The sequence below is a fragment of the Psychromonas sp. MME2 genome, assembly GCF_040566515.1.
Lineage (GTDB): Bacteria > Pseudomonadota > Gammaproteobacteria > Enterobacterales > Psychromonadaceae > Psychromonas.
Window position 1 is genome coordinate 1 of sequence record NZ_JBEWXI010000009.1, and the last position, 52271, is coordinate 52271.

45 protein-coding genes and 2 pseudogenes are annotated in these 52271 nt (G+C 38.4%); 33 read left to right on the forward strand and 14 right to left on the reverse strand.

Annotated elements, in window-relative coordinates:
* The 4 genes and pseudogenes from AB1A03_RS08235 to AB1A03_RS08250 form a co-directional block, all read left to right on the forward strand.
* Positions 1–302: pseudogene (locus AB1A03_RS08235) on the forward strand (methyl-accepting chemotaxis protein); the annotation flags it as partial.
* 62 nt (positions 303–364) lie between these two features.
* Positions 365–796 carry a hypothetical protein gene (locus AB1A03_RS08240; protein ID WP_354624196.1) on the forward strand — a complete coding sequence of 144 codons (432 nt, stop codon included), beginning with the start codon at positions 365–367 and terminating at the stop codon, positions 794–796.
* A gap of 151 nt (positions 797–947) precedes the next feature.
* Positions 948–1214 carry a methyl-accepting chemotaxis protein gene (locus tag AB1A03_RS08245; RefSeq protein WP_354624197.1) on the forward strand — a complete coding sequence of 89 codons (267 nt, stop codon included), beginning with the start codon at positions 948–950 and terminating at the stop codon, positions 1212–1214.
* A complete protein-coding gene (locus AB1A03_RS08250; protein WP_354624198.1) occupies positions 1211–1828 on the forward strand; it encodes a methyl-accepting chemotaxis protein in 618 nt (205 codons plus the stop codon). Before AB1A03_RS08245 ends, AB1A03_RS08250 begins: the two co-directional genes overlap by 4 nt.
* 670 nt (positions 1829–2498) lie before the next feature.
* On the opposite strand, the gene AB1A03_RS08255 is transcribed toward AB1A03_RS08250, so the two are convergent.
* Both AB1A03_RS08255 and AB1A03_RS08260 read right to left on the reverse strand, forming a co-directional pair.
* On the reverse strand, positions 2499–3782 hold the full coding sequence (locus AB1A03_RS08255; RefSeq protein ID WP_354624242.1) for a glycoside hydrolase family 16 protein: 1284 nt from the start codon (positions 3780–3782) through the stop codon (positions 2499–2501).
* Positions 3677–4096, reverse strand: coding sequence for a glycoside hydrolase family 16 protein (locus AB1A03_RS08260; RefSeq protein ID WP_354624199.1), 420 nt, complete (start codon positions 4094–4096; stop codon positions 3677–3679). Before AB1A03_RS08260 ends, AB1A03_RS08255 begins: the two co-directional genes overlap by 106 nt.
* 741 nt (positions 4097–4837) lie before the next feature.
* On the opposite strand from AB1A03_RS08260, the gene AB1A03_RS08265 reads away from it, so the two are divergent.
* The 8 genes from AB1A03_RS08265 to AB1A03_RS08300 all read left to right on the forward strand — a co-directional run bounded on the left by AB1A03_RS08265 (position 4838) and on the right by AB1A03_RS08300 (position 15751).
* Positions 4838–7444, forward strand: a complete 2607-nt coding sequence (locus AB1A03_RS08265) for an immunoglobulin-like domain-containing protein (protein WP_354624201.1) — start codon at positions 4838–4840, stop codon at positions 7442–7444.
* Entirely contained in the window at positions 7405–8010 is a 606-nt protein-coding gene (locus AB1A03_RS08270; protein ID WP_354624202.1) for a carbohydrate binding domain-containing protein, read from the forward strand. The genes AB1A03_RS08265 and AB1A03_RS08270 overlap by 40 nt, the downstream gene beginning before the upstream one ends.
* A gap of 464 nt (positions 8011–8474) precedes the next feature.
* The gene (locus AB1A03_RS08275) at positions 8475–9218 is read left to right on the forward strand and encodes a hypothetical protein (RefSeq protein ID WP_354624203.1); all 744 of its coding nucleotides are present in this window, start codon (positions 8475–8477) and stop codon (positions 9216–9218) included.
* Positions 9188–11314 (forward strand): carboxypeptidase-like regulatory domain-containing protein, encoded by a 2127-nt coding sequence (locus AB1A03_RS08280; RefSeq protein ID WP_354624204.1) that lies wholly within the window; start codon positions 9188–9190, stop codon positions 11312–11314. The genes AB1A03_RS08275 and AB1A03_RS08280 overlap by 31 nt, the downstream gene beginning before the upstream one ends.
* Positions 11315–11713: 399 nt before the next feature.
* Positions 11714–12109, forward strand: coding sequence for a hypothetical protein (locus AB1A03_RS08285; RefSeq protein ID WP_354624205.1), 396 nt, complete (start codon positions 11714–11716; stop codon positions 12107–12109).
* A 120-nt stretch (positions 12110–12229) separates the two neighbouring features.
* On the forward strand, positions 12230–12628 hold the full coding sequence (locus AB1A03_RS08290) for a hypothetical protein (protein WP_354624206.1): 399 nt from the start codon (positions 12230–12232) through the stop codon (positions 12626–12628).
* A gap of 26 nt (positions 12629–12654) precedes the next feature.
* Complete coding sequence (locus AB1A03_RS08295; RefSeq protein ID WP_354624207.1) at positions 12655–13581, forward strand: hypothetical protein; 927 nt, start codon at positions 12655–12657, stop codon at positions 13579–13581.
* A gap of 667 nt (positions 13582–14248) precedes the next feature.
* The gene (locus AB1A03_RS08300) at positions 14249–15751 is read left to right on the forward strand and encodes an NHL repeat-containing protein (RefSeq protein WP_354624208.1); all 1503 of its coding nucleotides are present in this window, start codon (positions 14249–14251) and stop codon (positions 15749–15751) included.
* Positions 15752–15957: 206 nt separating this feature from the next.
* Here the strand turns inward: AB1A03_RS08300 and AB1A03_RS08305 are convergent, their stop codons facing one another.
* The 4 genes from AB1A03_RS08305 to AB1A03_RS08320 form a co-directional block, all read right to left on the reverse strand.
* Positions 15958–17043, reverse strand: coding sequence for a family 16 glycosylhydrolase (locus AB1A03_RS08305; RefSeq protein ID WP_354624209.1), 1086 nt, complete (start codon positions 17041–17043; stop codon positions 15958–15960).
* Between the two features lie 163 nt (positions 17044–17206).
* Entirely contained in the window at positions 17207–18226 is a 1020-nt protein-coding gene (locus AB1A03_RS08310; protein ID WP_354624210.1) for a MalM family protein, read from the reverse strand.
* A gap of 152 nt (positions 18227–18378) precedes the next feature.
* Positions 18379–20781 (reverse strand): CHAT domain-containing protein, encoded by a 2403-nt coding sequence (locus AB1A03_RS08315; RefSeq protein ID WP_354624211.1) that lies wholly within the window; start codon positions 20779–20781, stop codon positions 18379–18381.
* Positions 20782–20786: 5 nt separating this feature from the next.
* Positions 20787–22208, reverse strand: coding sequence for a hypothetical protein (locus tag AB1A03_RS08320; RefSeq protein ID WP_354624212.1), 1422 nt, complete (start codon positions 22206–22208; stop codon positions 20787–20789).
* Positions 22209–22809: 601 nt separating this feature from the next.
* On the opposite strand from AB1A03_RS08320, the gene AB1A03_RS08325 reads away from it, so the two are divergent.
* A complete protein-coding gene (locus AB1A03_RS08325) occupies positions 22810–23553 on the forward strand; it encodes a hypothetical protein (RefSeq protein ID WP_354624213.1) in 744 nt (247 codons plus the stop codon).
* Between the two features lie 715 nt (positions 23554–24268).
* Here AB1A03_RS08325 and AB1A03_RS08330 read toward each other — a convergent pair.
* Positions 24269–25009, reverse strand: a complete 741-nt coding sequence (locus tag AB1A03_RS08330) for a hypothetical protein (protein WP_354624214.1) — start codon at positions 25007–25009, stop codon at positions 24269–24271.
* Positions 25010–25218: 209 nt separating this feature from the next.
* Between AB1A03_RS08330 and AB1A03_RS08335 the strand changes: the two genes are divergently transcribed.
* Together AB1A03_RS08335 and AB1A03_RS08340 are read left to right on the forward strand one after the other, a co-directional pair.
* Positions 25219–25620: a hypothetical protein gene (locus AB1A03_RS08335; protein WP_354624215.1), complete on the forward strand. Its 402-nt coding sequence runs from the start codon at positions 25219–25221 to the stop codon at positions 25618–25620.
* 404 nt (positions 25621–26024) lie between these two features.
* On the forward strand, positions 26025–26705 hold the full coding sequence (locus AB1A03_RS08340) for an inovirus Gp2 family protein (RefSeq protein ID WP_354624216.1): 681 nt from the start codon (positions 26025–26027) through the stop codon (positions 26703–26705).
* Positions 26706–26833: 128 nt separating this feature from the next.
* Here the strand turns inward: AB1A03_RS08340 and AB1A03_RS08345 are convergent, their stop codons facing one another.
* From AB1A03_RS08345 to radC, 3 genes are all read right to left on the reverse strand, one after another.
* Positions 26834–27310 carry a hypothetical protein gene (locus AB1A03_RS08345; RefSeq protein WP_354624217.1) on the reverse strand — a complete coding sequence of 159 codons (477 nt, stop codon included), beginning with the start codon at positions 27308–27310 and terminating at the stop codon, positions 26834–26836.
* Between the two features lie 299 nt (positions 27311–27609).
* Positions 27610–28068: a DUF2787 family protein gene (locus AB1A03_RS08350; protein ID WP_354624218.1), complete on the reverse strand. Its 459-nt coding sequence runs from the start codon at positions 28066–28068 to the stop codon at positions 27610–27612.
* Positions 28068–28544, reverse strand: a complete 477-nt coding sequence (radC, locus tag AB1A03_RS08355) for a RadC family protein (RefSeq protein WP_354624219.1) — start codon at positions 28542–28544, stop codon at positions 28068–28070. The genes AB1A03_RS08350 and radC overlap by 1 nt, the downstream gene beginning before the upstream one ends.
* A 139-nt stretch (positions 28545–28683) precedes the next feature.
* Between radC and AB1A03_RS08360 the strand changes: the two genes are divergently transcribed.
* Positions 28684–28881: a helix-turn-helix transcriptional regulator gene (locus AB1A03_RS08360; RefSeq protein ID WP_354624220.1), complete on the forward strand. Its 198-nt coding sequence runs from the start codon at positions 28684–28686 to the stop codon at positions 28879–28881.
* An 89-nt stretch (positions 28882–28970) separates the two neighbouring features.
* Here the strand turns inward: AB1A03_RS08360 and AB1A03_RS08365 are convergent, their stop codons facing one another.
* Genes AB1A03_RS08365 through AB1A03_RS08375 form a run of 3 tightly spaced genes read right to left on the reverse strand, consistent with a single transcriptional unit; the run spans position 28971 to position 30211 of the window.
* Complete coding sequence (locus AB1A03_RS08365) at positions 28971–29531, reverse strand: tyrosine-type recombinase/integrase (protein ID WP_354624221.1); 561 nt, start codon at positions 29529–29531, stop codon at positions 28971–28973.
* Between the two features lie 57 nt (positions 29532–29588).
* Entirely contained in the window at positions 29589–30017 is a 429-nt protein-coding gene (locus AB1A03_RS08370) for a DUF2787 family protein (RefSeq protein WP_354624222.1), read from the reverse strand.
* Positions 30017–30211 carry a Mov34/MPN/PAD-1 family protein gene (locus AB1A03_RS08375; RefSeq protein ID WP_354624246.1) on the reverse strand — a complete coding sequence of 65 codons (195 nt, stop codon included), beginning with the start codon at positions 30209–30211 and terminating at the stop codon, positions 30017–30019. The genes AB1A03_RS08370 and AB1A03_RS08375 overlap by 1 nt, the downstream gene beginning before the upstream one ends.
* Before the next feature lie 562 nt (positions 30212–30773).
* On the opposite strand from AB1A03_RS08375, the gene AB1A03_RS08380 reads away from it, so the two are divergent.
* On the forward strand, positions 30774–31436 hold the full coding sequence (locus tag AB1A03_RS08380; protein WP_354624223.1) for a hypothetical protein: 663 nt from the start codon (positions 30774–30776) through the stop codon (positions 31434–31436).
* An 18-nt stretch (positions 31437–31454) separates the two neighbouring features.
* On the opposite strand, the gene AB1A03_RS08385 is transcribed toward AB1A03_RS08380, so the two are convergent.
* Positions 31455–32369, reverse strand: a complete 915-nt coding sequence (locus AB1A03_RS08385) for a helix-turn-helix transcriptional regulator (RefSeq protein ID WP_354624224.1) — start codon at positions 32367–32369, stop codon at positions 31455–31457.
* 110 nt (positions 32370–32479) lie between these two features.
* On the opposite strand from AB1A03_RS08385, the gene AB1A03_RS08390 reads away from it, so the two are divergent.
* The 16 genes and pseudogenes from AB1A03_RS08390 to AB1A03_RS08465 form a co-directional block, all read left to right on the forward strand.
* The gene (locus AB1A03_RS08390; RefSeq protein ID WP_354624225.1) at positions 32480–33742 is read left to right on the forward strand and encodes a PcfJ domain-containing protein; all 1263 of its coding nucleotides are present in this window, start codon (positions 32480–32482) and stop codon (positions 33740–33742) included.
* Between the two features lie 220 nt (positions 33743–33962).
* Positions 33963–35264: an ADP-ribosylglycohydrolase family protein gene (locus tag AB1A03_RS08395; protein ID WP_354624227.1), complete on the forward strand. Its 1302-nt coding sequence runs from the start codon at positions 33963–33965 to the stop codon at positions 35262–35264.
* Between the two features lie 52 nt (positions 35265–35316).
* Positions 35317–35619, forward strand: a complete 303-nt coding sequence (locus AB1A03_RS08400; protein WP_354624228.1) for a hypothetical protein — start codon at positions 35317–35319, stop codon at positions 35617–35619.
* 71 nt (positions 35620–35690) lie between these two features.
* Positions 35691–36551, forward strand: coding sequence for a metallophosphoesterase (locus AB1A03_RS08405; RefSeq protein ID WP_354624230.1), 861 nt, complete (start codon positions 35691–35693; stop codon positions 36549–36551).
* Positions 36535–36945: a hypothetical protein gene (locus tag AB1A03_RS08410; RefSeq protein ID WP_354624231.1), complete on the forward strand. Its 411-nt coding sequence runs from the start codon at positions 36535–36537 to the stop codon at positions 36943–36945. The genes AB1A03_RS08405 and AB1A03_RS08410 overlap by 17 nt, the downstream gene beginning before the upstream one ends.
* Before the next feature lie 120 nt (positions 36946–37065).
* Positions 37066–40302, forward strand: coding sequence for an exodeoxyribonuclease V subunit gamma (locus tag AB1A03_RS08415; RefSeq protein ID WP_354624232.1), 3237 nt, complete (start codon positions 37066–37068; stop codon positions 40300–40302).
* Position 40303: 1 nt separating this feature from the next.
* On the forward strand, positions 40304–43315 hold the full coding sequence (locus AB1A03_RS08420) for a UvrD-helicase domain-containing protein (RefSeq protein WP_354624233.1): 3012 nt from the start codon (positions 40304–40306) through the stop codon (positions 43313–43315).
* Positions 43312–44055, forward strand: a complete 744-nt coding sequence (locus tag AB1A03_RS08425; protein ID WP_354624234.1) for a PD-(D/E)XK nuclease family protein — start codon at positions 43312–43314, stop codon at positions 44053–44055. Before AB1A03_RS08420 ends, AB1A03_RS08425 begins: the two co-directional genes overlap by 4 nt.
* Positions 44052–45797: an exodeoxyribonuclease V subunit alpha gene (gene recD / locus AB1A03_RS08430; RefSeq protein ID WP_354624236.1), complete on the forward strand. Its 1746-nt coding sequence runs from the start codon at positions 44052–44054 to the stop codon at positions 45795–45797. The genes AB1A03_RS08425 and recD overlap by 4 nt, the downstream gene beginning before the upstream one ends.
* 119 nt (positions 45798–45916) lie before the next feature.
* Positions 45917–48109 carry a DUF8426 domain-containing protein gene (locus AB1A03_RS08435; RefSeq protein WP_354624238.1) on the forward strand — a complete coding sequence of 731 codons (2193 nt, stop codon included), beginning with the start codon at positions 45917–45919 and terminating at the stop codon, positions 48107–48109.
* A gap of 13 nt (positions 48110–48122) precedes the next feature.
* Entirely contained in the window at positions 48123–48764 is a 642-nt protein-coding gene (locus tag AB1A03_RS08440; protein WP_354624239.1) for a 5-methylcytosine restriction system specificity protein McrC, read from the forward strand.
* Positions 48765–48811: 47 nt separating this feature from the next.
* A complete protein-coding gene (locus tag AB1A03_RS08445; protein ID WP_354624243.1) occupies positions 48812–49177 on the forward strand; it encodes a 5-methylcytosine restriction system specificity protein McrC in 366 nt (121 codons plus the stop codon).
* Complete coding sequence (locus AB1A03_RS08450) at positions 49173–49484, forward strand: 5-methylcytosine restriction system specificity protein McrC (protein ID WP_354624245.1); 312 nt, start codon at positions 49173–49175, stop codon at positions 49482–49484. Before AB1A03_RS08445 ends, AB1A03_RS08450 begins: the two co-directional genes overlap by 5 nt.
* A gap of 69 nt (positions 49485–49553) precedes the next feature.
* On the forward strand, positions 49554–50516 hold the full coding sequence (locus AB1A03_RS08455) for an ankyrin repeat domain-containing protein (protein ID WP_354624240.1): 963 nt from the start codon (positions 49554–49556) through the stop codon (positions 50514–50516).
* Positions 50517–50762: 246 nt separating this feature from the next.
* On the forward strand, positions 50763–51479 hold the full coding sequence (locus AB1A03_RS08460; protein WP_354624241.1) for an LEM-3-like GIY-YIG domain-containing protein: 717 nt from the start codon (positions 50763–50765) through the stop codon (positions 51477–51479).
* A 180-nt stretch (positions 51480–51659) separates the two neighbouring features.
* Positions 51660–52271: pseudogene (locus tag AB1A03_RS08465) on the forward strand (hypothetical protein); the annotation flags it as partial.

The following is a 52271-nucleotide window of genomic DNA, read 5'->3' on the forward strand; positions in this document are numbered from 1 at the left end:
TGTACGCCGGATTTTCCGTGATGGTAGCACTATTTATTGCGACTGTGATGTTAATGTTGAACGGTACAAGTCGTATTTATAATGAGCTTGAATCCGTGAGTATGGATGTTTTGCCGCTTGTGACGTTAGCCAATCAAAGTAGCGTCAAGTTACTGATTGCTGATAAAACATTTAAAGATTTTTTAACCAGCCAAGATGCGCTACGAATGCAAAGTTACGAAGAAAAATTTAGCTTAGCACATCAGGACTTTAGTAATACGCTGACCAAATTGGCCTCATTGAGCGCCAAAATCCCAAATTAAATGGACAATTAAGTGAATTACAGGCTCTAAGAGAGCGTTACTTTATTGAATCAAATATCGCGATGAATAATTACAAAATGCAATTATCTGCGCAACAAGAACGGCAGATAACAGCACGTCGCTTTCAAAAGCTACAAACTGATTTACGTTTAGGAATGATTGAATATATTAATGAAAAAGGCACTGATATTGTTAAAATCTTAGCAAAAGGATATTTTGATAAATTAAAGTCAATTGAAACAATCATTTCCGATGCACTTTCCAGTGATGATATCAATAAAATTAGCCAAGCAATAAAAACCAACAAGCGAAGTGTGACACGATTGAAGTTTGCTTATCAGAGTATTGCCACTCAATTACCTGGTTTCAAGGAGGAGTTTGAGGCATCGACGATGCAGTTCATCGAAGATGTAGGTAGTAAAGGAGGGGTGCTGAATGACATTTCATGTTCGTTAATGCCCGGGTTCTTTTATATGCGAACATATCTGTCCTAGCTGCTGAAATTGATCAAGCATTATGATATTCTTGCTCAGTTTCGAGGTGAGGGTGAGCGATTACTTACCAATTCGATTGAAACTGCGAATGAAATCTATTTGGATGGTTATGCTCAGGCGCTTTTAATTGGAGGTGGCGTTACGGTATTTCTTGAACTTTCTTGCGTGGTTACTTTCTCAGAATGTGCGTAAACCACTCATTTCTATTCTTAACGCACTTGAAGCATTAACGGCAGGGGATATGACCGTTAGAGTGAATAGCAATACATTTATTGAATTTAACCAACTTAGTGACCATATAAATACACTTGCATCTAATCTGCAAAATATATTGCGTAAATTAAGTGCAACAGCCGGCGATTTAGCCGAAGTATCTGCTGAAATAAATCAGTCATGGAGGTCTCTAGGGCGCGTTTGAATGAACAGCGTAATCAAACAGCCTCGGTGGCAACAGCAATGACAGAGATGGAGCATTCCGTTAAAGATGTTGCATCTAGCGCACAGAGCTCTATGGATAAGGTTCGTGATGTTGAAGTCTCTGCGCAAACTGGGCGCGATATCATGAGTGATAACATTTCTACCATTCATCAATTATCGGATAAATTGAATGAATCGGTTACAGTTGTTTTAACGGTGCAAGATATGAGTAGTAACATAGGCTCTATTTTGGATGTTATTCGTCATATAGCCGCACAAACCAATTTACTTGCGCTTAATGCCGCCATTGAAGCGGCTCGCGCTGGTGAGCTAGGAAGAGGTTTTGCTGTTGTGGCCGATGAAGTGCGAGTTTTAGCTGAAAGGACGACAAAATCAACGGCTGAAATTGAAGATATGATTAATAACCTCCAGTCAAAATCGGGGCAAGCCTCTACAGTAATGCAAGGTTGTGTCAGCGAAATGAATAAAACCTTAATGCAAACATCCAATGCTAATAGTGCAATGGAAGAAATTCAGGCAAATATTATTGAAATAAGTAAAATGAGCTATCATATTGCTAGTGCTGCTGATGAGCAAAGCTCAACAACGAATTGAATCGCTCGGAGCCTAAAACATTAGCCAGATAGCGGATGATAACAATTCTTCAATGGAAAAAGTCACACAGGTGACTGGTCAATTAGATGAGTTAGCTCATCAACAAAATGAATTGGTGCATCGTTTTAAAGTATAAAAATGAAGGCGATAATATCAAATTAATGAAGTAAGTGTTATTTGCCTATGTTTAAAGGGAAGTGTTTAAAAATGTGTGTCATTTCAGTTGCATAGAATAAAACAGTAAGGGCATTTTTTTTGAACACTACCTGTAAATTTTTAAGTGCCATTCTCTGCTATATTTTTAAGCGTGTAGCAATTACAGCCCCCCCTCAATAATAGCAGCTTGATTTATATGACCATTGCACACTGCGATAGTCATATACCTGCTTAGTCCACGCATTATTTGCTGACTTTGATTTCCAAATATCATGAGTTATACCAATCGGATTGGTATTAATAGTGGTGATGTACTCTCTTGCCATAGCCAACTAAATGAGATTATAAGCACGATTCAGTGGTAAGTGGAAAGTCTTAATCGATGAGATAAGTGGGATGTTTAACTATTGTTATTACTAATGGTAGATTGACCAAAGCGGAAATAAAATTAATGTGGTTGATAGTCAGCTATTCAACGACATTGTGATTATTCTAAATTTTCTAAGATAAGCTTTTATTTAGATGCATATTCAAAACGAATGTTATCAACTTTCATGGTCATTGGACCTAATGGTTCAATTACTAAAATGTTACGGATTCTTGATATATCAGCTTTACCACCCGCAAAGCGGTTACCACGTGAAATCAAATCTGCTACATTAATACGGACTTCACTCCATGTTCCGACTGCAGGCTGTTCGATGGCAATATCACTTGCATTAGGCCAGCCGCTATCCATTTTTATTAATAGATCCGGGTTGCCCTCTTTACTGACGATATTAAGGTCAAAGACAAGTTCACCGCCGTCCATCCAGTGGCTCATATCAGTTTGTGGTGCTCGAAGATAAACATTACCGACATCGCCAGTTTTGGTTATTTTCCAAACTTTACCGCGACCTTCTTCATCAACTTCTTCCTGTGTGACCACCTTTTTCGGATCATAACCGTCAAATGCAGCACCAACCGCTAAAGCATCATTGTAAACATTAAAAACAGGTCCTTTACCAAAATTGCCGTCACCGATTAGAATTTCAGGTTCAGGTGTTCCTTCAACTAATTTGGCCTCTTCTGATACCGCTGCACAACCTTTACCTTTCCAGCGATCCGCTGAACAGCGATAGACGCGCACATAGTCAATGGCTAATGTTTGTGGGAATACTGATGAATCAATTCCACCGTCATTAGCGTTAGCTGCCCAATTGCCACCAACAGCAAGATTTAACAACATATGGAATTTTTGATCGAAGGGCGCATTTTTGCCGCCACTCACATAAACACCATCTTCCATATGCTGGCTATACCAACCATCAGCTCTTTGCGTTGCAAAGTGAACATTATCCAAATACCAGCGAATTTCACCTTCTTCCCATTCGATGGCATAAGTATGGAAATCATCGGCTGGGTTTACATTGCCAGGTAGATGTGTTGCTTGACCTGTAAAAACATTATCAGGCCAAGGCTTGCCGTAGTGGAGGCTACCAAATACACGTGATTCTAACTCGCCATCGGCAGCGCCTGTTTCAGTAGAAGCCGTTTTTAGGTTTACTGCTTCCATAATATCTATTTCACCTGATGCTGCCCAGCCGCCGTAGACCCAATCGGTTGGCAACATCCAAAATGCAGGCCAAGTACCTTGACCGTATGGTAATTTTGCACGTACTTCAAAACGACCATATTTCCAGTTGCCTTTACCTACTGAGCGTAATTTTGCAGAGGTATAAGGGAGTGTTCGGGTGCCTGGGTTACCATCAGCATTATCAGGGCCTGTAAACTGCCTTTTTTGGCGACAATATTTAATTTGCCATCTTCAATGAAGGCATTACTTTTACGTGTCGTATAGCATTGTTGTTCATTGTTACCACCACCCCAACAATCAGCGACGAATTCCCATTTCTTTTTATCAATTTCATCACCATCAAATTCATCGCTCCAGAGTAAATCCCACTTTTCGCTTGGTTTTAGCGGAGCCGCTGTGAGTACGAGAGCCTTTGGCGTTGATGTCTTTTCTAACACATTATCTTCAGTGTTAGCCTTATTATCAGAGGATGCACAGCCAGCTAAAGTAACCGCTAATGCGACAGCTGACAATTTTGAGTAGGCGGGTTGTTTCATCTTTAATCCTGTCCTTATATAGATTTTAAAGTAAGCGCTTTCACTGTTAGTTATAGCACTGAAGCTTGTATCTTTAAATCTAATCTAGATATATGGATAATTTGATATCTTGATATGGGAGGAACTTCACATTTGTGTTTCGATTGGGCTAAAAATCCGTTAAACGGGGTTGCTGATAATTGATAGCAGATTTCGCACGATTTTGATAGGTGATTACTATAGGACCTATGATGTAAAAAAGAGCGTAATAAAAATATCGTTAATATATTCAATAGGAGTATAAAACTCTTTATGTATTAGCAGATGAGGGGAATTATAAGTTCATGTGTAAACATAAAAAAGTAGTTATTATTCAAGTGGTTATGTTTATTGTGTTTTGTTATTTATTAATAAAACATGAATTCTGTCGTTAGGTACGTAGTTGCTACTAAGTAGTTAATTTTATATAAACGTTAAATATATGTTGAATAAAAGTGATTGAAAAACGTGATGGATACCTCATGTAAGCGTTTTCTTTAGTGACTGAGATCGCTTTTTGTTTTGTTGTTGTTCGAAATATTTGCAACCTTGTGGTTTACTGATCTCCATAAACACATGCCCATTAATTTACTTTAAGTGTAGGGGCATGATTTTATCGGTAAACATTTTTCTTAAAAAGAAAGCGCTTTATTTCTGTGGTGGGTAAAAATACCACAGCATATATTGATGGAAAATTATGTTATTAACGTTAAGGATAAATAGATGAAAACAATTGCGGGTTTTAATTTGGCGAATGGTGCATTAATTGCGGCTCTATCATTAGCCATGGCTGGTTGTGGTGATGAAAGCAACAAAAACACATCAACACCTAGTCCTAGTGTAGACACTGAAGCTCCTGTAATACAATTACTTGGTGCAGCTTCTGTTGATGTAATAAAAAATTCTAACTATGTAGATGCAGGGGTTACGGTCACCGATAATGTCGATAAAAACTTAACTGCTAGCCAAACTGGTACCGTAGATACGGCCGTGACTGGTACATATACATTGACATTCAATGCTACAGATACGGCTGGTAATGTTGCTCAGGCTGTCACAAGAACCGTTGTTGTAAAAGATGCTACTGGTGTCGATACTGAAGCTCCAGTGATCACCTTAGTGGGCGCAGCTTCGGTAACTATAAATTTGAATGATACCTACATTGATTTAGGCGCTACTGCATCTGATAATGTGGACGGAAATATTACCAGCGACATCGTTGTTGATGCTACTGCGGTAGATTCTTCTACTATTGGTGCTTATACCGTCACATATAATGTAATGGATGCGGCGGGTAATGTAGCAGCAGACGTGACTCGTCAAGTTAATGTAGTAGAAGCAAATAGCGCAATTATTACCAATGGTGATTTTGCTACTGCACTCGGTGATGAATGGTACTTTGAATTAGGAGGCGGGATCCCAACCATCATTAATGGTGAATTGGTTATTGTTGATCTTTCTCCTGGTGGTAACCCATGGGAAGGTCGTTTAGTGCAACAAACCGATTCGGTTCTTGCTGATGGAGCAACTTATAAAATCAAATTTGATGCTAAAGCTGAACAAGCTCGAGGCATGTTAATTCAGTTAGGTAAGTTACTAGACGCTGACCCATATTTCGATAATTTTGTTGAAGATATTCCAGTTGACTTAACGACAGCAATGCAAACATTTGAGCTAGTTGTGACAATTGATAATCCGCTTTCTTTGAATGCTGACCTTATATTCTCACTTGGTGCTGGTTTAGCAACCGATGTGACACTTGATAATATTTCTATCACTGAATACGATGCTGAGGATACAGAAGCACCAGTAATCACATTGCTTGGTGAATCAACTGTTAACATCGATAATGGTGCTGTTTATGTCGATCCAGGCGTCACTATCACTGATAATGTGGATACTGGTTTAGTTGTTGTAGTCGGTGGGGATAGTGTGAATTCCGCTGTTGATGGGACTTACGTCGTTACTTATAATGTGACGGATGCGGCTGGTAATGCTGCAACAGAAGTTACCAGAACGGTAATTGTTAGTTCGGACGATTTAGTTGCTCCGATCATTACTTTAGTGGGTGCATCTTCAGTTACTGTTAATTTAAATGATAGCTATGTTGAACCAGGCGCAACGGCATCAGATAACGTCGATGGGGATATTACTGCGAATATTATTGTTGATGACTCTAATGTTGATACATCGATTGTCGGTGTTTACACTGTGACATATAACGTGGTAGATGCGGCGGGTAATAATGCCACAGAAATCCAGCGTCAAGTCAATGTGATCGATCCTAGCAATGTTATTGTTAAAAATGGTGGTTTTGATAACGCAATAGTGCCTACTGAGTGGGTTTTACAGGAAGGTGCTGGTACAATTACGATTGTTGATGGCGAATTAGTCGTTGAAGGCATTGCACCAGGTGCAGCATATAACCAATGTTTAGTTCAGGGAGATTTAGTCTTAGTACCAGGTACACAATATAAATTATCGTTTGATGCTCGCGTTGCAGAAGCGAGAAGTATCACTGTGCAACTCGGCGAGTTACTTTCAGGCGCTCCTTGGTTTAATACATTCACTGACGATACCATTGTCCCTTTAACAACCACAATGGGTACTCATGAAATTGTATTTACTGCGAGTGCTAATGCTGCTAATTCTGGCAATCTAATCTTTGCTTTAGGTGCTGGAGTATCAACAACTGTTACCTTTGACAATATTGCAATTACTGAGATCACTGATGCGGATATTGCACCGGTCATTACTCTTTTAGGTGATGCGAATGTTGTTATCTCTGTGGGTGACTCTTATGTTGACGCGGGAGTTACAGCGCAAGATAACCTTGATGGCGATGTGACTGCCAATGTCATTATCAATAATCCAGTTGATGAAACGACTGCAGGTACTTACATTGTGACTTACGATGTGACAGATAGTGATGGTAATGCAGCCGCTCAAATGACCAGAACAGTTAATGTTGTTGAAGGTGGTGGTGTAACTAATTTAATTCCTAATGGTGATTTTTCATTAGGTAAAGCCTCATGGGAGGGTAATTATACCGTCACTAATGGTGTTGCCTCTATTGCAATTAATGGTGGTGAATCAAGAATATCACAACAAAAAATAGCTATTGGAGCCGTTACACCAGGGCAAGATTTAGTACTGAGTTTTGATATAAAGGAACAGCTGAAAATGGCGCTGTCTTTAATGGTAACGTACAAACATTTGACCCAACAGGAGTTACTGCAACCGCCGTGCTCGATAACGTTGTACCTACGGATACTTGGCAAACGATTACAATGCCATTTACTGTTGGGCCAAAAGCTGACTGGGGACTAAATATTTTATTGGGCCCTGTATGTGGTGCGGTTGCTGGTTGTGCCATGAATGTTGAACTTGACAACATCTTAATTGCCGCTGCTGGTGGTGAGCCAATTGCACCTGTTGATCCAGGTACCCCAGGTGAACCTGTTGCAGGTAATTTAGTACCAAATGGTGATTTTGCAAGTGGGCTTACAGGGTGGGAGAGTAATGCAACCATCGTTGATGGTGCAGCCTTTATTTCAATAGAAGGCGGTGAGTCAAGATTAGTTAAGCAAAAATTTGCGATTGGAGAGGTCATTCCTGGGCAACAATATACCCTTAGCTTCGCGCTTAAAGGTTCATCAGCTGATGGTGCTGTCTTCAATGGTAATGTGCAAACCTTTGACCCCACGGGTGTTTCTGCTACAGCGGTGATGGATAATATTACTCCAACTCCTACGTGGCAGACATACACAATGGACTTCACCGCTGGCGCTAAGGCTGATTGGGGATTCAATCTGTTAATGGGGCCTGTATGTGGTGCTGTAGCTGGTTGTGCAATGGATGTCTATATAGATAACGTCGCTATTGTCGCTAAATAGTGTAAGTTTATAGTTAAAAACCCCTTGACGTTAGCGTTAAGGGGTTTTTTTATCTCTAAAATAAAATACAAAAGAGCAATTTAAGTCAGTTTTACTTATTTGTTTTGATGTACTGGGTGATAACTATGAGTATCACTTCTCGACGATCATTTACAATCTCGCGATTGTCCAATCAACTCTGTTGATAAAAACAAAAAAAAAGTGTGAATAATCTCTCGTGGAAGCGCTTTCTTTGGTGATACTGATCCCGTTATCAAATTACGTATAATTGTATAATTGTATAATTACATGCGCTGTAGCCGTTGGCTCAGATAATGTACATTATTGCTCATTTCATGAACACGTAAATACGTTTCAACGGTAAATATTTTTAATAAGATACAACCTTAGGTAAGTAAATATGAAAAAAATAAATGGTTTTAAATTAGCTAATGCTGCTTTAGCAAGTGCTTTAATATTAGCACTTGCCAGGCTGTGCGGATGATCCTGCTTCTGATTCTTCAGATATTCCTGTTGTAACGCCACCGCCAGTGACCCCGCCACCTGTGACGCCCCCTCCAGTTGAAGGCCCTGTTGTGGTGGTTGATATTGATGGTACTTTTGAAACATTTGGCGGTGTTGATACAACCACACCAACGGATCCTGTTAAAGGGCAAGTAACCCAGTTTACCATCGGTTCAGAACCCTCTGTAGCTGGTTTTCAAAGTGCGACACCTGTTGATGTTAGTGCTGTTGCGGATACGGGATCATTAACTTTTGATTTTAAGCTAGTTAATGATGCTTTACCTGGTGTGAAAGCGCTTACTAGATCTGTTAGTGCTGTTGCCTGGAAAGTGAAAATTGAAAGTGATGATGGCACAGCTATCGAACTTGATCTGCCTGGTGGGTCTCCAACGGTGGGAGAATGGCGTGAAGTCAGTATTTTGCTGTCAGATTTAGCGAATGATATTGATCTTTCTGCTATCAGTAAAGTCATGGTATTTCCTGCATGGGGAAGTGGTAATGGTGCTGTTTATCAGGTTGCTAATGTCGCTTTTGTTGGTGACTTAGATGGTAGTGGCCCTGGTATTCAAATACCTGAAGGTGATCTCTATTTATTTCATTCCACTAATGAACAAAATGTTTATATGCAATATTGGGGGATACTTGGGATTCTAATTCCATCATTAATGATCAAGTGCAAGACAATAGTTATGAGAAAGTTTTAAACATTACTAGTGGTAATGGCTGGGGCGGCAATAACGCTGTCATTGCGTGGGGTAATGAAGCACAAAACGTGATTGATACATCCGCTTACACACATGTTAAGTTTAAGGTTAAAGCGACTAATTTGACGTCTGTTGAAGTTGTAGTACAAAATTCACGAGGTGAAGAGTCTAAGAAAAGTTATGCTATTAGTAGTGGCAAGTCACTAGCTGGTGGCTGGGTTGAAATGGAAGCAACTTTACCTGGTTATGTTGATATGAATTGGTTCGCCTTAAATATTAATGGTATTCAGCCAGGATTGGCTTTGCTGACGGATATTACCTTTGTTACAAAAGATGCGCCGCCACCTGTAATTATTGATGGTCCACTGTATATCTTCCATTCAGACCATGCTGATTCTGTTTATATGCAATACTGGGGTGATACATCAAATTCAGGTACCACGATCAGCGATGCAGTTCAATATCCAACTTACAGTAAAGTTCTGAAGCTAAATAGTGGCACAAATTGGGGCAATATGGCGATTATCCTTTGGGGTAATGAGGCTGCTAATGCAGTTGATATTTCAGCCTATACCCATGTTAAATTCAAAGTTAAAGCAACAACTTTGGATGCCATTGAAGTCATCGTTCAGAATAGCGCTGATGTAGAATCGAAAATAGGTTATCTAATCAGTAAAGGTAAACCATTAGCCGATGGTTGGGTTGAAATGGAAGCTGCATTGCCAGGTTATACCGACATGACTTGGTTTGGTTTGACATTCAATGGTGCTGAGCCAGGTTCTGTTTTACTTGCTGATGTAGAATTTGTCACGCAGGAGATTGTAGTTGTTGGTCCAGATACTGCCGCACCTATTCCACCGCAACTAAGTGATTCAGAGGCATTGGTCTTGTATAGTGATTCGTTAAAACAAGACAAATTTGTGTCAGTATGGAATTCAAATTGGTGGAATGCACCTATTTATTCAGAAGGGAATGTTGATGGTGATAAATACGCAAAATATGAGATAACGGACTTAGGTACTACCTGTGGTGTAGTCGGGTTAGAGTTTGGTATTGAATATGGTGTAGTTGATGCCTCTGCGCACAATACATTTAATTTTGATATGTATGTTGAACCGGGCGTTAGTAAAATCTCGGTTCAATTATCTTCAGATGCGGGCAATACATTTTATGAACTGGATAATCCTATCACTGGGCAGTGGATCTCTCATGAAACGCTATTTTCTGAGATGACGGGAGCTGCTGGTGATTTAGATGCTAGTACGCTTAAATTTATTGGCTTGCAATTATGGGGTGAGGCAGGTAAAGCAATCTACGTTGATAATATCTATTTCTCAGGTCAATCTGTATTTTCAGATTTGGCGGTAACAGTGAAAGATAGTAATAGCGCAGTCATTCCAAATGCAGTTGTATCTGTTGGTAGCTTAGCTGAGGCAAGTACGAAAGCGACTACGAATGCAAATGGCATAGCAACATTAAATATTCCAGAAGGTGATCATAAGATATTTGTGGATGTGGAAGGTATGGCAATAGCTAAAACTGTAAAATCTAATGTTGGTGGTGGTGTGTTGGATATCTCGATGGAGCCTCGCTATCCTGCTCCCGCTGTTGCAGCTCCGAACCCTACCATAGACAATGCAGCGGCATTAACATTATATAGCGATAGTTTATCGGTAGATAAAGGAATCTCATACTGGTCTGATAACTGGTGGAATGCGCCTCGCTTCTCTGAAGTTAAAATCTCAGGGAATAATACTGCGAGTTTCCAAGTACTTCCTGATGGTGTTGCGGGTGGTGTTACTGGGATCCAGTACGGGATTGTTGGTGGAGTAGTCGATGCTTCCGATAAAACGGGGATGCGTTTTGATTTTTATGCCACTGCTGGTGTCACAAAAACTGAATTTCAGGTTGTATCAGGAGGCGGTAGTGGTGTTACTACTCTGAATTCAGTTACAACGGGGCAGTGGGTAACTATTGACTTAGTATTTGCAGATTTTGCAGGAACATTTGATGCGTCTACCTTATCACAATTAGGTTTAGCTATTCATGGTTCAACAAAAGATACGGTCTACTTAGACAACATTTACTTCTATTAGATAAATGAGTCTGCCTGAGATGGTGAATGATTTATTAGTGTTGTAAATTTATTCATGTATCGTGATTTACTAAACGGCCTTGCTCCCTATTATTCTGGAGTAAGGCCGTTTTATTCCTGTAAATTTTATTTGTAGAGCATGCTGTAAACAAAAATGAGAGCTAAGCATCACTATTGTGATAAGAGGTGGGATTTTGGTTGTCAAAGTCCCTTTGTAGAAATATTATCTAATAATAAATATCCACGGAAGCGCTTACTTGTAAATTGAAAGCGCTTTCTTATTTTGTTTATTTAAAAAGGATAGGTAGCAAGTTGGACATGCAATTTAAGTAACTCGTTATTACACATTAGCTGTGGTTATAACAACGATGGAAATCACTATGAAACAAAGGAAAATACAATGAAGAATATAAGTTTTAAAATGGGTCTAATAGCGCTTATGTCGTTATTTATAATTGCCTGTGCAGATGACCCTGTATCGGAAACGGATCCAGCACCAGTCCCTGAGACAGGCCTTCAGCCACAAGCGAAAGTATCTGATGATGCAGCACCTTTATCTAATTCAGGTGAGCAAATTCTTGGTAATCCAAACTATCCTGCTATCTCATATGGTGCTTGGAGAACTGATACTCGTGAATCTGGCGCAATTGTTCCGACCGTTGCGCAACAAAAAGAGGATATGAAAATCCTAGCTGCAATGGGTATTAAAGTATTACGTACTTACAATACGCAAGGCTATATTGGTGATGATGGTAAGAGTAATACAGAAAACCTCTTGATGCTATTGATGAATTAATGGCAGAAGATCCCAATTTTGAAATGTATGTGATGTTAGGGGTGTGGATTGATGCACTAAATTCATGGGACAGACCTAGAAGTAATACATACTGAAGAGAATCCTGCGAATGCATTAGAAATGGCTAAGGCTGTGGAACTTGCTAAAACATATCCTGAAATCATTAAAGTGATTGCGGTTGGTAATGAGGCTATGGTGCACTGGGCTCCTTATCATGTTGCACCTGCAATCATTCTTGGTCATGTCAATGCGTTACAAGCGTTAAAAGCATCGGGCGATATTGATTCATCAATTTGGATCACTAGCTCAGATAACCATGCTTCGTGGTCTGGTGTAGGTGATTATGAAAGTGATGATTTAGCGGCTTTGGTGGCTGCGGTAGACTACATATCATTACATACTTATCCTTTTCACGATACGCACTATGCGCCAGACTTTTGGAAAGTGCCTAATGATGAGGCTAACTTAACGGTACAAGAAGCTGATGCGGCGATGATTCGTGCAAAGATCTCGCTTTAGAACAGTTTAAAGCGGGTCAAGACTACATGTTAAGCTTAGATATTAATAAGCCTATTCATCTTGGCGAAACGGGTTGGGCATCTACAGCTAATTATCTCTACGGGGAAGCTGGTTCAGGTGCTGCTGATGAATACAAAGAAAAGGCGTATTACGATGCAATGCGTGCATGGTCCAATGAGTTTGGTGCTTCTTTATTCTTCTTTCAAGCCATTGATGAGCCATGGAAAGGGGATGCAACTAACCCGGGTGATTCAGAAAAACACTTTGGTTTAATCAACATTGACTGTGAAGTGAAGTATGTGCTTTGGGATCTCGTTGATGCAGGTGCATTTGATGGATTAACACGAGATTGTGGTGTTGAAGGCTTTACTAAAACTGAGGGCGGTAATGAACAAGCTATTTTAGATTCAATCCTACAAATACCTCTCAAACCTGTCACTGGTGAACCTACTGAAGGCGAGTTCGTGGTGTTAGGTGACGCTCTATATAGTGGTGCTGCAGCTAATGGATGGGAACAAACTGCCTGGGCTGGTGTTAATGACGATACCGCGGTATTAACCATTGCTACGGATCCAGCTACCGCTAAAGATTGGGGTTGGGGAGCTGCTATCGATGTTGCTGGCAAGACTGAAGATATGAGTAATTACACTAAGCTCACTTTTGAAATTAGAGGTGTAGCAAGTGCAGAGAGCGTATTCCCAACATATCAATTTTCTGTTGGTTACCAAACAGATTTTGGTGAGTGGGGTACAAATGTTAATGTTCGAATGAATACTGCTGGCAAGATGCTAACCGAAGAGTTTGTTAAATACACGGTTAACTTAGCAGATTTAACGAGTTATAATGCTTCTCAACTTAGTAAAGTTAAGCAAACATTCATCGTTTTTGATCAGCAAGGTAGTCCCGTTACTAAAAGTTCGATTGAAGTAAGAAATATCTCTTGGTTGGAGTGATTCAATCATAATATCTACAATAAATGTTGTTAGATGTTATTTAAATAATCGATATTTTAGCGATTAATTAAACGACTTTGAATTATCATAGATATTCAGAGTCGTTTTTACTTTACGAAAATACTTTTATTTCAGTGATTCATTTTTATGGTGGAATGTCGGAAATTAGGTATAACTGTCACTATTTATTTTCTTCAACAGATATGTATCGATAGCAATTAAATCTAATATGCTAGATTCATCCTATCTATTGTTTAGGGCTATTAATAACCTTTGCTGTCGTTTTCATAGTCGTATTTGTTGATACGGTGTTGTGTTAATTCCCTGTTCCGTTGTCTTGCTTGATAAGTAGAAAATAAGCTTATGTGATGCCGCCACTGAATACGGTGTATAGTGAATATGAGTATAAACCTAGGCTGATTCAGGTCTGATACTATTACAAATGATGATAAATACCCCACAGGTGATGTTAATTGCTATCCATTATACTTTTTCATCTTTAAATGCTGCTAAACATTATCAATATGAGAGTTTTATGAAGGAATATTTACATTATATAGGGATAAGATTTCCCTTCTACTTTGCTTGTCATGCCTATTAATGGCTTGTGTTAGCACATCGGAAACTAAACCTGTACACCAACCTGGCACTTGCAGAGGTTATAACTGTGCCCTATAGCAGGGCTAGATTAGGTAAAATTGACGGTGTCACTGTTTGGTCTCTTGTCAATGCGCCAACGGGTGAACATCCTAATAAATCTTGGTTAGCGATTGGCTCAGACTCTGAGGGGGATATTTACATTTCGGGTCACGATCATATCAATAATTCCATGTTATATCGGTTGCAGCAAAGTGACGCTACCTTGCGCTGGGTTGGTGATGCACGAAGTGCATCGGAAAAGGCTAATAACTGGCATGTCGGCGAATCTGCAGAAAAATTTCATACGCGACCTATCGCACACGATGGCCGCATTTACGTAGCAACGCTTGATAAATCGGGCATGAATGACAGCTACTTGGCAACGCGAGGATTTCATTGGTATGGCTATGATAAGTTGACCAATGAGTTAATTGATTTAAGTGCAACAGAGCCCAATGGTGTTGCGGCAAAACATCTGCAGATTGTGACCATTCAAAAGGACCCTGAAAATAACCTTATTTACGGCATCTCTGTTCCGCAAAACAACCTGGTGAAATATGATATAAAAAATGGTGTCACCACTGTTTTAGGGCGGCCTTCACAATGGCAAGGTTATTTCTATTCTAATCGCTATATGTGGGTTGATTCCCGTGGCCGGGTCTATATTTCAGGGGGATCCACACGACACCAATGGCATCAAAAAGAGTTGTCAACCACCTTCGACCATATTTGGTATTATGATCCTGCCGTTGGTTTTGGTGAGTTACCCGAATTTTCACTTAAAGCAGCAAATGCCATTGAAATAGGGCAATGGGACCGCAAACATGAGCGGCTTTATGTCAGCGATGACCAAGGTAATATTTACCGATTCACCGATGCTAGTGCGAGCTGGGAGTTTTTAGGTCGCCCCGATTATAGCCGTACAGCAAAAACATGGATACTTCAGTTATCGCCTGACGAACGTAAAATTTATCTTGGTCGCAGCGATACGGGTGCTAGCCGTAATGCGATTTATGAGTATGATATTGCCACTGGCGATTCTTTTGAATTAGCCAATATTAAAGAACTTGATAGGCAGGCCGCTGCAAAAGATTTTATTACCGGTTATGATTCGTGGGATAATAATGGTAGCTTTTATATCGCTGCTTTTTCTATGAATGATGGTGACAATGTTCACATGCTTGGCATTAACCCGGTTCGCGTCAAAGTCGCTAAAGGTATGCTTCCTGAATTGATTGAGGTTAATGTTCATAAACAAGCAGGAAAGATTGTTATCACGCGTAGCGGCGAGGTTACAGCGCCATTAACGGTACTATATGAGGTAAATGCATTAACTAGCGATAACAGACGAAGCAGTCGTTACGGTGAATTAACTTTCGCTGCACAACAAAGTGAATTAAGTATTAATAGCTACTCGTTAGCAATGCCGATTAGTAGCGGTGAGGAAAAGAAATTTTTTACTATTGTAGGTGATGGTAACCTTTATATCATCGGCGATAATAGAGAGGTACTTTTAATTAATGAAAAGTAACTGTTGTATGTCATTGTGATGAGCTGTTAATAGGAGCTTACTGTTAACCTTCCTTCAATATTGCTACTCTTTTTCTTGTCCTACGCTGGGCTAGTTTGAAAACTAGCCCAGCATTTTAAGATGCAAAAAGTGAATAACATTCACCTCATGCTACCTCATACTCTGGTATGCGCTCTCGCGCCTGACAAAGTAACATGGGGATAGGTTTAATGAATAGATTTTTCTCTGCGTCTAAATAGACCAAGTATGGTTAAAGAGAGTAGGGCGAATACGCCAATGCTGCCACCACCACTGCTATTAACCGGTTCATTTATTCCTGGCTCTGTTATCTCAGGGTCGGTTATCTCAGGGTCGGTTATCTCAGGGTCGGTTATTTCAGGGTCGGTTATTACAGCATCTTCATTACAGTAAATGACCTCATTTTTAGTTGTAGCGGTGCAGTGTGCTACATAGTCCACTTCTAGTGTGGCTTTTTGTAAATCAGGGTCAATAGTACCGCCTAACATGCCCCCCATTGCAACATTGAGCAGTACAAACATCGGTTCTTCATATTGACTGCAGTTACGCAGATCCTGTGATGCTACTAGCGTATCATCTACGTAAAAAGAGATTTCATCCTTTGACCACTCCATGGCATAGTTATGCCAATCTAGTACATCTAGTGCACCATTTGGGTAGAAGTATAACTCTTCTCTACCGCAATCTGCACCTGTATTAAAGAAGTTAGTGATATAACTGTCTGGGCGATTGGAAAACCATTCCCATACATCAATTTCACCCGCACCCGGCTGTGGCCAATAGCTAAAATCATTGTCATTTTGAATTGGTTGTTGGTTAATTCTATTTTCTAACATCCAAAAAGCAGGCCAAGTTCCGCCTTCTAAATTGTGGTAACGGATCCGTGATTCAACTCTTCCATAGAGAAATTCATTTTTACCTTTACTATTTAAACGGCCTGAAGTCCATGTCTTAAATGTGCCATTTAAGCCTGGACAGTTTATATTTTTTTTACGGGCAATAATTTTTAATGTGCCATTAGAAACATCATAATTTTTCTCAGGTGAGCTATCATCATCGGTATAACATTGCGCTTCATTATTATAATTTGCTTCTGTTTGTGCAGTCCAGTTATCCCAGTTTACACCGCTTCCATCAAACGTATCTATCCATTGTACCTCCCATCCCGCCATGGTTGGCGCGCTCAGACATAACAAAGATGCTCCTGCGAATAGAGTGCGATAAGTGTGTAGCTGAGACAATGAATACTGCCTTGTTGTGGAAATTAGTTGCATGTTAACCCCTTTAATATTTTGTAAGCGCTTTCTTGTATATTAAATTAGGTAATGTAAAGGGCAATGTTTTTGCTCTGTAAATTGTAGCTTTATCACGAAAAAAGAAGAACACCCCAACGCCTATTTACATCTTTGCTTCGTTGGGGCAGTTAAATGATTTTGTTTATTTTTGGTACTTTTTCATCGCATCAAACATTGCATCACGCGCTTTCGTTGAGCCTGCTCGCTCTGCCTCTTCAACAAAATGCAGTGCTTTTTTGTAGTCTTCATTTTTTACTGATTTTTCAATTAAAAGAAGATACATTTCTTCACTTTCTGGTTGAATAGATTTATTAATGGGCGGCGTTGTAGCGGTAGCAGCTTCGCTAGTCGCTGATTGTTTTGTTGGCTGAATTGTGGCTTTGGGTTTGATGTTACTCATCTCTTTTGTAGCAACTATAGCCTGTGCTTTTTGACTGTCAGTGTTGCTCTCTTTTACCATTATATTTTTCGCTGAATTTTCGCCGTTGGGCTTGTAATCAAAGGCAAGTCTAACAACACCGGTTGCGGTATGGGGAAGAGGTTTGTTGTTATATTCTTTGATGATCAGGGCTTCTCGGCCTATTTCTGCCGATGATGGTTCCGGTAGAGTGAGCGTCGTTGTGCCCTGCATTGCTTTTTGTGTCGTTAGTATAATTAAATATTTTGCATGTCGATCATTATCAAATACAGCTGGAACTTCAATATTGGCGAAGAATCTATCAATGTTTAGTAAAGAACCACTTTGGTAGGTAATAGTTTCTTCTCCATATAGTCTTAGAGGTTCATATTGGTCATCTAATAATAAGATTGTTGGAACAAAAACACTTGATACTATGGGGGCCGATACCGCTACTTTTATTGACCCATCCGCTAGCGGAAGAGTGACACCTTGAACGAAAGATTTACCTGTAGTGAAATTAAATACATCACTTTTTTCTGTAATAACGAAGTCAAATGCATCAGGTTGAGAAATTGGCAAGTAATTCAGTTCGCTTAATGTGGTACAGCATACGGAAGCTTGCTCGAGTGCTTGATAACCAAGCGCGGGATTTATCTTTTGTAATTTATGTGTATCCTTGTCGCCGTAATCGATAAGCATACTGTTATTACTGCTGCACCCTGTGGCAAATATTATTAAACCGATAGCTAATATTATTTTCATTTTAATTCCTTGGTTAAAGCTAATATTAATACCTTTACAGGATAAGCGCCTTGTATTATTTAAGCAAGCGCTTACTTTTGAGCGGTCTTGGAAACTTTTTGTAAAATTGATTGCCCTCGCAATATTAAATCGACGGCAATCGATTTTATTCTTTAACGCCCTGTAAGTTGAAATGCTGCCCAGTAATAGGGATGACGGTTATAATCAGCTTTAATTGCCAGCTGTGCTTGTTTAAGTGCCAAACGTTTATCGGGCGTTTCTGTTAAATTACTATAGAAATTTTGCATTAGTTGACTGGTGGCGTGATCATCAACTTTCCATAGGCTGGAGATAATACTGTTGGTACCCGCATAGAGAAAACCACGAGTAAAGCCGACTACATCATCACCATTCGCTATTTTTCCTAACCCTGTTTCACAGGCTGAAAGTGTTACTAGCTCGGCATTAAGATTTAGGTCGTAAAGTTCACGAACCGTAAGTATGCCATCGTTGCTGTTATCTGCCGCAAGCAGCAGTCCAGAGGATAGTGGAGCATCAGGATCGAATATACCGTGTGAAGCAAAATGGATGGTTTTAAACTTTGCACCATTTTGTTTTATTTGCGTTTCAGTGGCTGCGGAACGAAGCAATAGAGTTGTATCCGTTTGTTGTGAGGCTATCGACTTAGCTTCTTGCTCTGCGCCTGGCAGTGCCAGTTTCACATCACCCAGTTCAGGATTACCGAGAACCAGCAGTGGTAGAGGGGCTGTCACTCGCTTATTTAGGAAAGCCATTACCGAAGCGCTCGGCAAAATACTGATATCGTAATGATCTATCAGAAAGTCACGGTCGGTATACAGGGCATTAAAGGGGAGATAGTGTAAGGGGCCGTGAGGAACGATAATCAATTTTTTAGTGTGCAGCTCATTTTTTAGAGGTTTAAATAAACGTTGATAGAGTAGAGATGCATTATGTTGGTAGCCATTACTGTCACTTTTTTGCAGGTCGTGGCGAAAAGCGGTGATAGTATCCGCTAAGCCTTCGCTATTGAGAGAGGCTATTTGAATGCCATTGTGTGACAGTATAAAGGCAAACAGCTGTTTGTCACTGCCGTAAAATTCAAGCAAGGTTTCATCGGTGGCGAGACGTTGCTGTATTTTTTTCAGCTCGGGGGAAGCAACGGTTACCAGTGAGGCTAGTTCTGGTTTTATCGTTTGCAGCTGTCGTTGAGTTTTACGCAGCAGGCCGCGATCTGTGCTGCGACTACGTCTGCTTGTTTCACTATAATCAGCAGTCATTAGATTTGAATCAATACTATTTAGCTGAGCCAGTAATAGAGATGGTTGATCATCAAAGGTTTTAGGGGCAAATTCTTGTTTACTTGCTAACGTGTCAATTAATGCGCGTGCTTTGCTGCGCTCCGCATAGACAAAAGCTTGTTCGAGTTTTCCCTGTTCTATTAGCAGAGTAACTAGATCTTGATAAACGGCTTCTTTATTACCAATAAAGCCGATTTTAGAGGCTTCGGTATTGATAGTGGTACGCTGCTCTTCGATTACTTCGATAGCCTGTTGGTAAAAATTTAGGGCATCGTTCGCTCGCCCCTGCTGTGCGGCGATCCTTCCCATATCATAAAGAATTTGATAGTAAATTCCCGGACGATTAATGACTTCACTAGCGTGTGTACTTTGGTCAAGTCCATCGAATAATAGGCTGGTGTAAATTTTTTCTGCTTCATTAAGTTGACCTGAACCTTGTGCAATTTTACCTAGCATATAGGTTTCATCAAAACTGTACGGATTGGCAAGCTCTTTTCCTTCCCCTAATAATTCAGATATCCCCAAAGTAGTTAGCGCATCCATAGTTCGAAAGAAGGTATCTCCAAGTGTCTGTGAAAACACCATAGCTTCCTGTGCTTTGCTGTAATTCCCAAGGGCGAGATAGACGCGTGCCTTGCTGACATTTTTTATTTTTACATCTTCAGGCATTTCATGAAAAGCCGAGTCGAACCATTCTATACAGTCTATCTCATCGACAATTTCAGCCGCTTCATCCCGGTAGCCCAGATTAAGCGCAGCTATTGCACCGTTAGCGTATGTACGGGCCATTTGCGATATGCCAACTTGTGTTTTACAACTCTCTTTAGTGAACAGCTTATTATGCTTTCTGGCAAGCTTGTAACTGCGGTAAGCTTCTGGTGCGTTCCCCAATTCCAGAAAAATAGCGCTATTAATACTGTTGTAATGGGCTAATTTTCTATCTTCATTAACTATTTTTCCTTCATACAAAGCTTTATCATTTTTCCAGTATTCTAGGCATTGCTGAGCTTTCATAAAATCACGAATGACTAGATAGGACTCACATAGAGAAGCCATACCCGTTTGCCCAAGAGGGCCAAATCCTAGCGATGGTTGATATGCAGACCAATATTCAAATTCACCGATATCTTTTTCGAAAATGTTAATCGCAGTTCTATGCTGATCATTTGTCGCAAAATAGATGATTTGTTCCTGCGGCTTATAGGCGCATCCTGACAGAATAAGTGTCATAGTGAGTAGCACTAAAAGTTTTTTCATTAACGCTACTCCATGTTTTGCTGAGTGGTAAACAGTAATACGGCTTCACTGTTCTTCGCTTGCACTGATTTGTTCTTTTTAATTTTTTTTAATCCGCGGGTCTTGCTTAATCCCTGAATGATATTGTTGGTGAGCATAAAATACCCCGTTTCGTCATCATAGCGATAGTTGGGAAGTTCGTTGATAAGATCTTTTTCTGCTGCAATAACTTGTAAGCTTTCAATGCCAAATGGTGGAATGATTTCAAATTCACCTAGAGATAGCCATTTATTGACCTCATCACCGTTGACAAAATAGACAAACTTACGTGACCCTTCGCCGTAACCAGCTTCCACCAGATAAGATAATTCCTGCTGATTATTTTTGGAATGACCAACAATATAGAAATAACCAGGACGATTCAATTTGACCACCAATTTAACCGTTTCTCCTTGATGGAACAGTAATTGCCGACTGCCTTTGTTAGTTGCTATTTGAACCTTAAAGTCGTTGTCGAGTGCATACCCCTGATGTAAAAGGCGATCAAAGTCTAGTGCTAGTGGCTCAATTCTATAGTTTTGGTAGGATTTCGGTAATAGTGCCACCACTGAGGTGCTTACTGTATTACCATCACGATCAACGAGAGAATAAGCTACTTGAATACCTTTTTTATTGATTAGATAGCTGCCTGAGTAGCTGAATGTTGCTTGTTCATAGTTATCGGTAATATTGGGCAATGTCTTTTTTAGCTGCATTTGCAGTGCGTCAGCGAAAGGCGTGACTTCCCTTGAGTTGCTGAGCGTTGCGGGACGTATATAAACCGGTAAATTTGGAATACCGCGTGCTAGTACTTCCGCAGCTAGTTCAAGAGTTGGCGCTTCGCTCTCTAGAGCGAGCAGTTGTTCGTTGAGTTGTTGTAAAGTGAATGATAACTGTTGCTCGGCAGGAGGGGTGCCGGATAAGAATGTGATCAGTGTTCGGTATTTATCTGACTGTTCTATAAGCTGTAATAAGGATTTTAAGCGCTGATATTTATGCTCATTATTATCTCTCAGAGCGGCTTCAACAACAGAGATTTCTCTCATTAGTGGATCGAGTTTTTGATGATAAAGTGGCAATGCTCGTTTGCTATTAAGTGTGGCTTGACAATAATATCCTTCTTTCTCATGGCAAACGAACTCTGCACCTATGATTGGTAGGTCCGTACTGGCACGTTTGTAAGAGGATATGGAATAGGCTTCTTCACTGTTTGCTTTTTGTTCAAAATGACTCTCGAAATTACTTTCTATTCGCACAAATATAGTCGCAGCGAGTGACGACAGCGCATCATCTTGCGCTTCTTTTTGTGTTTTACCGTAGCCTTCACCACTCAGAACGGAGGCGTTGAGCTGGCTGACGATTAGCATCGAAAATAGAATAATGAATGGATTTTTCATTAATAATTTCATTTTTAAGGGCTCCGTGCACTTTGCGTTATTTGAAAATAATCATCCATTTTTATTACCAAAAGCACACTCTTAAAAGCGTTGGGGGGCGCATTTTGTAATAGTAAGGTGGGAATTTAGCACAAAAAAGTACTTGATAAATTGTTGTAAATCACTCGACAAATCTAAACTGCTTCTGTTTTTAATGAAATAGATCTTTTTTGTGCGCTAATGACAATCAGAATAAATTGGATAATGACCTTATTGAAGAATAATACGTAATGATGACGTAGTAGAATATGTACAATTCAAATCTAGGGGCGAATCATCGGTTCATTTGCCTGTTTTTAGCTTATCTGTATGTTTCGTTCTTAAATGATAGCATTTCTAAAAAAACAGTTTAAATTCACCCTCCAGAGGCTTCAATATATAACATTTGTAGTGTCGAAAAAGTTGCCATTTATTTGCATGTTAAGTGTTTTTTGTTTTCTTTTGTTTGTTAATTATTTGATTTTTAAGTGTTGTTATTTTTGGCTTGATTTGTGCATTTTAGTTCGCTTTGAGTTCATTATCGGCAACTTATGGTGCTTTGCAGCTCCAAACATTATAAATATAGGGCGTTACTATGAAAACAGTTAATAAACATAGCATTATATTCTTGATACTCTGTATAGTCTCTTGGCAAAGTGTTGCAGGGGCTATTTTAAAAACAAATTCAGCTTATTATGAATCAATCATTGGAACTGAGTTTCATGATGGTGATAGACGTTCTCTTACTTCGCAAGGAGACCTCTTTTATGCGTTGGATGCGAATAATAAATTTAACCATTTCCAAGAATTCACCAAAAAATATATAAAACATTATGGCGGCCCATACCACAGTAATGAAAATTATAGTCATTACTCTGGCATAGATATAAACGCTTCAACGACTACTCTTGATTTTGGTGTTTGGCAAGATTCAGATCTGCTTAGCCCTGGCGATAGTTTTGCTTTTGAGGATTTTAGTTTTAGTTGGCAGTTTGATGTGATTGATGATGATGCACTAATGAATATGGTATTTCGCACTGGAACAGGGGTGAGCATGTTTAGTTTAACGGATATCACTCAAGGCAATACAATAGAATATAGTATTGGTAGTTTGTCTATGTTTGACGCGAAAGTTTTTAATTTGTTTCTATCTGAAGGTAGTAGTTATCTTTTTTCTTTAAATATGAAGAATCAATCTGGATCTGATGGTTGGAAAAATGAAACTTCTTTAAGATTAGATAATGCTATTTTCCCTGTGCCTGGACCGAACATTTTGTTCATTTTATTATTTGGAGTTACTACTTTAATCGCATTTAAAAAATTTGTGAGACAAAAGTAATAAATAATTGGCGCTAACTGTTATTTCTTTAATAGAGATCTCTTTGGTTATTTTGGGCTAGTGGTAAAAGGGGAAATTAGACCAGAATAATAGTTATTTTAAATTTGTACAATAGATTGAATATCATTGAGTAATAAGGTTATCAGCAATACAGCCTGTGATACAAAATGTGGTACAAATTAGCCATATAAAACAAAAAAGGCTGAAATCCCTGAGGAAATCAGCCTTTTGTAGTAGGTGGTGGAGATGGGGGAGTTATTATTTAATGTTTAATCTATTGATAATTAACTGTAAAGTAATTTTAAAATAAATTGGTATTACTTTCGGTATTACTTTAGATTCCTTTCATTCTGTCTATTGTCGTTTAATGTCATTATCAGAAGTAACCAAACGTGATGATTTGAAATAGGCATATGCTCTATTTAAACTTCTAAGATGATGCTAGTCGATATAACCAATGGCAATTTATTAGATTCAATCTTTGGTTTATATAACGTCTCTCTAACTTCAGTTAAGGTCATTTTTATTTAGCCACCATCTTCAAACATAACATATTGAATAACAATTATTTTATATTCTACTTTAGTTTGGAATACCAAAGGTCTTTAGTGTCAATTTACTTTAAATATTAAAGTAAAGAAAAAGTAGTAAAGTTGTTATAACCAGTTTTTGCTAATCTTAGATTTCTCACTTTCTAATAAATACTCGAGCGTTTTTACAGTGCTCTCGTGTTTATAGTAGCCACAATCTCTGTTAGCAACATAGCATGTTTTTGTGAAAGTTTGATTGTTGAAGCATTCTTGGATTTATCAACAACTTTCTTTCTATGATTTTTTTGAATCCAGGCTGATTTAAGTTTTCTGATGAATTCAAATTTATATTCATTTGTCCTGGTATCAATATATCCCATTACTAGCAGATAGGGATCCAAGCATAAATTGCTTAAAATTGTATCTATAGGTGGTTTGTTTTGTTTGCCCACGTAGCGTTCAGCCCATAAGCATACCCCTTTGTCTTTGTGTCGTAGCCAAGACAGTTCTCGCGCATCAATAGCTATTTGAACCATCCATTTTGATTTTAAATCAAGTAAATATGCAAGCTTTTGTTCTGTACTAAGTTTCATTGTGTCGATGGCGCGTATTGCTTCTTTGTGCCTACCCGTTTCACTACGCGAGAGAGTAGTTAAGGCAACTTTTCTATTGAAATAAAGTTGTAGCCATAGCCAAAGAATTTGACGGGAGTCTTTTATGTTTATCCAGGAAAACTCTGAGTCACTTAAAAGGGCAACTTTGCACTTGAATTTAATGCTTTGTACGTAGGAAACTCTGGTCGATAGATCTTTGAAATGCCTGCTTTCGAGATGTTGGTGAATTTCTTGAAAGTACTCTTCTCGTGTCACTGGTACGGTACTCGATTCTCTTTTATACGGGTTCGTATAAATCTCTTGATAATCCATGACAGTTCACAATCAGAAGATTCGTAATTTACTAAATCGTTAATTAATGATAAATCCATACTAAAATACCAATTTATATAATTATAATAAAATTAATAATATCATGATTTAAAAATTTAAGTATGTTTAAATAGTAATATTAAAGTGTATATTTCGTAATTTAAACGTAATTGGTATTATTTTTATTTTTTATAAAACAAGGTGTTATAATGGTTGATGTGGAAATGTATGTTAGTTCTAAAGGTGCTTTGCGACTTTTTGTTAAAGGTGAATTTATTTTATACCCAACATTAATGGACCCAAAAGTAGATCAGCATTATGAAGTTGAATATCAGAGAGGAGCTAACCCTCAACTTGTGAAATTTGGGAGTGTAAAATCTGCAGGAAGAACTTTAGCGAGAATTTCATATATCTGTATACAAAATCAGATACCGTTTAATTTTAACTCGGTAACTAAGAAGAGGTTTATATCTGAAGGTGTTGATAGTATTTGTATGGAGCTTCCTCTTAGTGACGAAACGATGGAAGCTTTGCTTAAGGTAATTCAAGATGAGCTAGAAGAATTATCGAAAAGTGCCGAACAACAGAAAGAGCAAAATGGTTTTGTGTGATTATTTAAAACGAATTGATTAGTTTTGGTTTTATCTATCGAGTTATGTTTAAGCTTCTGACTAGGAATAAATATTGCAATTTCCAAATCGCAGGTTTCAAACAATATTATGGGAACTTGTCTTTTAAAACAGTAAGATTTATTTTTACATTTACGGGGGGTAAATTACTTGTTTCCACATATGACCTAAAAAATAACTCCAGAGTAATAATTTCCGGAATTGATTAGAGACACCCCATATAGCTTAGTTAAGGAAGGTAGATGTATCATCTTTAATGTGCTGTTAGTTTATTATAATAGATCATAGAGCAATATGAGTGGAAGGGGTAGTAAGAGTACATCCTAAAAAATAATTTATTACAGTGGCGACAACTCCTATGTGAACACTAAAGCATAGGAGCAATAATGAACACATACAAACTACCACAATCCAGACAGTACAACGAAAGCAAATTCAACGATCTGCCTATATTGGAGGAATATGCGCCTTTTGATATTAAGGCATTACAAGCATTACATACAACAATTACTAATTCTATCTATGAGCACCCAAGAACGCTTGCTTTCCGTTTTGACCTTAGGTTTCCTGGTAGGTCATCTTTAGATCTACTTGATCGAGATTCTCCAACTAGCTTAATTCGTATCGATCCTGCTGTGATTTCAAGGTTTATCGATGCATTCAAAGCCCGTATTAAACACAATCTAGAGAAAAGACGAAAAGCACGAATATCATTACGCCCTTGTACGGTGAGATACTTCTGGTGTAGGGAACTAGGGCAGGATGGAAAGCATCACTACCACGTATTAATTTTGCTCAATGGTGACGTATTTCCTCCCTATTTAGGAAATTTAAATGATTACGAGGCTGACTCAATGGTTAACCGCATTAGGCAAGCTTGGGCCAGCGCATTGGGTGTCTGGGTAGAGAACTATCCGAACTTGGTATACATTCCACAAAATGCAACTTATTCGCTTAATAAAATAGGTTCGGAAGGGGAGCTCTTACGCCGAGCTAGTTATATGGCCAAAGTAGAGACCAAAGACTACAGAGGGGGATCAAGAACATTTAGCTGTAGCCAGTCCTAGAACGTAATTGTGATTACTAGCTGGATCACCATTGATAACCATTTCTGACTTGATAAGATTGGAGGTTCAGCTAACAACCTCAGTATAATATAGAATAGGGGGAGGCGAATCCCCCCTCAAGGTGCACTCTAGAAGTAATCTTCTAACTCCTTCAGCAATGCCTGTGCACTCTCAATCATCGCAAGCTTTACTACCTTGTGCTGACTTGTTAGAAATTGATGTAGTGCTTTAGGATGCTGATTCAATATGCAAATAAGTAGATCTTGCAGTTCATCATCTGTAGCAGAGCAAGTTGCATCAACTATATCCACAGGTCGCTTGTTAATCTCTTCATCAATGATATTTTGTCGATAGTCATCTGTAATTGAATCGGCGATATTATCAATAAATTCAGCTAATTTTTGGGTACAAGTTATATTATCGTAAATCTCTTCTTTCGATTTTTCTTTAAGACTGTCTTTATACTGTTCAACAGTGTGTGATGATATCCCTTCCAATAGCGTTTCTAAGTCCTGAATCGAATCGACATGGTTATATGCCAGCTCAATCAGATCTATTTCTAAATCAACTTCTTGTGTTGTATTAACACGGGTCAAATATGGCATGGTTTGTTCCTTTTGAATTTTGTATATAAAAAAGCCCGTGCTTTATGCACAGGCTAGAATGGAATTTAAATAGGTGGTTAAATTGTTATTTAAGCAACGTCTTTATCAAGATTATTTGTGAGTAATACTGATATGACCAAGTGTTAAACCTTCACTGCTTGATCCTCAGACATAATCAACTTCCTTTTTTATCATGAAACGAAGAATTGAGTACTTGAGAGGGGCGGACGAGAGCAAACCCTTGCTACATAAGGGTTTGCAAGTTCCCATAATGCTAAATTGGGAAGTTGAAATGAGCCTCACCAGGCATTCAGCTTTATCGGATAGAAAACACCATATTTTAGAAAGTTATAAAAGTCGTTCACCCACAATTTAAAAATAGCTTTGATATGAGCGATTATTAAACTTAGTTGTGAGTAAGGAACAAAAGGCGTTTCGGAGCTAAAGTCAAAGTCGAACTCTCCAACCATCCCTGCATATGAATCGCCGTCACGGTTGAACTCAATTCCATTGAATGTACCTTTTGCCTTAGATAACACAACAGAATCATAACTGTCTGACTCTCGAAGGTAAGGGCTATCAAGATAGTTAAATATGAATTGCAAAATATCATCTTTAACGGTTTGTTTGATAGCTTTCCTTAAAACAGCAAACAGCTTGTGACAGATCTTGATAACACATTCTTTGAGAAACCGACCTAAATCAATAAACAACTTACTGCATCGATAAAAAACACCCTGCTTTAATTTTATATCCATTAGATCAAGCCCCGCTCAGCAAATGAGACAGACTCTCGGCCAACCACGACATGATCTAACACTCGAGTATCAATGAGTGCTAAAGCATCGACTAACCGCCTGGTAATACGCTTATCAGACTCTGAGGGCTCCGCAATGCCGGATGGGTGGTTGTGGGCGAAGATCACTGCACTGGCATTTACTTCTAACACTGTCTTAACGACTTCTCTCGGATAAACACTGGCGCTATCTATCGAGCCAAAGAATAGCTCCCGGTATTCAATCAGCTGATGCTGGGTATTTAACAACATTACAGCAAACACCTCTTTTTCATAATTAGCTAATTTAAAGGTTAAATAATCCTTGGTTGCTTTTGCATCAGTAAACATATCGCCACCAGCAAACTTAGTAGCAATGATTTCAGCCGCTTTTTCCAGTATTTGGTGTTCGTTCATTGGTTTATTCAATTCGTAACAGTGGTTTGATTTTGTGTGCATCACTCTCTCCTTTGATTACCCAATAGCGGGACCATGCATAGAAGTGATATAGGCTTCGAATAATCTTGAACTTTATTCAATACGTGAAAAAAAACAGAACCGAGCAATTGCATGAGGAAATAACATAAGGATAATTCTCATGAGATTCATCAGATTAAAAGAAGTAATGAATATCACTGGTTTGGGTCGTGCTACCGTTTATAAATATATTGCGAACGAACACTTCCCTAAATCCGTATCATTAGGGGACCGAGCAGTGGCCTGGATTGAAAGTGAAATTCACGATTGGATGTTAGAGCGTGTTGCTAAGCGTGATGATTTAGAAGCACAAAGCTAGGTTGCAATGATAAGGACCGTACACATATACGGTCCTTATCATTTAGTTATTACTGTTATGGTGTAGTCAGTTGTGGAATATAGTGATTGTTAAATCTCCAAATCAACAAAGTCTTTATCAACATCATCCTGTGTAATGCCAATATAACGTAGTGTTACGCCTTCAGAAGAGTGGCGAAGCATTTTCATTACTCGTGCTATATCTTTAGTCTTTTGATATAGATGGTAGCCTCTTGTCTTACGCATTGAGTGCGTTCCTAACGATACATTGACTTCCTTACCTATCATAGCAAAGGCTTGAGATACGGCTCTTCTAGTGATTGGTTTAGGATCTTTATTCAAGGCTTGTTGATTACGATAAGATTGAAATAGATAAATGTGGTCAGGATGTTCAGTTTGTATTTGCTCAATGGTATTAATAGCCTTCTGATTTAGTTTAATATTCGCTAATTTTCCTGTTTTGGATTCTTTGACCACCAGCCGATCACCATTAATATCATCAAACCTAATGGAAAGTAAATCAGATATCCGTAGAGCAAGGTTTAATCCTACATTCCACACATCAGACATTTGCTTACTATAGGTTCTCTCTAATAGATGGCTAATGAGCTTAACCGTATCAAGACTTTTCACTGCTTGGACTTCAGGCATAGTCTGCTTCCTTATTTGCTGATTCATAAAAGGCTAAATTAGGAACTTGAGTTTTCATCAACATGCATTCACCTCTATTTCATCAAACGCACCATATTCCAGGTAACTTAAAAAGTTATCCTGCCAAAGGTTATATATCTCTTTAACACTTGGTTGGCTCATTGGGCGGGGAGGGGTATAAACACCCATGAAAAACTCGGTTTCAAAATCAAAGTCGAGATCTTTGCATAGCTCTGCGTACGGGTGACCGTAATAACAAAAGTCCGTAATGTATAACAAACTCCAACTGTTACTTTCCTGGTCTTTTTGTAGTGCTATCTCAACAGGGTGATAACCACCAGCGTCACAGGAATAACTACTATCACGGTAATTAAAGGTAATCTGTGAAACCTCCCTTTTAACAACTTGACGCTCTATTGCTTGTTTTAATACCGCGAACAATCGGTTCGATATCTTAATGACACTTTGATTAAATTTAATATCCATTAGATTAACCCTCGCTCAGCAAATGAAATAGGATCACGGTCAATTACGATATTGTCCAATACGCGAACGTCAAATATTGTTAATGCATTTTTCTCAGTAAATTTATTATCAATGATCTCTGCTGAATTTTCTAAAATTTGATGCTCGGTCATAGGTTGCTGGTGAGGATAATTGTGTTGTGCTTTATTGTGCATAATAGACTCCTTTAATAACCCGAATATGGGTATATGCACATTGGTAATATAGGTTTCTAAAAAACTAGAATACGATTATTAATGGAACAAATTCAAGCGATAAAAAATATCGAATATGTCCTTTGATTTAAATATTTTAATACTCCTTAGTGTATTAAATAGATAATCATTAAACTTACCACCAGCATTTATCAATCTCATTGTATTACTAATATAAAACATAACCTACTGATAATTAGCAATATTTATTGAATTTTGATGACTATCTAAGTGATTGTTTTTTTTTGGTAAGCTGGAAGGAGGTTGTTCTCTTAAAGCAATGGTTTATCATCAGTAGCGTCTACCTGATGCAAGGTGGTTAATCAGTTATCAGACAAGGTCCGTTGAGTTTATTAGCATAGACTGAAATAGTCCTGAGTTCATCCATATACGAACAAAGATGAATGTCTATCTAAAAAATATAAATGACACTCATATTTTTGACTTAGGCTTGATAAAATTGATGTGTAATTTAGTAATATCAGCCATTCACTATTAACTAACTTACTGATTGGTGTTTTAAATGAATTGTTTTGCTGAACTTAAAGCTCGTCAGCGTGATGAAAGGCATGCTTATCCTGACAATCTTGGTTTGAGAGTACATCGAGCACTAAGCTGGCTTAAAAAGGCTGAAGCTTGCCAAGGAGATGATGATGCACAATTCATATTTTTATGGATAGCATTCAATTCGGCCTATGCAAACGATGTAGATAAAGCTTATCGCATTGCAGAACACCAAACTTTCGATAAATTCATCAATAAATTATGCAAGTTAGATAAAAAGAGTCGATTATCCACAATTGTTTGGCAAGAGTTTGCAGGTGCGATACGGATATTATTAGATAATGAATATGTATTTCAGCCTTTTTGGGATTTTCAAAATGGGCTTATCACCGAAGAACAATGGAAATCACGTTTTAACCAAGCGAAGAGCTATGCTAATAAAGCGTTAGGGCAAGAAAATACGGCAAATGTGTTAGCCATATTATTTGATCGTATCTATACAATGCGTAATCAGTTAATTCATGGTGGTGCAACATATGAAAGTAAAGTGAATCGTGAACAGATGAGAGACGGTTGTCATTTATTAGGCAAACTTGTCCCTATAATCATCGAAATTATGATGGATAATCCTGACACATTATGGGGAGATGCTTATTATCCTGTCATAGATTCAAGTATATAACTCTGTCTAACTGTGATTTCATTTTATGTATTCGAAGAGTTGCTGTCGGTTTTTTAAAACTAAATGTTCAAAATTGTCGGCATCAACTTCACCGCAATAAACGTGTAATTGGTCAAGTGCATATTGAACTATTGAAACACGTTCAAGCAAAGTTAACACGCCATTATCCATATTATAATCTCGAGCAATAAGTGCCTGCTGAGCCGTGGTTAAATTTGGATTAGGGCAAACCTCAATCTCTATTTTTTGATGCCATAGCAAATCGTTTTGATCATCTTCAATGGCTTCTCCCATCTCTTCATCGACTGATGAAATACGATTAATGACAAAATCTCGGTAGTCGCGATGTTTTTCACAATAAGCACGAACATGCCAGCGTAACCCACTAAAAACTAAGCTATGTGGTGAGATGATTCTTTCTTCTCCTTCCGGAGTGGTCATCGAACAATAAGTGATTTCTAGACGTAATTTCTCACGGCAAGATTTGATGAGCGGGCGCAGAATATCTGAAGATATAGATCGACTTGGAGCGGTTAACACCTCGGTATAAGAAGCTGGCATTTCTGATTTTTCAAAAACACTTTTTAATGCTTTATTACTGTTCAGAAGTTGCAAATATTCATTTGCAGTACCTATGGTAAATTGAGGCTGAAACGTCTTTGAAGGTATATAACCTTTTGCTTTTTTATCATACTCAAGGTTGTTCGGATATTGTGTAATGTAAGAGTTTATATCTTTCGAAGCTTGCTGCCGACCAATGCCAAAAGCACCACGTAGATGATTTGTGATAATTCTGCCTTCCCATAGCGCCATAATTTCAATAAGTTGGTAACGAAGTAATTGTTCCCATCTAATTGACTTGCTTATTTCTTTATTCATCAATTTCTCCATAGTTGCTGCCTGAAAAAGCGACATGACAATGTATCCAGCCATTGCATGTCGCTTTTGTGTACATATACTAAGTAGGTAAGTTAAATGCAATTAATTATTTAATTAAGATATTGAATTGTGATCCAATCTTGATGGTATTAAAGGAATAATCGATGCTTGATCAAAACCGTGTTGAATTAGGTGATTCCGGTGAGTTGGTCGTTACGCTACGAAGTGGCTATGACACTCAATTTAAAATTACTAATTGGTCTGATGGCTTACAATTTTTTACTGTTGAAGAAGACCGATGGTTACTTGAAGAGGAAGATGCAGGCATTTTTTTAGCATCTGACGAGGACAATTATGGTAGTGAACAGCGTGATGCAGTTGAATTATTTGTTAATGAAATTCCGCTACCAATACGTCAGGCAGTTTCTTGTTTTAGCTACAAACAGTTTTCTTTATTAAGATTAGTTGCGCAATATCCTAAATTAGAAGCCATTTTATTACGCTCTCCAAATCTATGCTGGCTAGTCATTTGTTTTGCTGGGTATGCAAACTGGTCTGCCTCAAAAGTAGCAAAAATATTACAATTGAAAAGAGCAAACATTGTTGAAATATTATTTGGAATTAAGTCAAAACGACTTGTTAAGCTCGTTAATAAAATTAAGTTAATTAATGGCAGTGAAGGTGAGTATTTATTGCTGTTAAAAATGCTTAAAGATACCCGTGTAATTAATGCTTTTAATCATTGGAAAAGCGTTTCAATGATTGCCTTAAGGATCATTCATAAACGTCCTTATTTTATCAATAGTAAGTTACTGCTTAATGAAATAATTGCAGACAAAAGTATTCAGCATAATTTAATCCGCTTCGCAAACTTTAGTGAAACTTATGATGATCTTCATCGGTTGCATCGTGCTTTAGATAAAACATTTGAGCCGAAAGTGTGGCTAGCAATTAAAGATTCTCAGAAACTGACACAACTCCATGATAAATGGGTAACCCGTTTTAATAATTCAGAACGTGGACGATTAGCTGCATTGGAAGCAATGCGCGACATTCCTCCTTTTTTACGTAGAAATGCAATAGATAATACTGAAAATTTGTTAATAAATGATGAACTATTAGAAGTAGACTTCCCAATTTGTCCGATTGGCGATCTGCCAACATTTATACAAATAAAAAATTGCACGGAGCTTTCTGAAGAAGGCATTTTTATGAATCATTGTGTAGGAAGTTACTCTCGTATATTACTTGAAGAACGTAGCTATATATATAAATTATTGAGTCCTGAGCGCGCGACCGTAGAAGTTAAAATTCGAGGTGAAAAAATATCTGTCACTCAGTTTAAACTTGCCAACAATAAAAAACCATCACCAGAAAGTTACGCTTGTTTAAGGCAGATAATAACTGATTTTCAATCAAGAAATTAAGCGTTTGCTTAAAGGCAATAAAATTATTAAATTAACTTGTAGCATATTTTTTTACTTTAAATACAAGTGCTAATGTAAAGATTAACCTGCTTGATTTTGCGACATGTTAAAGTATTCAGTTCTATCAGCGGTCAGATAAAAATACTACAATTATCTTGCTGAGAGATTTCAGTTAACAGTAACCTAAGTCCTCCTTCTCATCACATAAGGCGTTTATATATTGCAACCAATCCAATCTGAACAATTCATTTCTCGCGCAAAAGGCGCTTTGCTTGGCTTAGCACTTGGCGATGCTTTAGGCACGACCTTAGAGTTTAAAAGCAAAGATAGTTATGCTCCGATCACTGATATGAATGGTGGTGGGCCATTCTCCTTACAAGCAGGGCAGTGGACAGATGATACGTCCATGGCTCTGTGCCTTGCTGATAGCCTGTTAGCAACGGGTAAATGTTCCCTTGAAGATCAAATACAACGTTATGTTCGCTGGTGGAAAGAGGGAGAAAACTCAGTAACAGGGCGTTGTTTTGATATTGGCAATACAGTATCGAGTGCGTTGCGCAGTTATGCCGCCACAGGTAATGCATATGCAGGCTCGACCGCTGATTATAGTGCAGGTAATGGCAGTTTAATGCGCTTAGCACCCATTGCTATCTTTTTTGCGCCTAGCAAAGGGGTTAACTTAACGGATGCGTTAGAGGCTGCAAAACAAAGTTCATTAACCACTCATGGTGAAATCCGCGCCTATCAATCTTGCCAAGTAATGACATGGTTGCTGTATCAGTTATTTAGTCAGCAGAATGTTGATAAACAAAACTTATTCGATGGGTTATCAACTGCGTTTGATGATTTACACCCTGATATTATGGCAATTGTAGAAGGCTCGTTTTTACGCAAGTCACGAGATTCGATATTTGGAACAGGATTTGTCGTTGAATCACTAGAAGCAGCATTATGGGCTTTTGCAAACTCGAATAGTTTTGAAGAGGGCGCGCTATTAGCGGCTAATCTAGGTGATGATGCAGATACTACTGCGGCAATATATGGGCAACTTGCTGGGGCATTTTATGGCGTAGAGGCACTGCCTAAGCACTGGTTAGATAAACTTGCTTGGCAGGAGAAGTTAACCGAGACAGCTGCTCTTCTAGCGACTGTTCCGACTGTATCTCAAAGCCATATTTTCCTCGATAGTTTAGAAGGGCTAGAGGGAAAAGAGTTTTGCGACAAAATATATATATCGCTCTATGAACATAAGCTCATGTTGACTGAGTTTGACTGGCCGTATTTTGAATCTAGGCATCTGCTTGGTATTTCACTGGAACATGACGATTTAGAGGATAGACAAGAAAAAATCACGTTTCTTAATAATATGAGTTATATCGATGCACTTAAGTGTATTACTGCAATTATTCGTCAAGATCGTTTTTCTGACGGCGTATGGGATAACTTTAAGAGAGATGGTTCACTGCAATTGTGGTTAAAACGCTTATCATTTTTGCTCACTGGCGAGGAGGCATTAGGCTAAAGCTGATTAAAGGGTAAGTGCTAATACATGATAAATAATAAAGGGGAAAGATATGAGCAATAAAAAGCAAAGAAATAAAGAAATATGTGCGCTAGAAGCAGAGAAAAATCGCCCTCTAAATGAATTACATAGCAAAACTTTTCCCGAAGAATATGATTTTTATTATGACAGCAATGTTGAAGCCAAAGCGCGAAAACGTGGTGAAAATCCAATGAATGAGCAGTACCAGCTTAAGGTTAATCTACGTCGATTTGCATTGGGAGTTGAACCCTATGGTGGCACTGTTGGAGTCGATAATACAGAAGGGCTGATTTCAAGCCATGAGTACTGTTCTCGACAATTACAGAAAACATAAAAATTGTGATGTAGAAAGAAAGCTCTCCCTCGAGTAAAGCCCTTCGCTAAATTGATTTAAAAGGATTAAGAATGCAGTTAGACGATCATATTTCAAGCATATATTTTATTGGTGATGTTCATGCACAACACACAAAGCTAGAGGCGTTATTAACAGAAATCGACTTTGACGATACAGATCCAGACTCTGAATGTAAAACAGCGAAGTTAGTCTTTATTGGCGATTTAATTGATAACAAACAAACTAACAATGATCAGCATATTATTACGTTACAAAGAGTCCAGTCACTACAGAAAAATGGTCATGCTCTTTGTTTATTAGGAAATCATGAGTTTAATGCGATTGGCTGGGCTTCAAAAAATGAAAATGGTGAGTTTTGCCGTCCACATAATGAAAAAAATACTAAACAACATCGAGCTTTCTTAAATGCCGTTGGTGAGGGTTCTGCTGAGCATAATAGATGGATTGATTGGTTTAAATCTTTGCCACTGTTTTTAAGTTTTGAAACGGTAAACGCGATTCATGCTTGCTGGGATGAACAAGCAATCGAGCGTCTTAAACCTTATCTGAATGCCGACAACTCGTTAAAAGAGGTACATTGGGTTGATGCTTTTAATGAGCAACATGAACTATTCGAATTGTGTGAGATTTTATTGAAAGGGCCTGAGAGAACGTTACCTGATGGTGAGTTCTTCATCGATAAAACTGGCACCAAACGAACTCAAGAACGTGTGAAATGGTGGCAAGAATATCAAGGTGACAAACCTGTTGTGATAGGCCATTACACATTAAATGAACTCCCTGAGCCTCTTACCCATAAAGTGGTTTGCGTGGATTACAATGCTGCTAAAGACGATAATGTTTTGGTCGCTTACCGTGTTGATACCCAACTAGATGCAGATAATGAGCAACTGTTTGGCGGCGCAAGATAGATTTGATTACCTTGATAAACCTAATTTTGAATATGATTGCAATATAAGCATGATTGAATTGTTATCTCGTTTAGAAAAGCAGTTTAGTGAACAACAAGGTGATGTGCTGAGTGAAAAAGAAAAACAATTACAGGATTATATAAGTGAATTGATATGGACTGAATGGGATCCGGTTGGTGTTAATGACATAGAAGAATGTCGAGATGAATATTATAACTATGAAAGTGGCATTTATCTATTTTCTAAATATGCGCCATTAGAGTTAAGTGGTTATTTATATATATTACATATATCTTATTTTGATAGTTTATTGGATAATAACAAAGAGAGGTGTGGAATAATCGCGCGTAAGATTAATCGCTATTCAAGCGATCTAGGTATTAACGCGAATTAGATTATTTATCAAATATATCAGTTTCTTATAGCGCCAGTGATAAAGAGGCGCGTTGGCAATCTCCACGTATAATGTCATATTTTTTTATCCTATTATTTAACCGACTGAAAAGGTTCATGCATGCTTAATGTTTTTACTGCGAGTGATTATGGTCAACTGTTTACTCAATATCTGCAAGTAAATGCGGGGGTTATTCACCACCCGTTACAGTCACAACCATTGGTTGTCCCTAATATAAAAATAGCGAAATGGTTAAGTTTACAGCTTGCGCAAGCCAAAGGCATTGAAGCCAATGTACAACGCATTTTGCCCGCTCAGTTTGCTTGGAATTTAGTTAAGCAAATTACACCTAATTTAGAAGCTTACAGTGATTTTGGTGTTGAGCAGTTACAACTGCGAATATTTAAGCTATTTAGTGATGAAGCCTTTTGTGCGCAATACCCTCGATTAAATCAATATATTGAAAATGGTGATGATGTCGACACCATGAAACTGGCGATTAAAACGGCGCGGATATTTGATAACTACCAGCTATTTCGGCAAGATTGGCTTGATGCGTGGAGTGATGGTCAATCGCTAAATTTAGGCGAAGATGAACTTTGGCAACAAGGCTTATGGGCAGAGTTAGTGAAAAGTTCCGTTCAACCTGCGCGTTATCAATTGATTGAACAGTTGATTGAAACCTTAGCGCAGAGCCCAGAAAAATTAACCTTGCCTGCTACGATTAATGTGTTCGGAATTAGTTATTTACCAAAAGTTTCAATCGAATTATTTAACGCACTGGCTCAGGTAGTGGACGTTAATCTATTTGCATTTTCCCCACAAACAGAGGCATCGATTGAAGCGCCTCAACTAGCAAATTGGCAACAGATATGGGGCGTATTACGAGATAACTTAGCGGTGACTGCGATAAATGTTGATCAAGCGATGCCACTACAAAAAAATAAGTTACAACGATTACAAGTCGCTATCAAAGGACAACGTGATGATCAGCGTCAGGAAAGTAATTCTAATAACCATGCTGATGATCACAGCCTAGTACTAAGTAATTGTTATAGCCCGATGCGTGAAGTAGAAGCGTTACATGATTATCTACTGAATCGTTTCAAACATGACAAAATCCTCAAGCCTGCAGATGTATTGGTTGCGCTACCGGATTTAGAAAAATACAGTCCCTTTATCCGTGCGGTATTTGATAGAGATGATGCATTATTACCCTACCAATTTGCCGATAATCAAGGGGCGAATCAATCTGCATTGTTAAATGGTGTGCAAACACTACTTGAAGTTTATCAGTGGCGATTTACCCGCGAGCAAGTGGAAACATTATTACGTAATCGCCTTGTGCAAAATAAATTCTCATTAAACGAAGATGAGCTTTCACAGATTACCACTTGGTTAGACCAAGCATCGGTACGTTGGGGAGTGGATGCTGCCCATAAAACAGATTTAGACCTACCTGCTGACTTGCAAAATAGTTGGCGTGAAGGGCTAGATCGCCTGTTAGTAGGTTACGCATTACCCGTTGCTTTCTCAACGGATTTACCGCTATTTGGCGAACATGATCTGTTACCTGCAGATCAAGTTGATAGCAGTAATTACAACGTATTAGTTGAGTTGATTAATTACTGCGAATTACTGTTTACATGGCATCAATACACTCAAACGACAAAAACCTTTGTGCAATGGCAACAACTGTTATTAACCCTAATGGATGATTTGCTCGCGGTCGATGATAGCGAACAAGCAATGCATAAGCAGATTTTAGAAGCGATTAATAAGCTTTGTAGCGCCGCCCAAAACAGTCAACTTGATGAATGCGTTGATATTGCAACCTTCGCTGCCGCGCTGCAACCTTATCTGCCTGAAGCGAGTCGAAGTGGCCGATTGAGTGGTGCAATCAATTTTGCTGGCATGAACTCATTGGCAGGTATCCCAACAAAAATCACCTGTTTATTAGGCATGAATTACGATGCGTGGCCAACATCAAATCGAGAGCCCGGATTTGATCTTATTGAAAAGTTTAGTCAGCTTGGAGATCGAAAAACAGGGGAGTTAGCTCGTTATCAAACCCTACAATTTCTACTCGCAACACAGCAGGCGCTATATGTGAGTTATATCGGGCACAATATCAATACAGCCGAAGAGAAACCCGCCTCTGTATTGGTCAGTGAGTTAAGTGAATTAGCGCGCCAGTTAGGTATTCCATTTGATGTTATTGAACACCCAATGCATGCCTATAGTCAAAACAACTTTCAGCCTGGTCTTTTGCAAAGTCATTCACAGCAGTGGTTGCAAGTCAGCCTGCAATTAGGGCTAGGTACTAAATCGTTGATGGAACTGGCATCTGGCTATTTAGCGGGAGAAATAAAAGGAGAAATATCCTTACAAGCATTATTACAATTTGCTAAAAACCCACAAAACGGCTATCTACGAGAAACGCTCGGTTTGTCATTGTTTGATGAAAGTGTTCAGTGGGAAAACAGTGAACCTTTTGATTTAGCAAACTTTGCAGATAGCGCGGTGCGTCAAGGTGTATTGCAGTGTGTTAAAAATGGCCCTAATAGCCAATCTTCAGAATTGATAGCCAGTGCTCTGAAAGTAGCGCAAGCAGGAGGCGCTATGCCTCATGGGATGCACGGACAGCTATTGCATCAATTACAAGCTGACACGCTTAACGCTCAGATTGAGGCGATTGAGGAAAATAAATCGCTAACCGAATGTGATGCCATCCCTTTTCAGTTACAGATGCAAGTTCCACTGATCAGTCAATTAGATGAGGTGACATCGCTTTGCTCAGGGGGGCTAACAACAACGCTACTGTCATTACATGGGCTCATTGAAGATGTCACCGAGCAGGGATTTCATCTCGTACTTGCCGACCGGTTCCATAATTATTTACAGATTGAGGTGTGGTTAAAGCATCTGATTTTATGTTGTGTGAAACCTGCGGGAATCGCACTAAAAACACAAGTGATTAGCCAAGATGGGGTTGCTGAGTTAGGCCCTATTGAAGATGCAGAGCTGTATTTAAGTCACTGGCTAGCTGCCATGCTATTTGGTCAACATTTTCCGATTGAGTATTTTCATCGTTGTAGCTTTAAATACGCACACGCGATTAAAAAGAAACCTAAAGTACCAGAGGACGCATTGAAGCAAGCATTAACGGCATGGGCTGATGGGTTTAATTATGCGGGTGAAGGCAGTAAACCCGCGAATCAATATCTATACCGCGATACCAACCCTATCGAAAGTGAACATTTTGAGTATTGGTCAAATACATTGTTAATGCCATTACTAACGGCTTTTGAAGCACCAATTGAGACTACATTTGATGCGAAAACGGAGAGTAAATAATATGACTGATACAAAACTACAGTCGAAGCAAGCTACGCGTATCGATTTTGATGTGGTCAATGTTGCGCTTTCTGGTGCAAATTTAGTTGAGGCTAGTGCAGGCACTGGTAAAACCTGGAGTAGTACGGGGTTGTATCTACGTATGATTGTTGAAAAACAGTTACTACCCGAGCATATTTTAGTGGTGACCTTTACGCGTGCTGCTACTGCTGAACTTGCCGGGCGAATACGCTCTCGATTACAAGATATGTTGCTATTTCTGCGTGGTGATAAACAGGTTGAAGATGCTGATCTTTATGCCGATTTACAGAATAAATGGTCACAGCAGGGACAAGATTTTAGTGTCATTCAAAAACAGCTTCAACTAGCAATAAGTGAGTTTGATAAGGCTGCTATTTATACCATTCATAGTTTTTGTCAGCGCTTATTAAATGATTATAGTTTTGAAGCGTCAACACGATTTGATCTAAAACCGATAACCGATGAAACACCTTATCGTCAGCAAGTTAGTGAAGATTTTTGGCGCAAAAAGATAGTGCAATTAGACGCAGATAATGAAGGCGACCAAACTTGGTTATCCTATTTAATCGAGAAAAAGCAGAGCCCAAGTCGTTTATTAGAGAGTGTTAAAGACCATATAGGTAAGCATTCCTTTGTAACCCTCAATGTGCCTGATTTGCCAGTTTTACAAGGTGATGAAAAGCAGTTGTATCAGCAAGTATTAAGTGTTTGGCAAGCAGATCAAGCTGACATTATGCTGCAATTTAACCAAGCATTCGATGACGCCTTAAATGGTTCAACTTATCGAAAAGGGCAAAAGGATCAGTACATAGATGCGCTGTATGGATTATTAGATAATCAGCGTTTTAATTGGTGTGCTTTTTCTAAAAAATGCAGCGCAGAGACGATGAAGGGCAAGGTCAAAAAAGGTAAAGACAGCTTTTTAGTTAAGCATCCTTTTTTTACTCTACTTGATGAAGCGATAGCGCTTGATAATCAACAGCAAGAAATCTTGGCTGTGAAATTAAATCGTTTACGTGCTGAATTGTTAGTGTATTTAGAAAGCGAGTTACCTAAGCTTAAATCTGAACTCGGCCTGCTTGGTTTTAACGACATGATGCAACAGGTTTACGACGCATTAGTCGGTCCGAATGGACAAATTCTAGCGAGTGCGGTGAGTGGGCAATTTAAAGCCGCTATTATTGATGAATTCCAAGATACAGACCCGTTACAGTTGAAGGTGTTTGATACACTATTCGTGAAAGAAAATGCTATTTTGTTTTATGTTGGTGACCCTAAACAGGCTATTTACAGTTTTCGTGGTGCGGATATTTATGCCTATTTTGAAGCTGCTAAAAAGACAATTAATCAATACACATTACGGACTAATTACCGTTCTACACCTGCTTTGGTCAATAGTGTTAATGCTATTTTTGCAACGGATCATGATGCCTTTATCAGTCAAGATATTCACTTTGATTGGGTCAAATCGATTAATAAAGCCACCCTTGATATCAAAGACGACCAAGACAGCGCAGTTACCTTTGTATTAGCCGAAAAAGATGATGGAAAACCGTTTAGTCGTACTGAAGCTGATCCATTATCGTGTCGTTATACAGCCGCTAAAATTGCAGAAATTTTAAGCAAAGCACAAAAAGGCCAAGCGAATATTGTCAAAGGCTCTTGTACTCGTCCCGTTGAAGCGGGAGATTTTGCTATTTTAGTACCTTCTCATCGTGATGGCGATCTTGTCAAAAAAGAGCTTGATGCACTTAATATTGCCAGTGTTAGAAACAGTAAAGATAAAGTGTTGAGCAGTGTTGCAGCCACAACCTTGTTAAGACTTATGCAAGCAGTCGCAACGCCAAGTAATGAAGCTCATGTTGTTGAGTTATTAGGTGATGCGCTAATGGGATTACAGGCACACACTATTTTTGAACTGAAACACAATGATCAGCAATGGGAACAGTTGCTTGCGAAATTTTGGGCATTACGAGAAATGTGGTTAGAGAGTGGTTTCAGCAGTATGTTTCGCTGTTGGTTAGAGCAGGTTGACAGTACCGGGGATTCGGTTGCACAGCGTTTAATGAAACTTGCTAATGGTGAACGTTATCTAACCGATTTAATGCATCTATCAGAGATTATCCAAAGCCTCTCGGGTGAATTGGGCAGTATGCAAGGATTAGTTGCTTGGTTAGAGCGTGCAATCAGTGAAGACAGTGATGACGATGAATACCAGCTTCGCTTAGAAAGTGATAATAAGCGTGTAAAAATCGTGACTATTCATGCCAGTAAAGGGCTTGAATATAACATTGTATTTTGTCCTTTTATTGCCATCGGTAAAGATCCGAAGTCCGATGAAATCGTATCGGCACACCATAATGGCAAAACCTACATCGATTTTTCTAGCGATGATTATGAGCAGATAAAACAGCGCCAACAGACAGAATCATTAATGGAGCAAATCCGCCTTTTGTATGTTGCCCTGACTCGTCCGGTATTTCGTTTATATCTGAACTGGCCAAATATTCAAGATAAAACAAAATTTGCAGCCTTGGCTTGGCTGATTTATGCAGACCAAAGCATGGTGGATGACGCTGTTATCTTATTAGCGAGTGCGGTAAAAACAATGAGTTTTGAGAAATTCTCACAAGCAGTGTTGGATCTGCAGTCCCGTGCTAATAAAGGTGATACACAGCAAGGTAAAATACCCGCCGATATTAGTGTGCATATTATTAGCGATGTTGAGATGCAATCTCCTTTAAAACGTGTTTCCAGTGATGCTCAGCAGTTGCTATCTGCCAAATTACCAAAACAAAAAATAGCAGCAAGCTGGTGGCAATCTAGTTTTAGTGGTTTAACCAAAGGGCAACAAGCTCATAGCGAAGAACACAATGAAGAAGTGGTGTTACATAACGATGAGCTAAAAGTGGCTGATGCATTTAGTGAAGAGAGTGAAGATTCAGATACACAGGATCCTATTCTATTTTTGAGTTGCCACGTGGTGCGATGACAGGAGAAGCCTTGCATGGCATTTTTGAATTTTGGGATTACCAAAAACAGGATGATGACGCGCTATCGGAGATGATTCTGCAACAGTTAACGCTATTTAATGTGGGCAAATCAGAGGATCGACATCATTGGATCCCTGCGGTAATGGCGATGGTAAAAAGTACCATCGAAACGCCTTTAGATAACGACCACATTATTTTAAGCCAAATGCCTGCTTTTCAGCGTCTGCCGGAAATGGAATTTCTATTATCGGGTTGTACACAGCTAAGTGAAATCACCACGCTTATTGCAAAGCCTGAATATAACCTGCCAAGTGAGTTTGTCTTTGCCTGTAAACAGCTTGATAACAAACAGATAGAAGGCTATTTAACCGGGTTTATTGATCTGGTTTTTGAAGATAAAAATGGCCGTTTTCATGTGCTAGATTGGAAATCAAATCATCTAGGCATGCATCATAGTGATTATCACAAACAAGCGATGACAGGGGCAATGGCGCACAGTCATTATTATTTACAAGCCATTCTCTATTTAGTAGCACTGCATCGCCATCTAAAAAACACATTACAAAATTATGATGCCAATACACAGTTAGGTGACGCTTGGTATCTGTTTATAAGGGGGATAAATGGTGAAAAACAGCAGGGTATTTATCATTTTACGCCACCTGTCGCATTAATTTGTGCCATTGATAATGCGTTATCACCTGTACATTCGCCGTTAACGATGGAGAACAACCTATGAGCTCAAATATTAGCGTGATGGAACTAGATGATGCGTCACAGTCATTGGTTAAACACCTTAGTGGTGCCATTGTTCGCACCAGCTCTAAAGCTGAAATTGGCACTGTGCAACTTGCATTACAGCAATTAATCAGTGCATTGCAACAGGGGCAAACATCCGTTGCAATCTCCGATGCATTTTCAAAGAAATTATTAACGCAAGGCATTGCAGGGCAAACAAACGAATTCAAAGCGATGATTATTGACGGCGACCAACTTTACCTAGCCCGTTATTACCACTATAAGAACAAGCTTGAAACACTACTTGCTAAGCTTTCAAGACAACAGGGGAGCACTTTTGATTGCGATAAAATGCAACCTGTTTTACAACGCTTATTTCCACTTGATCCAGCGTTGCAAGCAAGTGGCAGTGGTAACTGGCAAAAAGTCGCTGCATCATTAGCTTTATTTCAACGTTTTAGTGTTATTTCTGGTGGCCCCGGTACAGGTAAAACCACTACGGTATTGAAACTGTTAGCAGCGTTGTACGAAGCACAAGAAACGGGGGGACGTGAACTTCAAGTGATGTTAGCTGCACCAACGGGTAAAGCTGCCGCACGAATGCAGGAATCTATTCGCGCCAATATTACCCCCTTGCCCTGCGGTGATGAGATCAAGCAAAAGTTACAAGCGCTCAATGCATCAACACTGCATCGATTATTAGGTTACAAACACCAAAGCGTGGAGTTTCGTCATCATGCGCATAATCCGCTTGCCTTAGATATTTTGGTGGTGGATGAATCATCGATGATTGACTCCACTATGATGAGTCAATTGCTTGATGCCATACCAGCTCATGCGCGTATCATTTTATTAGGCGATAAAGATCAATTGCCCCCCGTTGGCCCAGGTAGCCCATTTGCTGATATTTGTGCGCAGTATGGTTTTAGTGAACCCTTTGCAAAGCAGTTAGCTAACTTAAGCGGTGAAGACTTGACAAAAGTGAAGGCAAGTCATCAACCATTGTCTGATAATTTAGTCTTTTTACAACATAGCTTCCGTTTTGATGCCCATAGCGGTATTGGCAATTTAGCCAGAGCAATTAATGATGGCGATATTGACTCGGCACAAACATTATTAGCCGATGAAACCTTTTCTGATATTGCATGGGTTGAATATATTGCTAGTGAATATAGAAAATGGGATTGCCCTAAAGTTGATCCCATTATTATTAAAATAAAACAGGGTTTTGGTGATTATTTACAGGCATTAAAAGCACGAGAATCCTTTGAGGCGATAAATGAAGCATTCTTACATTTCTGTGTTTTAACCTGCATTCGCCAAGGCGGTAGCGGCTTAGAAAAAATAAATGAGATAGCACAAAAAGCATTAGGCTTTCCAAGTGAACAATATTGGTATCACGGACGTCCTATCATGATAAGTAAAAATGATTATCAAACCAAACTATACAATGGCGATGTCGGCTTGTGCCTGGATTTACATGGAGACGGTGACCTGCGTGTTTATTTCCCCACTGCTGAAGGGTTTAGAGCGATTAATACCAGCCGAATCCCAAGCCATGAAACGGCATTTACAATGACGGTACATAAATCTCAAGGTAGCGAATTTAAAGAGGTACTGTTTTTGTTACCCGAGAAGTCACTACCCATTATCAACAAACAACTCGTTTACACCGCCATTACGCGCGCAAAAAAAAGAGTGGAAATTTGGGGAAATGAGTTGAAGTTGATTGAGCAAAATTAAGAAAAATATAATAAGTGAGATGGACTTTCCATAATCTACCTACTTTGAATGTTGTAGGTTTGTTATTAAGGCGATTCAATTTTTTTGTTAAAAAATTAATAATACGAGAGAGTAAATAGATGTTAAGTGAAGGCAATATAGATACACAATCGGCAAATAAAGGTGAGATAGATAAAAAATTGATTGATGAAATACATAAATACCTTATTGAATTAATAGAGCAACATAAGGAAAAAATTGTACTTCATAGTAAGAGTGTCAGAAATCCGAGTTTTATATCTCAAACTCTTGAGGAGAGCATTAAGAAGATTAGCATTGATAAGGTTCCATCTAAAAAGTTACTGCTATTTGAATTTGATAACCGAGAAAAACATTTAAATTTAAACTTGTCGATTGGACCTGGTGATAAATTAATTAGAGAATATCTGTTTGATTTGGCAGGAAAAAGCGTTTTATTTAGTCCGATGAGGAAGACGCAAACAGAAAAATGGAGTGGAATTTATAGAACTGAACTTTTAAATTATGCCAAAGAGCAAGAAAGAGATAGAGATAAACTATGTAATTTAATTAAAGATAAATTTGAAAAATTCTGTCAAGAAGGTTTAGTCGAAATCGAAACATTCTTTTCTAATAATGTAAGTAATGAAGAAATCTTGTCTGTTAATTCAAACAATAATGATGAAGGTAGTAAAATGACTGACGCACCACTTAATCAAATTTTGTACGGTCCACCAGGAACAGGTAAAACTTATCATACTATTGAAGCAGCGGTAAAAGCGGCTGATCCAGTTAAATATGATGAATTAGCTATCGATGAAAAATTAGGTACTAATTCAGCTCAACGAGCTGAATTAACTAAGCTGTATAAATATCTGTGTAATGAAGGTCGTATTCGCTTTGTCACTTTTCATCAAAGCTACGGTTACGAAGAGTTTGTTGAGGGGCTGAAAGCGTTAACTGACGAAGATAAAAAAATTACATACTCAGTGGAATCAGGTGTCTTTAAAAAATCGGTTGAAAGTGCAAGAGCTAAACGAATTAATAAAACAATCCTTGCAGGTCACTACAACTTAGATAATAGAAAAATATGGAAAATGTCGCTTGGCAATACCTTAACAAACGAAGGAGAAATGGTATTTAAAGAGTGTGTTGAAAATGATTGTATATTACTAGGTTATGGTGAAAGTATAGACTTTTCAGGTTGTAACAGTAGCGCAAAAATTAAACAAAAATTTACTGAAAATGGTTACGAAATAAAGCCACAAGATTACAATGTGACGGCTGTTAATACATTGGTAAACAAAATGTCGGAGGGTGATATTGTGATTGTCTCTGACGGCAATCACAAATTTAAAGCCATCGCAGAAATTACCTCCGATTATTTATGTCTTAACGATGATAGAGATAGCTATTTTCAAAAAAGAGATGTTAAGTGGTTAATGATATTTGAAGAGTCTCGGCTAATCGAAGAGCTATTTTCGTCTTCTTTATCGCAAATGACCTTATATAACTTGAAAGATTCGGTTATTTCACGAGAAAAACTCTCTGCGATGCTTAATGAAACTAAAGAAGAGCTAGAAGAAGCCAAAAATCATGTGTTAATCATCGATGAAATTAATCGAGGTAATATTTCTAAAATTTTTGGGGAACTGATCACGCTGATAGAACCAAGCAAACGTCAGGAGGCAGAAGAGGAACTTGAAGTCATTCTGCCTTATTCGGGGGATAAGTTTTCTGTACCTAATAATTTATACATTATCGGTACCATGAACACAGCAGACCGTTCACTTGCAATGATGGATACAGCCTTACGTCGTCGTTTTGATTTTAAAGAAATGATGCCAAAACCGGAGTTGTTTTCAGACTGCTCTGTTAATGGTGTAAATCTCACAAAGCTACTTGATACGATGAATAAACGTATTGAGGTACTATATGACCGTGAACATACATTAGGGCATGCCTTTTTATTCCCCGCGTATAACGCGAAGAAAGCTGGTAATGAAAAGATAGCTATCGGTGAGTTACAGTCTGCTTTCCAAAATAAGATCATTCCCCTGCTAGAAGAATACTTTTACGAGGATTGGAGTAAAATACGTTTGGTACTTGGCGATAACCAAAAATCGATTAAAGAACAGCAATTTATACGCGAATCGCCAGTTGAATATGCGGATTTATTTGGTAACGATTACCAAGTTGACGAATTTGGTCAGCCGGAAAGTGGTTATGAATTGGCTCCCTTTGATGATGCTATTTGGAGTAGTCCTGAAGCATATCAATCAATTTATGGCTCGCTGACTAATGCAACAGAATAAGTTGAGAGTGCGAGTGACTAATAAAACTGTCTGTCTATTTGAATTTGACTTTCTGGCGAGTGAAAAGTCCATTAATGAAACTCAAACACTTGATAAAAATGTAAAGCTGGTAAGTGATCCTGCATTTCAGTACTTAAAGCAATTATGCTTGTCAGATGGTAAGGAGAACCGTTTATTAAAGCTACGTAGTGTTAAGCGACTTGAAGTCTTACAAGTACAAAACTATGCAGGTGTTATCTTTACGCCGGATAAAACCCAAATAGAGGTATTACCTAAAGTTGGTAGACAAGGTGACGATGTAGATTTAGCGCGTGAATCATTGTTGATGATGCTCAAAACCTTGAAAGGCTTTCGTCATATAGAGACTAAACAAGCCAATATCGCTAGTCAAAAAATGCCTTTGTTAGAAGTGTTTATTAGCCAGTTTTTGTTATCTGTTAATATCTTGATAAAACGCGGTTTACGTAGTGATTATATCGCTAAAGAGGATAATCTTACCTTCTTGAAAGGTAAATTAAACGTTGGCAAGCAGATTCGCTATAACTTCATTAATAAACATAAGTTCTATGTTGAATATGATGAGTTTTTACAAGATAGGCCTGCCAACCGATTATTGCATAGTGCACTCGTGGCTATAAACAGTTATACCCATTAGCTAAAAACCAAAAGCTACTGCAAGAACTGTTATTTGTATTTGCAGATATTCCGAAAAGTCGAGATTATAAGCTCGATTTTACACGTCTTAAAGTTGATCGAGGAATGGATTATTACCAACGCCCGTTGGAATGGGCACGTTTAATCTTAGAAGGTTTTTCACCACAAAGTATGCAGGGAAAAAGTCATGCTCCATCATTATTGTTTCCGATGGAAACTGTGTTTGAATCCTATGTTGCGAAACTGCTTCATCAGCAGGTTACTTCTGATTACAAGGTGAAGGAGCAGATACAATCACAAACATTAGTGCGTCATAAGGAGCAGAACTGGTTTAGATTAAAACCTGACTTACTCATTGTAAAAGACAGAAAAATTGAAGTCGTGTTAGACACAAAATGGAAGGTCTTAGATTAATCCAAAAGATAATGGCACTACTAAATACGGTCTTTCACAAGCTGATTTTTATCAGATGTTTGCTTACGGTCAAAAGTATCTTACTGGCAAGGGAAATATGTTTTTGCTATACCCACAAACAGAAAATTTTACAAAATCCATCAGTTCTAGCTTCTGTTATGGAACTAGCATTAACCCTGATACGAATGGTGAAGATAAACTCAATCTTTGGATTGTGCCTGTAGACTTATCTAACAGGATTGATGACGAAAAGCGGATTATATGGCCAGAAACTCATTCATTAATTACTAATTATTTAAAAATTTAAATACTGAAATAGCCAATTAATAAATCTGGTTTTGATACTTACTTTTATCAAGTAATTAAAGGTGAATAAATGAGAAATGAAAAAGAGATAAGCTTACTGGCATATCAAGGCAAGTGGGAAATGTTAATTCGTATGTTGAGGGAACATCCAAGGTATGTAAATGTGCAGAGCCAATCGAACGGTTATACTCCTTTACATCAAGCTGCATGGCATGGAGCAACATTAGAGGTTATTGGAGTGTTGTTAAGTTTAGGGGCAGATTGTCGTATTAAGACCACGGATAAAGGACTAACAGCATTAAATATTGCAGTTATAAACCATCCTGAACGGGCGGATTTAGTTTACGCTCTTTCTGAGAGGCGGATGACCATTGCTCAATTGATTAGAAAGGTTATTGCGACTCAACCTGATCTGTTTGATGCATACGATGGTAACCAAGTGTTAGCTGACCGTTTTATCGGATCTTTTGGCGTAGATAGTTGTCCAGAGAATCCTGATAAACTGATTAAAAGATTTGAAGCTTCATTTAGAGCATTAACAGGGGTGAACATAACATCTTCTAGGAAAATTATTTTTAGCCTAGCTGAAGGTTTCGACTTGCAGGTAGATACACCGTTTTGGAAATCACGATTTTTGCCCATACTCCGTGAATTTGCTGATCAGTCAGCTACGATAGCTCTTGAAAAAGAGTGGTTAGTTGTTTCAGATTTGTTTGATCCTGCTCCAGGTCATTGGGGGTTGCGTGGAGATTTGTTTCTTTGGATGGAAATGCGACAAGCATTGTGTCATGTATCTGTTCCAGAAAATCCTTCAGATTTAGCCAGTATAATAAAATCTACGTTTCATGCTTTAACAGGAGAGTCACTAGAAAATAATGGAAAGTTCTATGTGAGTCGCTTTGCTAGAGGCGGGATGGATGGTGGTATAGCCTGTTCATTTTGGATAGAGAAGTTGATTCCAATGATTGAACAACGATTGAGATGGTTACAAAATATGTGGGGATTCGACAATGAATCTCGAACGGTTAGATAGGATTCTGATGAAGTCAAAGTTCCCCAGTATCTAACGTAATAAAAGTTCTCTGTAAAGCGTGCTTTTAACTGTTTATTTCATATCTCTATTCTTATTTATTAACGTAAATAATTTGCTCTAAAAAGCGATATGAGAATGTAGAAAACTGGTTAATTACTCAAAACTTAAAAAACCGATAATATTACAAACCTCCGACTTGGACGCTAAGAATATAGTTCCTACTATGCCATCATTAATGAGAACAATATGATAAATAAATTCCCGCAAAATATGATAGATAGCCTTCAGTATTATGTTTATATCTACATAGATCCTAGAAATGAAGAAGTATTTTATGTTGGTAAAGGTAAGGGGAATCGATGTTTTGCTCACTTATCTGATAACAAAGAGTCAGAAAAGGTAAAGAGGATTAATGAAATAAAATTAGATCATAAAGAGCCGACCATTGAATTGTTAATTCATGGGGTGACAGAAGATATCGCGTTAAAAGTGGAAGCTTCTGTTATTGACTTACTTAATGTGAAAAAATTAACCAATCAAGTAAAAGGGCATGCTTCATCAAAAATTGGCAGAATGTCTATTGATAAATTGATCTCGATTTATAACCCTGAAAAAGCGAATATTCTAGAGCCTGCATTGTTAATCAAAATAAAAAATACTTTTAGTTACTCCCATACAGCGAATGAATTATACGACGCAACAAGACAGTTCTGGCGTATAGGGGCAGACCGAGAAAAAGTAGAATATGCTTTCGCGGTATTTGATGGAACAGTGCAAGAAGTTTATAAAGTGATTTCTTGGCATAAAGCAGGGACAACGTTTTCTTCAAGAACAACGACAAAAGAAGATCGTTGGGAGTTTATTGGTCAAATAGCCAATGAGGAGATACGTAGTAAATATCTGTATAAAGATGTTTCGGCTATCACTAATAACCAGTCTCCATTTTATTATCTGAATATATAAAAGACCTTCAGATAAGTGATAATGAATTACAGCCCTTTTAATGTTTATTAAAATGGCTGTAATTCTAGTCTTTCCACCAGCGTTTATCCTTGTCACTGCATCACTAATTACAAATATAACCATTTAATAGTTAAGTGTATTTGCTAGTATTCAATGACTATCTAAGTTATTGAGAATGCTATGGACTGCGCTGTAAAACAAAACTACTTCGAACAAAAACTTTCTACCCTATCCAAACAGGGGATTAGTAATGACGACGCCATATTAGATGTTATCGAAGCATATTTAGATGGTAAACCTAAACCTGCAAAGTCCAAAAAACCAAAAGTAGTTACCAATGACCAACTATTTTGGTCGTCAGTGTTTTTGTGGGATTTAAGTGTTGAGGTGATAAGTTCAGAAGCCTTTATTCTTGCCTTAGCACGTTACTTTTCGGTTGAGAAAATATCTAACTTTAGTTTACTCGAGCAACTAACCTATAGATCCCCTGAATCGATGAGGAAGGCGATAAGAGCTTCCGAGATAATATTAAGACCATCGAGTAATAAATGGACAGAAATAAAGCAATTAGCATCAAGGATTCCTGGTGAGCTGTCTGAATTAGTGGCTGTTTGTTGCGCCTTTCAGCGCTCTCATCAAGAACGTATAGATTTAGTTGTTAAATATCAAAAACCATTAAGTGGTTTAACTTTATTTGAGCTACTAAGTTATTCGAGCGTGTATGCGTTTAAATATCTATTTAATGAACCCGATGCTCTTGATGGTACTGTTATTTCAACAAGTGAGCGTTTC

Excerpts from the sequence above, each read along its gene's own strand:
- AB1A03_RS08370 (WP_354624222.1), bottom strand. The coding sequence starts at position 30,017 with ATGGATATTAAATTTAATCAAAGTGTCATTAAGATATCGAACCGATTG.
- AB1A03_RS08350 (WP_354624218.1), bottom strand. The coding sequence starts at position 28,068 with ATGGATATAAAATTAAAGCAGGGTGTTTTTTATCGATGCAGTAAGTTG.
- AB1A03_RS08265 (WP_354624201.1), top strand. The coding sequence starts at position 4,838 with ATGAAAACAATTGCGGGTTTTAATTTGGCGAATGGTGCATTAATTGCG.
- AB1A03_RS08335 (WP_354624215.1), top strand. The coding sequence starts at position 25,219 with ATGGTTGATGTGGAAATGTATGTTAGTTCTAAAGGTGCTTTGCGACTT.
- AB1A03_RS08240 (WP_354624196.1), top strand. The coding sequence starts at position 365 with ATGAATAATTACAAAATGCAATTATCTGCGCAACAAGAACGGCAGATA.
- AB1A03_RS08320 (WP_354624212.1), bottom strand. The coding sequence starts at position 22,208 with ATGAAATTATTAATGAAAAATCCATTCATTATTCTATTTTCGATGCTA.
- AB1A03_RS08260 (WP_354624199.1), bottom strand. The coding sequence starts at position 4,096 with ATGAAACAACCCGCCTACTCAAAATTGTCAGCTGTCGCATTAGCGGTT.
- AB1A03_RS08375 (WP_354624246.1), bottom strand. The coding sequence starts at position 30,211 with ATGCACAATAAAGCACAACACAATTATCCTCACCAGCAACCTATGACC.
- AB1A03_RS08425 (WP_354624234.1), top strand. The coding sequence starts at position 43,312 with ATGACAGGAGAAGCCTTGCATGGCATTTTTGAATTTTGGGATTACCAA.
- AB1A03_RS08305 (WP_354624209.1), bottom strand. The coding sequence starts at position 17,043 with ATGCAACTAATTTCCACAACAAGGCAGTATTCATTGTCTCAGCTACAC.
- AB1A03_RS08420 (WP_354624233.1), top strand. The coding sequence starts at position 40,304 with ATGACTGATACAAAACTACAGTCGAAGCAAGCTACGCGTATCGATTTT.
- AB1A03_RS08415 (WP_354624232.1), top strand. The coding sequence starts at position 37,066 with ATGCTTAATGTTTTTACTGCGAGTGATTATGGTCAACTGTTTACTCAA.
- AB1A03_RS08435 (WP_354624238.1), top strand. The coding sequence starts at position 45,917 with ATGTTAAGTGAAGGCAATATAGATACACAATCGGCAAATAAAGGTGAG.
- AB1A03_RS08315 (WP_354624211.1), bottom strand. The coding sequence starts at position 20,781 with ATGAAAAAACTTTTAGTGCTACTCACTATGACACTTATTCTGTCAGGA.
- AB1A03_RS08310 (WP_354624210.1), bottom strand. The coding sequence starts at position 18,226 with ATGAAAATAATATTAGCTATCGGTTTAATAATATTTGCCACAGGGTGC.
- radC (WP_354624219.1), bottom strand. The coding sequence starts at position 28,544 with ATGCACACAAAATCAAACCACTGTTACGAATTGAATAAACCAATGAAC.
- AB1A03_RS08360 (WP_354624220.1), top strand. The coding sequence starts at position 28,684 with ATGAGATTCATCAGATTAAAAGAAGTAATGAATATCACTGGTTTGGGT.
- recD (WP_354624236.1), top strand. The coding sequence starts at position 44,052 with ATGAGCTCAAATATTAGCGTGATGGAACTAGATGATGCGTCACAGTCA.
- AB1A03_RS08385 (WP_354624224.1), bottom strand. The coding sequence starts at position 32,369 with ATGGCTGGATACATTGTCATGTCGCTTTTTCAGGCAGCAACTATGGAG.
- AB1A03_RS08380 (WP_354624223.1), top strand. The coding sequence starts at position 30,774 with ATGAATTGTTTTGCTGAACTTAAAGCTCGTCAGCGTGATGAAAGGCAT.
- AB1A03_RS08295 (WP_354624207.1), top strand. The coding sequence starts at position 12,655 with ATGTTAAGCTTAGATATTAATAAGCCTATTCATCTTGGCGAAACGGGT.
- AB1A03_RS08400 (WP_354624228.1), top strand. The coding sequence starts at position 35,317 with ATGAGCAATAAAAAGCAAAGAAATAAAGAAATATGTGCGCTAGAAGCA.
- AB1A03_RS08290 (WP_354624206.1), top strand. The coding sequence starts at position 12,230 with ATGGCTAAGGCTGTGGAACTTGCTAAAACATATCCTGAAATCATTAAA.
- AB1A03_RS08285 (WP_354624205.1), top strand. The coding sequence starts at position 11,714 with ATGAAGAATATAAGTTTTAAAATGGGTCTAATAGCGCTTATGTCGTTA.
- AB1A03_RS08390 (WP_354624225.1), top strand. The coding sequence starts at position 32,480 with ATGCTTGATCAAAACCGTGTTGAATTAGGTGATTCCGGTGAGTTGGTC.
- AB1A03_RS08345 (WP_354624217.1), bottom strand. The coding sequence starts at position 27,310 with ATGCCATATTTGACCCGTGTTAATACAACACAAGAAGTTGATTTAGAA.
- AB1A03_RS08455 (WP_354624240.1), top strand. The coding sequence starts at position 49,554 with ATGAGAAATGAAAAAGAGATAAGCTTACTGGCATATCAAGGCAAGTGG.
- AB1A03_RS08325 (WP_354624213.1), top strand. The coding sequence starts at position 22,810 with ATGAAAACAGTTAATAAACATAGCATTATATTCTTGATACTCTGTATA.
- AB1A03_RS08460 (WP_354624241.1), top strand. The coding sequence starts at position 50,763 with ATGATAAATAAATTCCCGCAAAATATGATAGATAGCCTTCAGTATTAT.
- AB1A03_RS08405 (WP_354624230.1), top strand. The coding sequence starts at position 35,691 with ATGCAGTTAGACGATCATATTTCAAGCATATATTTTATTGGTGATGTT.
- AB1A03_RS08330 (WP_354624214.1), bottom strand. The coding sequence starts at position 25,009 with ATGGATTATCAAGAGATTTATACGAACCCGTATAAAAGAGAATCGAGT.
- AB1A03_RS08365 (WP_354624221.1), bottom strand. The coding sequence starts at position 29,531 with ATGCCTGAAGTCCAAGCAGTGAAAAGTCTTGATACGGTTAAGCTCATT.
- AB1A03_RS08340 (WP_354624216.1), top strand. The coding sequence starts at position 26,025 with ATGAACACATACAAACTACCACAATCCAGACAGTACAACGAAAGCAAA.
- AB1A03_RS08270 (WP_354624202.1), top strand. The coding sequence starts at position 7,405 with ATGCCATTTACTGTTGGGCCAAAAGCTGACTGGGGACTAAATATTTTA.